Raw genomic sequence first — 48,636 nt, forward strand, 5'->3', positions numbered from 1 at the left:
ATTCAAATATAGGATTTAATACAGACTATAAGATATTTACACCTAAAGTAAGTTTAGGAGTAAACTTTGATATATCAAGATTAAATATAGATACTTCAATAGAATACAATAAAAGATTTAGAGCATTACTGTCATTAAGATTCGATATAGTTAAATAGAAAGGTATAGGAGAGTATTGAAATAAGTCTGTAAATTCATTCAAATTTACTTTTATTTCAAAGACTCTTATGATATTTAATTTGTAAATAACTTAATATATTATAATTGTATTTTATAACGTGTCAATACTCTCAATTTAATAAATGATTATGAGTATTTTTAGTATCAAAAAAGCCAGTTTTTGCTGGCTTTTTTGATTTATTTAGAGACAGCCCCTATTCTATTATACTTAGCATATCATGATAAATAGGTATTTCTATATTTATTCTTTCGTTTTTAGATGGATGAATAAATGATAGACTATATGCATGTAACATTTGTCTTTTTGCAATTTTATGATAAATAGAATCGGGGTTATATAAAGTATCTCCAATGATAGGATGACCTAAATGTTTTAAATGAACTCTAATTTGATGAGTTCTTCCTGTAAATAGTTCACATTCAATAAGTGAAATATCTAAATGAGGATAAATTTTTATAAGTTTAAATTTAGTTTTAGCTTCTTGCCCTCTATCATCTATTATTCTTGCGAGTTCATCTCCATTTTTATATATTTTCTCTTCGACCATTATTTCATCTTTTTCAAATATACCTTCAGCAAGAGCAAGATATTTTTTAATTACATTTGCCTTTCCAGATTGGATAAATGATTGAGCAAAACTATTTTTTGCAATCATTATTAACCCTGAAGTATTCATGTCTAAACGAGATATAAATCTAGGAACTAGATTTTGATTGTATTTTTCAAGGAAATATGCAACAATACCATTAGCTAAAGTTTTATCTACTTTTTTTAAAGTAGGATGAGTTAATAAATATGGTTCTTTATTAATTATTAACAGATCATTATCCTCATAAACTATATCAAGGTTCATCTTGATGGGTTCTAAATTAGTACCTTTTTCTTTTTCTTTAACAGTAAGAATTCCTGTTTTTGGTAGTTTAGTTGTAGTTCTGATTTGTTTATTATCTAAAAATACCTCAATAGATCGTAAACTTCTACCAGAATAATTGTGAAATTCACGAAGATATTGAGATACTTTCAGTCTAAACGCTTTTTCATCTAGAATATATTTTTTCATTATAATAATTTAGGTACTATGCAAATTGCATATATTGGACCTGCATGAGAACCTACAGTTGCTCCTATATGTGTAGTTTTTTCAGCAACCGTAATTTTATGGTTACCTTTTATACTTTCAAGTATTTGATTAATATTATCTAGTTGTTTTGAACTACCACCAAATCCAGTATATAGATAAATACTTTGTTTTTTAGAAATTTCTTGTATATTTTTTTCAAGATAAGATATAGCAGAATTTTCTCCAAATACTTTTTTTTCAACAGTAAGACTACCTTGAGAGAAAGTAAGTATAGGTTTTAAGTTTAAGAAATCACCAATAGATCTAGCCATTTTAGTGATTCTTCCACCTCTTTCAAGATATTTTAAATCTTCTACAACTATTAGTGCTTTAACTTTAGATTTAAACTTCTCTATCCATGCTGAAATTTCATTTACTGACTGTTTCATTATAGCTTTTTCTGCTGCTTGTTTAACTAGTATTCCTAATGGGAAAGAAACAAGTTGTGTATCTATTTGAATTATATCATTTTCTTTATTTAAGTTAGAGCTAACCATCTTAACAGTTCTAAATGTTCCACTCATAGTGCTGCTAATATTTAAAGTAATTATCTTCTTATATCCTTTATTAAAAATATTTGTATAAAGATTCATTAACTCTTTAGGTGAAGGTTGAGCGCTTTTGAAGTGAGCTTCTTCATTGATAAGTTTATTCCAAAATTCCTCTTTAGTAATATTTACACCGTCTTTAAAGTGTTCTCCACCTGCTTCAAGTCTAATAGGAGTAATAAATATTGGTAATCCTTTAATATCATCTTCTGTTAACTCACATGCAGAATCTGTTACGATAGCAATATCAGACATATCTGTTGGTCTATTTTCAATATAGATATAATATTGATAATTTTCTTGATCACCAATTATAAATTTAGTATTAGGTATATTTAAACTTGAACGAACTTCATCAAATTTATCTTTACCTTCAACTATAGTAATATTAGTTGTAGTCTCAGTAATATATTTTTCTTTTACTTCATTAATTAATGTTTGTAAATCTGCGTTAGCATGTTTAATCTTAGTATTAACTAATGCGATGTAATCATCTTTAGTAATTACTAATCCATCAACACTAGTATCTCTTACAGCCTTAGTAATTTCAATAGAGTAGTTAAACTCTTGATTGAATTTTGTATTAGCTAAGATATCATAATAGTTTGTTAGATAGTAATAACCTTCCATCATAGTTTTAGTTGGTATAACTAAAACGTTTTTTTCTGTTTTTTCAGCAGCAATATTTGCTGTAGAAATTACATTTTTGTTATTAGGTAATATTACTATTTGTTTATTACTATTTATTTTAGCAATGGCATTTAAAATATCTTGTACACTTGGATTTTGACTTTGTCCACCAAGTAGTACAACGTCAGCACCTAAAGTTAAGAATTCTTCTTTTAAGTTTAAGCTATCTGCTAAGATAACATAAGAGTATTTAGATAAGTTTGGTTTAGGGTTAACAAATATCTTAGTTTGTTCCTTCTCACTACTTACTAATCCTTCATTTTGTAATTTCATATTTTCTATCTTAATTTTTTCAAGATCTCCATGTTGCACAGCAAGTTCTAGAGCTTGTCCAGGATTATTAGTGTGTACATGTATCTTGAATTTCTTAGAAGTTTGAGCAAATACTGCAGAATCTCCTAATTTTAAGATGTCTTCTTTAAATTTGTCTATATCAAAATCAGCATTTCTAATTATGAACTCAGTACAGTATCTGAATTTAATTTCTGCTGGATCATGAGTAATGTCACTTAATTTGCTATCAAATGTTTTTTCTGTAGCTTCTTGAGTAACTATTTCATCTATTTCAGTAAGAGCTTTACTTATTCCTATAAAGAAGTAATAAAGACCCATAGCACCAGAATCTACCACACCTGCTTCTTTAAGTTTTGGTAATAATTCAGGTGTTTTGTTTACAGCTTCTTCAGCTGTAGTCGTTAAAACTTCTAACATTTTGTCTAAAGTTTCAATTTCATCTTTAATTTCCATTGCTTTTTCACTAACTTCTCTAATTACAGTTAGTATAGTTCCTTCAACAGGTGTGTCCACCGCTTTGTAAGCAACTTCTTTAGCACTAACTAAAGCTTCAGCTAAATCAGTGCTTTCTAATCTTTTCTTATCACCAATTCCTCTTAAGAATCCTGTGATGATTTGAGAAAGTATAGTACCAGAGTTTCCTCTTGCTCCCATTAATACTGATTCTTCTATAACATCTATAACTTCTGTCATAGAACTTTTTTTGGTAGTACTACCTTCTATATCGTTTTTCATTGTTTCTAAAGTCATAGACATATTTGACCCTGTATCACCATCTGGTACAGGATAAACGTTTAACTCGTTTAAGTAGTCCTCATGTTTTTTTACCCATTTAGCTCCACCGATAAGAATACGTCTTAATCTCTTCGCGTCAATGTACTTTATACCCATTCATATCCTCCTAATTGTTGGCACCATAAATTTTCATTAATTCTTCCAACTCTTTTTTCTCTTCTAACTCTTCTATTTTTCTAACAGAAAGTAAGATAGAATTTTTATTATTATTTTTATCAAATACTACAGCTTTAATAGTGTCACCAACATTAAAGTGTTCTTTGATGTCTTTAATCATTTCTTTAGCTAATTCTTTCTTAGGTATTAATCCTTTGAAATCATCAGTTAATCTTACTAATATTCCATTTTCTAAAATATCAGTAATCACAACTTCATATTCAGTATTTTTGTTAAATTTACTAGATGCTACATCATATGGAGATTTTCCTAATTTTCTAATACTTCCAACTAGATTTTTTTCATCTTTTTTAATTTCTATTAATTTAACATCTAAATTATCTCCTGGCTTTATAGAAATGTTTTCAAATTTATTCCATGAATATTCTGATTTAGGAACAAATACTTCTAAATTTTCAGGAGTTTTAGCAAAGAATCCAAATTCTTTAACTCTAGTTACTGTAACATTTATGATGTCATTTAATACACAGAAATCATCTAAGTTTTCCCATATTTTTTCAAATACTGTTTTAGCACTTAAAACAATTTTTTCTTTTTCATCATCTATGGCTGTAACCTCGCAAAATATTACATCACCTTTTTTGTATTCCTTTTCTACATTTCCAATTTTTTTATAGTATAAATCAGAAACATGTATTAAATCTTCTCTTTCGCCTAAGTCAACTACAACTCCAAAAGAGAAAATTTCTTTAACAGGAGCATCGATATTTTGTCCTATATGATATTTTTCTCTAATTTTTAACCAAGGATTTTCAGTTAACTGTTTAATACTTAATTTGATTTTTTTAGCTTCTTTATCAAGTTCAATAATTTTAGCTTCTATTTTATCATTAATGTTAAAGTCTTTTAAAGTTTTTTCTTTGTTCCAAGAAAGTTCACTACTATGTAATAATCCAGCTAATTTTCCAAGCTCTACGATTACTCCATAATCAAGTTTATTTGAAATTACTCCACTTACCTTATCACCTAAATTTAATTTAGATAAGAAAGTCTCTTCTTCTTGTTTGATAATATCTAATCTTGAAAGGATTATATCTTTTTTGTTTTTTTCTATTACATCAAATTCTAACTTTTCCCCATTAGGTATGTATTTTTGGTTTAATCCAGAGGTTTTAAATGGTAAGAAAGCTGAAAGTAATCCACAATCTACTTTGTATCCACCTTTTACTTTTTCTTTAATTACCCCAGAAATTTTATCTCCTTTTTTTATATTAGAGAAAGCTTCTCTTTTTTCTAAGATATTTTTTGAAACAATTAAAAATTCATCATTTTCTTTTACAACAAGAACTTTTATTTTTTCTCCAATTTCTACATCTTTTATTTCATTAATTCTGATACGGCCTTCTAATTTATTATTGATATTTAAATATCCGTATTCATCATCTTTTCTAATTAGAGTTCCTTCTATTTTATCACCTAGATTTTGTTCTCCTGTTGGAAGATATTCTTCTAGCATTTCCATAAAATTGTTGTTCATTTGCATTCTCCTTAATTAAATTGTTCTATTTCTATTAGGGTCTGTAGTGCAGAAAGTAGCTTTTTTTCTTCCTCATCATTACCATTATCAGCTATGATTTCAAATTCTCTTCCTGGCTCTAAACCAATTAATAAAATAGCCATAATATTTTTGGCATCATAGTTTTCTTCTTCATATCTAAAAAAGACATTACCAGAAAATTTATTAGTAATTGCACATATTTTAGTTGAAGGTCTTGCATGTATACCTTGTTCATTCATTACTGTTACTTTAATCTTATTCATAAATTTCTCCCAAAAATATTAGTCTATACCTTACAATATTATACAACAAAGTTCGTCAAATATCAATGTTTATGCATAAAATGTTGTAAAATATAAAACTATGTGTTATCCTTCTATTGAAGGAGGAAAACCATGAAATCATATACTTTGTGTTATTTAATAAAAAATGATAAGTTTTTAATGCTTTATAGAAATAAAAAGAAAGAAGATATTAATAAAGGGAAATGGATAGGTGTAGGAGGTAAAATAGAATTAGGAGAAAGTCCACATGAATCTATAAAAAGAGAAGTTAAAGAAGAAACGGGATATATTTTAAATCAATGTAATATGAGAGGGATAATTGTCTTTGTATATAATGGTATTACAGAGTATATTTATGTATTCACATCAAAAGATTTTAGTGGTGAAATGATAGAGTGTAATGAAGGAGAATTGAAATATATTCAAAAAGATGAAGTGCTTAATTTAAATCTTTGGGAAGGAGATAGATATTTTCTTAAAGAGTTAATGGAAGATAAACAAGAATTTTTTGTATATAAAATGGAATATGAAAATGATAAATTAATTAAAGTTGAAAAGGAGCAATAATGTTTGAGTTGAATAAATTAGTAGAGGTATATTTTAATGATGAGTTCGATAAATTATCTGTAGGATATATTAGAAAGATAGATGATGAATATATTATGCTTGAAGAAATAAGTCCGAGAGGATTTAAAGATGGGTGTTCAATTATATCTAAAAATAGAATTAATATAGTTAAAAGTAATACAGAATATCTAAAAGAAATAGAAATTAATGGTGGAAATATATTTGATGAAGTATTAGAAAAACTGATTTCTCAAAGACTTATATTAACTATAGAATTAAAAGAAGGAGAAAAAGTATTTGGATTTGTTCAAAAAATTGATGAAGAAAATATATATTTAGAATATTTCCAAGAAAAAATATTAGTGAAGAAGAGAGATGTTATCAATTTTTATATAAACGGTATAAATCAAAGAAGAGATGTATTAATAGATAATGAAAAAAGAAAGTGAAGAAAAATGAGATTATGGCATGAAGAATTAATATCAAAATTACCAAGACAACAATTATTGGGTCAACATAGAGAATGTTGCGCATTAAGAGGAGGCGGTTGGGGGAAAAAGCATGAAACTGTAGATTATGTTTTTAAATATTCGCCTATAAGATTATATTATTATCATTTATTGATAATGGAGGAAATGAAAAAAAGAGGATATTTACCATCTGAAGAATGGTTTGATAAATTATACAGAGGTAAAAAAGAAAAAGCATATGACTTATTAAAAGAAGAAAAGAAATTGAAACCAATTTATCCAGAACATAATGAAAAATACTATGTTGAATGTATAGAAAATCTAAAAAATAAGGGAATAGAAATTAATTTTTAAAAATATCTGTCAAGTAAAAATAAAAATATCTTGACAAATTTTTATATTTAGTGTAAAATAACTATTGTCTTGATGGGCTGTAGCCAAGCGGTAAGGCAGTGGACTTTGACTCCACGATGCGTTGGTTCGAATCCAGCCAGCCCAACCATTTATGCGATTAATCGCATTTTTTTTTACATTTTTTTTAGGAGTTGAATATGAATAGCAAACAGTATACATTAATCGAATTTAGAGATAAAATGTATCAAAATCTAGAAGTTACAGCAAGTTCTACCATAATTTTAATGTGTGCAATATTTATTGCATCTATAGGATTAAATATGAATTCTATACCAGTTATTATAGGAGCAATGTTAATTTCTCCTTTGATGAATTCAATTTTAGGAATGGGAGTTGGATTATCAATATATGATATGGTATTAGTAAAAAAATCCTTAAGATTAATGTCGGTACAGGTTGGAGTAAGTTTATTTACTTCCTTTATATATTTCTCGATTTCTCCTATTACTTATGCAAGTTCAGAAATAATAGCAAGAACTTCACCAACTATTTGGGATGTTATTATAGCTTTTGTAGGAGGTATAGCAGGTATTATTGGAGCAAGGCAAAAAGAAGTAAGCAATATCATACCTGGTGTTGCAATCGCAACAGCTTTAATGCCACCGGTTTGTACTGCTGGATATTCATTAGCCACAGGTAATTTTGAATATTTTTTTGGGGCATCATATTTATTTCTAATAAATACATGTTTTATAATGATAGCAACATTTATTGGGATAAGATTTATGTATAGGGGATATAGTGAAATACAGGAAAATAAAAAATTAAAAAAAATATTATTAACTATTTCATTTTTAATAATAATTCCTTCAATTTTTTCAGCAGCTAAACTTGTAACACAAACTGTAAGAACTGATGCTGTTGAAAAAATGATAGAAAAAGAATTTACAAGTCATGTTATTATAAATAAGAAATTTGTTTTTAAAGATAATAAGGTTGAATTAACTATAGCAGGAGATTTGATTAATAATGAAGACATGAAGAAAATACTAAATAAAAGAAAAGAATATGGGTTAGAAAATATAGAATTTGAAATATTTCAAATACCTAACGTTAGAAACTTGAATCCAAAAATTTTAGAAGTATATATAGATAAATATATAGAAAAAAAATTAAATAATAAATAAGGAAGCGAAAGCTTCTTTTTTTCTTGACTTTTATAAAAACCAAGATAAACTATAGTATCAAGTTAAATTAGTGGAGGATGGAAGTATGAAAAAAATTTTTAAAATTCTATTTGTTTTTTTTATGCCGTTTATTGTATTTTCAAATGATATGGAAATACGTAAAAAAATAGAATATCTAATAATGCCAGATTTTAGATATTGGAATATTGATGAAAATGGTAAGAAAAAAGATTTTGATGTAATGAATGATGAAGTAAGAGAAGTTATTAAATCACATAACTTTAATGGAATAATTTTATTTGCTCAAAACGTTAAAGAAACAGAACAAACTTTAAGATTGGTAGATGAAATACAAAAAGCATCGAAAAAACCGATGTTTATTTCTATAGATCAAGAAGGAGGTATAGTTACAAGACTTGGTACTGGGACTAATTTTCCTGGTAATATGGCTATAGGAGCAACAAGAAATAGCAAATATTCATATGAAGTAGGTAAAGCAATAGGTAGGGAATTGCATGTATTAGGTATAAATACAAATCTTGCACCAACTATAGATGTTAATAATAATGCTAAAAATCCTGTAATAGGACTTAGATCATTTTCATCAGACCCAAATATAGTTGCTGAATTATCAAATGCAATGATAAATGGAATTAAAAGTCAAAATGTAATAGCAGTAGCAAAACATTTTCCTGGACATGGTGATACAGCGATAGATACACATTTAGGACTTGCAAGTGTTGATAAGAGTATGAAAGAACTTGAGGATATGGAACTTTTACCATTTAAAAAAGCTATAGATTCTGATATAGATATGATAATGACGGCACATGTTCAATTACCTCAAATAGAAAAAGACTATTTTATAGCTAAAAATGGAGATAAAATAATATATCCTTCAACTATATCAGATGATGTTATTACAGGTATTTTAAGAAATAAATTAGGATATAATGGTGTAGTGATAACAGATGCATTAGGAATGAAAGCAATATCAGATAATTTAGGGCCATATGAAGCTATGAAATTATCAATTAATGCAGGGGTAGATATATTATTGATGCCAGTAAGTCTTCATAATATGGAAAATGTTAAAGAATTAGATATGGCAATAGATAAATTGGTTGAGGCTGTTAAAAAAGGAGAAATTTCTATATCAAGAATAGACGAAGCAATAGCAAGAATTGATACATTAAAAGCTAAAAGACATATAGTTAAAGATGAAACTAATGTAGATATGAGAGTAGAAAAAGCTCTTAAAGTTATTGGGTCAAAAGAACATAGAAATCTTGAAAGAGAAGTTGCCAAAAATGCAATAACTGTTGTTAAGGATAAAGCTTTAAAAGAAATGCATAGAGTATTAATTTTAGGGACAGATACAAGTCAAAGAAAAGTTACTGATTTTGCAATTACAAGATTATTTGATGAACAAAAAATACCAAATATTGCATATAAATTTATGATATATGGTAAAGATACAAAAGAAATAGATATAATTTCTCAAGCTATGGATGTTGATACAATTATAGTTTATGGAGCTATGAATAATGAAAGTGCATTAAATCCTGAAAGTTACAGAACTAAAGTTCCTAATATGGTAGCAAAACTTGATGGAGTTCAAAAAATATTTGTAAGTATTAATAAACCTTATGATGTAACAGCTCATTTAGACTTTGATAAAGTCTTAATAGCTTATGGATTTAAAGGAATGGATCCAACAGAAGTTGATGGTGGAATTAAAGCATTTGGACCTAATATTCCAGCAGCACTTGAAATAATATTTACAGGAGAAAAAGCAAAAGGTAAATTACCAGTGGATTTACCATTTGTTGAAAATGGTAAATTAACTGAAAAAGTTCAGTTTAACTTAGTAAAATAATACTTTTTAATAAATTATATATATGGGCATGGACGTTAGTTCAAGCCCTTTTTTAAAATGAATATCAAATTTATAATATTGACAATAGAAGGAGTTATATGTATAATAAACAGGTAAATAAAAATGTAAGGAGAATAATTTATATGAAAAAAATATTATGTTTATTAACAATTATAACTAATTTATCATTAGCAGTAAATGTTAAGGGAGATATAAATATTGAAGGAGGATATGTTAGATTTTTAAGTGGTAAAAATTCTGATAATTCTGGAAATATTGGAGGTAATGTAAATTTTAAAGTTCAAATTCCTGAAACTCTTTTAAAATCAGATAAAACTAATTTATATTTTGGTGGAGGAGTAAGTCAAGAAATACTTATAAATAAAAATCTTACAGTATCAAGAACTAAAGTTAATGTAAAGAGTGAACTAGAATATTTATATACAAAAGATTTAAAGCCATATTTAGAAATAAATGCTGGAATAGGTGCAATTTATAATAATGCTGGAAGCACTTTTACTGGTGGAGCTGGAATTGGAACAGGAATTAAATATAAAAATACTATAGTAGGGATATCTTTAGGTATAGATAATTTTAAATTACCAGAAAAAGAAAATACAAATTCATTTAAAGTTGGAGCAAAAATAGGATATGAATTTGATATTTTGAAAACAAATAAATAAAATAATAATATAAAAAGAACATGTTCTCTTTGGTACATGTTCTTTTCTATTTTGTTGATGTTATAATCTCTGTATAGGTATTAGTTGAATTATCATAAATATAATATCCTTTTTTTATTAAACCATTTACATATTTTCTAGTAAAAGTAGATTTTTCCCCATTTTTATAGAAACCATATTCGGTAAAATCAACAGGATATCCATAACTTTCTTTTAGTAAAATACACTCTTCTTTAGAAATATTAGAGTTTTTATTTTTTACATTACCTTTAATATCTATATGACAATCCTTAAAAGCAGTCCAAGTTTCCTTTTCTATATATTTAAATGGTATTCCTTTGCTATAATATATTTTAAGTTCATTTATATTATGAGTGCCCCAAAAAGAAAAGATGCTAGTAAAAATTTTTTCTCCTTTTTTATATTCTCCTTCTTCGAAAGTTTGAAAAATAGCTGTATTATTTTCAAAATATTTTTTATATTTTCCTTCTTTTTTTCCATTTTTATAGTATCCTTCTTCAATGCTATCATCATCAAATTTAATTAAAAATTTTCCTTGTTTTAAACCATTTATAATTTTTACATTTTCATAAATAGCTTTTTTTTCATTATTTAAGTCTTTTGAAAAATTAATTTCTGAAAAATTAATAAAAAATAATAAAAATAAAAATATTTTTTTCATAGATTTTCCTTTCAAATATTATTTAGTATAAGTATACTATTTTTTACTTTATTGTCAAGAAATATTTTGTTAATTTATTCTCATTTTTTATTGATTTTCCTTTGAAATTTATAGTGAAAACAATTAAAACTGTTGACAAATGTCTAAAGTTAAAAGTATAATAATTTTAGATTTGGAGGAATAGACATGAAAAAACTAATTTTAACATTTTTAAGTTTTTTAGTATTTGTAGCATGTTTTGCGATACCAAGTAATAAAGCTATGAATACAAAAGAGAAAATAAAAGCAAATGAACTTAGTGAAATATATTTAGCTGGAGGATGTTTTTGGGGGCTTGAAAAATATATGTCAAAAATAGATGGAGTACATGATGCTATATCTGGGTATGCAAATGGTAATACAGAAAATACAAGTTATGAGTTAATAACTAAAACAGACCATGCTGAAACAGTAAAAGTAATATATGATCCAACTCAAATTAGTTTAAATAGGTTATTAAAATATTATTTTAAAGTAATTAATCCATTAAGTTTAAATAAACAAGGAAATGATATAGGAAGACAATATAGAACGGGTATATATTATATAAATGAAAATGATAGAGAAATAATAAAGCAAGAATTAGAAGAGTTACAGTTACAAATAGATGGGAAAATTGTTGTAGAACACGAGAAATTGAAAAATTTTATTGTTGCAGAAGAATATCATCAGGATTATTTAGATAAACATCCAAATGGATATTGTCATATTGATATTAATCTTGCAGATGAAGTAATTATAGATGTAAAAGATTATCCAGTGAATCAAGATAAACTTAAGAAATTATCTAAATTACAATACTCAGTAACACAAAATGCAGATACGGAATTATCGTTTGGAAATGAATTTTGGGATCATTTTGAAGAGGGAATATATGTAGATGTTATAAGTGGAGAACCACTATTTTCATCTAAAGATAAATATGAATCCTTTTGTGGTTGGCCAAGTTTTACACAGCCTATAGTTCCAGAAGTTGTAAAATATAGTAAAGATTATTCATATAATATGGAGAGAATAGAAGTAAGAAGTAGAAGTGCTAATTCTCATTTAGGACATGTATTTAATGATGGCCCAGTAGATAGAGGAGGACTTAGATATTGTATTAATAGTGCAGCGTTAGAATTTATACCTTATGAAAAAATGGATAACAAGGGATATGGATATTTAAAAAAATTAGTAAAATAAAATGAAAAGAGGAATAAAATGTTTGATATATCAATAACGTTAGTTTTTATAGGTGGTCTTACAATGTTTTTTTCACCATGTGTATTTCCATTATTACCAGTATATTTTGGAGTGTTGGAAAAAGATAATAAGAAAATTAGAAATACAATATTATTTCTTTTAGGAATTTCGTTTTCTTTTGTTATACTAGGCTTTGGGTTTGGATTATTAGGAGATTTAATATCTAGTGAAATTGTAAGAATAATGGCAGGGATAATAATTATTATACTTGGATTACAACAATTAGGAATATTTAAATTTGTATTTTTACAAAGAACTAAAATATTGAAATTAGATAGGAGATATAACAATTCTGGAGTAGAATCATTTATGTTAGGTTTAACATTTTCTCTAGGGTGGACACCTTGTATAGGACCAATACTTGGAGGTGTATTATTACTTGCAAGTGAAAGAGGAACAGCTCTTCAAGGGGCAATATTACTTTTAGTATTTGTATTAGGATTTTCTATGCCTTTTTTAATGTTTACAATGTTTTATGATAAATTAAGGAATAAAATTACATTTATTAAAAGAAATTTAGAATTAATAAAAAAAATAAGTGCAATATTAATTATAGTAATGGGTTTATTGTTACTTTTTGATAAATTAGAAATATTAGTTGCAGAATTAAATAGGTGGAGTATTTAGAATGAATATAAAAAAAGGATTATTAATGCTAATTTTGTTTTCAACTTTTTTTGTGAGTTGTATTAAAAATGAAAAAGAATTAGTAAATATATCAAATGTTAGAATAATTAATCTTAATAAAGAAGAAATGAAAATAGGGGATATTAAAGGGAAAAAATATATTAAATTATGGGCTTCTTGGTGTTATGTATGTAACCAAACTATGGATCATACGATAGAACTATCTAAAAATGTAGATTTTAATGTTTTAGCCATTGCAAATCCAGGTCATAAAGGAGAAATAAATACTGATGATTTAATTACGTGGTATAGAGGAACTAAATGGGCTAATTTAGGACTTACAGTACTTTTTGATGAGGCAGGAGAAATAATTTCAAGAACAAATACAGGAAGAGCTTATCCAACTAATCTTTTGGTTGATAGTGAAGGAAATGTAGTTAAGATACTTTATGGTGCACAGAGTAATGAGGTTATCATAAATGAAATGAATAAGATAAAATAATGGAGGTAAAAATGAAAAAAATATTAGCGATATTAATGGTACTATTATCAAGTTTTTCCTTTTCAGCAGATTTAGATGGAATAATATTTAAAGATCAAAAAGGAGATATAAGAACAATTAAAGATTTTAAGGGGAAAACATATATTAAATTATGGGCTTCTTGGTGTCCTACTTGCCTTTATACTATGGATCATACTGTTGAATTATCTAATGAAAAAAATTTAGGATTTAATGTTATATCAGTAGTTTCACCTACTAAAAAAGGTGAGTTAAATGAAATAGATTTTAGAAATTGGTTTAAGGATACGGGATGGACTTCTTTAATAACACTTATGGATACACAGGGTTCATTAATAAAAAAAGCAAGGCTTAGAGGTTATCCGACTAATGTTTTTGTAGATAGTGATGGCAATATTGCAAAAGTAATAACTGGCCCAATATCTAGTAAAAAAATAAAAGAAGAAATAAGTAAAATTAAATAAATATATAAAGGCAGCTAGTATTTCTAGCTGCCTTTATATATTGATTTTTGACTAAAAAAAATGTATAATTATAAAAATAATTATTAGTTTGGAGTAGCTATGGATAATTTTTGTCTTTTAGACGATAGAGAGTATGAAATTGTATATTTTAAATCTTTTGAAGAAAGTTATGAAGATTTACTTAAAGTATCAAAAATAAAGAAAAAAGTTCTTTTCTATATTAAAGATGTAGTAATTGATTCAAAGTTTTTAAGCTATATGTTAAAGCTTTTTAGATGTTCTATTAAAAATGAATTTGAATTATTTTTTATAATTAAGAATAAAAATTTAATAGAAGATATTAATCTACTTGAATCAAAAAGATATTTTAAAATTTTTTCTTCTATAGAAGAATACAATCAACTTAAAACTTTTGCAGGATATGAAGTTAAGATATATGATGATAACAATAATGTAAGAAAATTACTTAAAGATGAACTAATAAAAAGTGGTTTTGGAATTAAGGAGAGAAATAGTTTTAATTTTCTTAAGAAAAGGCATGATAGTAGATCAAATAGTATATATGTTATAGATTTTTCTAGCTATCAAGAAGAAAAAATAGAAGAAATAATTAAGATAAAAAAAGAAAATCCTAATTCTATGGTTATATTAATTACTTTTGAAACTGATGTTGATAAAGCGTTAAATACTATGAAATATGGGGTAAATAGAGTAGTAAAAAGACCAGTGGATATTAAGAGTCTTGTAAGCTCTATTAAAAGTTTAGCGACAGCTGCAGAATTAAAAAAAGAAAATGATAGATTAGTTTCAGAAGTATTTAATAGAGAAAAAGAAATAAGAAAATTATATAATGAAGTAAATGAAGAGCTTAGACTTGCTGGAGATATACAAAAATCACTAATGCCACCTAAAAAAATTGAGTTTGGAGAATATGTTTGTGAATATTTTTTTGAGCCTAGTATGAATATAGGAGGGGATTTCTGTGATTTTATAGAATTAAATGAAGAAGAATTTGCTATAGTATTTGCAGATATTTCAGGACATGGTATACCTGCATCACTTCTTTCAACTATGCTTAAGGTATTAATATATAATAATGCGAAAAAGGTAGAAAGTGTTACAGAGCTTATGGAAATACTTAATGAAGAGATAATAAGCATATTCCCTAAAGGTAAGTTTGTTTCTATGTTCTATTTAGTAGTTAATACTAAGACTAATAAGATAAAGTATTCTAAAGCATCACAAGAACCTGCTTTAATGTATAAGAAGGGGATGGATGAAGTAGTAGAACTAGAAAGTGAAGGACAAATACTTGGCCTATTTTCTAAAAAGTTATTCCCTATACTTTCTTTTGAAGAAAAAGAAGTAGACTTTGATATGGGAGATAAGATATTGCTATATACCGATGGAATAACTGAAGAAACAAATGAAGAAGGTAAGTATTATGGTCTAGATAGACTAAAAGATCAGGTAAAAAATTTAGATTTACATAGAGTAATTGAAGATTTAAAAGACTTTGCAGGGAATAAGACTTTTAAAGATGATGTAACATTATTAAAAATAGAAAGAAAAGGAGAATGAAGATGTTAAAAAGAAAAAAAATTGTTGTTATAGACTTTGGTTCACAATATTCACAAATTATTGCTAGAAGAATAAGAGAGATGGAAGTTTATTGTGAAATGGTTAGAGAATTTGACTTTAACAACACAGAAGATGTAATAGGAATAATATTCTCAGGAGGGCCTAGCTCAGTATACTTAGAAAAATCACCAACTGTTGATAAGAAAATATTTGAATTAGGAATACCTATACTTGGAATTTGTTATGGATTACAATTAATTACACATTTAAATGAAGGTAAAGTAGAAGCTGCTGATACTAGAGAATTCGGTAAAGCTATACTTCAAGTAATTGAAAAAGAAAATCCTTTATTACAAGGTGTTCCAGCTGAATCTAATATCTGGATGAGTCATAATGACCACATTACAGAAATGGCTAAAGACTTTAGAATTATAGCTAAAACAGATTCATCTATTGCAGCTATAGCAAATAATAATAATGTATATGGATTACAATTCCACCCAGAAGTATCTCATTCTGAATATGGTAAAAAAATGATAGAAAACTTTGTATTTAATATTTGTAAAGCAGAGAAAAACTTCGTAATAACTAACTTTATTGAAGAAAAAATCAAACAAATCAGAGAAACTGTAGGAGATAAAAAAGTAATGTTAGGTTTATCTGGTGGAGTAGATTCATCAGTTGCTGCAGTATTAATTAATAAAGCTATAGGAGATCAATTAACTTGTGTGTTTGTTGATACAGGTCTATTAAGATATGATGAAGCAAATAGAGTATATGATTACTATAAATCAAACTTTAACTTAAATATTGTTAAAGTTGATGCAGGAGATAGATTCTTATCTAAATTAAAAGGTGTAGATGAACCTGAAGCTAAGAGAAAAATAATTGGGAAAGAGTTTGTTGAAGTATTCAATGAAGAAGCAGCTAAACTTAAAGGTGGAAAAGATGTTGAATTCTTAGCACAAGGAACTATATATCCAGATGTTATAGAATCACAAGCTATAGAAGGAGTATCACATACTATTAAATCTCACCACAATGTTGGTGGATTACCAGAAGAAATGACATTTAAATTACTTGAACCTTTAAGAGAACTATTTAAAGATGAAGTAAGATTAGTTGGAAAAGAAATGGGTATGCCAGATAGTATAGTTAATAGACATCCATTTCCAGGGCCTGGACTTGGAATAAGGGTAGTAGGAGAAGTTACTAAAGAGAAAGTTAAAATATTACAAGAGGCAGATGAAATCTTCATTAATGAGTTAATTAAAGATGAACTATATCACACTGTATCTCAAGCATTCGTAACATTACTTCCAGTTAAAACTGTAGGAGTAATGGGAGATGTAAGAACTTATGAATATGTAGCAGCTATAAGATCTGTAAATACTATAGATTTCATGACAGCTACTTGGTCAAAACTTCCATATGAATTTTTAGAAAAAGTATCAAATATGATAGTAAATAAAGTAAGTGGAATTAACAGAGTGGTTTATGATATTTCATCTAAACCAGCAAGTACTATAGAGTGGGAATAAATTTGCGGCTAAAACGGTTTATTTCGCTTGTTCGAATGATTTAGTCGCTGTGGCGTAGGTAAAACTACGCCTCATTCCTAAAAAGTCTCAAGCTACAAAAATTCATCCGTTTTCGAAGCCCTAGCCCAAGAGACAAGTCCGAAAGGACGCAGGCGATTGGCTAGCAGGTCTCGTGTCAGAGATTCCCAAGAGAGCGAGTGTGAGCTATGCTCGATTGGTGAATCTTACGCCCCTCGCAAATTAGACAGCGCTGTGGTATTAAAATAGGAGCATTTGTAAAAAAGAATAAATTGAATAGTAGTTCCAAGTGATTTACATTTGGGCAAAAAATTAGACCGTAGTTTCAAGCTGCGGTCTTTTTGCGTGCATATTATGAGGATTATTTTATTTAGACATCTCAAATGGTTACTTTTAAATGCAACAAATAATATAAACCAGATTGCAAAAGCTACTAATACAACTGGTGTTATTTACAAGAATGAAATTGAATCTATGAATAGACAGATAGAAAAATTATCAAGAGGAATATGGCAGATCCATTCCCTACTTTTTAATAAATCAAAAGAAAGTCCTGGTGATTAGTATGGCAATAACAAAAATACATCCTATAAAATCAACTCTAAATTTGGCAATAGATTATATTACTAATAGTGAAAAAACTGATGAAAAAATTTTAGTATCTTCATTCAAATGTCATCCATCTACTGCCCATATTCAATTTATGAAAACACGAGAAAACAATGATACTAAAGGTACAGTTTTGGCTAGACATTTAATCCAATCTTTTCTACCAGGAGAGGTTGATCCTATAAAAGCTCACGAAATTGGAATGGAATTATGCAAGAAAATTTTAAAAGAAGATTATGAATTTGTTCTTGCAACTCATATAGATAGAGGGCATATCCACAACCATATTATTTTTAATAATATAAATTACAGGACTGGTAAATGCTACCAATCTAACAAAAAAACTTACCATAAAATTAGGTATCAAAGTGACGAATTATGTAAAGAAAATAAGCTTTCAGTCATTGATGAATACTATGAAGCTTACAAAAGAAAATATAAAACTGCTGGTAAGTCTTGGTACGAATATGACCAAAACAAGAAAGGAAATTTCTGGAAATCTAAACTACAATTTGATATAGATAGAATGATTAATAAGTCTAACTCGTGGGAAGAGTTTTTGGAAAATATGAAATCTCTTGATTATGAAATTAAGTTTGGTAAACACATTGCTTTTCGTCATAAAGATAAGCAAAGATTTAAAAGATCGAAGACGATCGGAGAAGATTATACTGAAGATAAAATTAAAGAAAGAATAGATTTAACCATCAAAAATAAAGCTAATTCTATTAAAAAACGAGTAGGAAATGTTATTGATATATCTACTAATGAAAAAGCTCAATCCTCTAAAGGTTATGAAGTCTGGGCAAGAAAACATAATATCAAAACAATGTCTGATTCAATAATTAAACTTCGAGAACAAGGAATTAATTCAATTACTCAACTCGATGATCTAATCAAAAAAGCCGCAGATGATAGACAAGATTTGTTATATAAAATAAAGAAAATTGAAACTGAAATGAAGAGTTTATCGCAAGATATGGAAAATATAAATATCACAAGAAAAATCCTGAAGATAAACAATTTGCAGAAGAATATTACAGTGAACTTTCTGTCTATAAAATAGCCGCTAGAGAAATCTTAGAAAGCTATAAAAAACTACCAAACACAAAAGAAATACTATCAAACCTCGATAAATTGCAAGAAAAAAAGAACACCCTTATGCAAGAGTATTCTTTAAATAAAGAACAATTTTCTGACCTTGTTCAGTATAGGAAAAACTATGAAAATTATTATGGAAAGGAAGTGGAGAGATAAAAAGCTATAAGCGTTGCTTACATTTATTAAAAAGACTTGACATAATTCGTTTACAATGGTAAACTTATTTTGAGGATGTTTGTTCACATCTGTAGACAACTAGGAGGAAATGAGAATGAGCACAATAGAATCTAATACTTATATCACAGATGCAGAATGGGAAGTCATGCGTGTAGTTTGGTCAAATGATCGAGTAACTAGTAAAAAAGTGATTTCCGTATTGCAAGAAAAAATGGACTGGACACAATCCACTATCAAAACGATCTTAGGTCGATTAGTTGAAAAAGGCTTGCTAAATACAGAGCAAGAAGGTAGAAAGTTTATTTACACTGCCAATATTGAAGAGACAGAAGCTGTAATGGATTATGCAGAAGATATTTTTAACCGTATTTGCAATAAGAAAGTCGGAAATGTAATAGGAAGCATCATTGAAGATCATGTTTTAAGCTTCGATGATATAGATCGACTAGAAAAAATATTAGAGATGAAAAAATCTTTCGCAGTAGAAGAAGTGGATTGCAATTGTCCAGAAGGACAATGCAAATGTCATTTACATCATCATTAAAAATAAGGAGGAATTTAAAATGAACAATAACAACAAACATTTATCCCACAGTCACCATAATCATGGCGACATGGATCATTCAAAACATGAGCACGTAAGCACGGAAGAACATGGAGACCATAAGAATCAACATCACGACCATCATGCTGGGCATGACCACAGCGGGCACAGTGGGCATGACCACCATCATCACGGTAACTTTAAGGAACTTTTCTTAAAATCATTGCCAATAGGAATCATTATTATGCTCTTATCCCCTATGGCTGGGTTTGAACTACCATTCCAGTTTACTTTTCCATATTCTGATATTGTAGTAGCTATTTTATCTACTATATTAATTATTTATGGTGGTCGTCCATTCTATCAAGGGGCAGTTGACGAATTTAAACAAAAAGAACCTGGAATGATGGCTCTCGTTTCTTTAGGTTTAAGTGTTTCATATTTATATAGTATTTATACTGTAATAGCAAGCTACGTAACAGGTGAACAAATTATGGATTTTTTCTTTGAATTTGCTTCATTACTATTAATCATGTTATTAGGTCACTGGATTGAGATGAAAGCTATTGGAGAAGCAGGAGATGCACAAGAAGAACTGGCTAAGTTAGTACCAAAAGATGCTCATGTAGTATTAGCTGACGATTCAATAGAAACACGACCAGTTGCTGACTTAAAGATAGGTGATTTAATTCGAGTTCAAGCTGGAGAAAATGTGCCAGCAGACGGAACTATCGAGCGTGGCGAATCACGTGTAAATGAAGCTCTTTTGACTGGAGAATCAAAAGCAGTTAAAAAAGGTCCTGGCGATGAAGTAATCGGAGGCTCAACAAATGGAGAAGGGGTTCTTTATATTAAAGTGAATGAGACAGGTGATCAATCCTTCATCTCTCAAGTTCAGAATTTAATCAGCCAAGCTCAAAGTCAGCCTTCCAGAGCAGAAAATATTGCTCAAAAGGTTGCAAGGTGGCTTTTCTATATTGCGGTCATTGTCGCACTAATAGCTTTTGTAGTATGGACGCTTATAGCGGACATCCCAACGGCAGTAAAATTTGCTATCACAACATTAGTTATAGCTTGTCCACACGCATTGGGTCTGGCTATTCCATTGGTAACCGCCCGTAGCACAAGCTTAGGAGCTAGCCGTGGCTTACTAGTAAAAGACCGCCAAGCTTTAGAAATAGCTCAAGATGCAGATGTGATGATTTTAGATAAAACGGGTACTTTAACAACAGGTGAGTTTAAAGTATTAGATGTAAAACTTCTTAATGACAAATATACAAAAGAGGAAATCATTGCCTTACTGGCAGGTATTGAAGGAGGGTCTAGTCACCCAATTGCTCAATCAATTATAAGTTTCACCGACGAGCAAGGTATACGTCCAGCATCTTTTGATTCGATTGATGTGATTTCCGGTGCTGGAGTAGAGGGTAAAGCAGGCGGGCACCGTTACCAATTAATCAGTCAAAAAGCCTACGGACGTAATCTGGATATTGATATTCCAAAAGGAGCAACTCTCAGTGTCTTAGTAGAAAACGATGATGCTATTGGTGCTGTAGCTTTAGGGGATGAATTAAAACCAACGAGCAAAGAGTTAATTAAAGTTCTTAAAAAGAACAATATAGAGCCGATTATGGCAACAGGTGATAATGAAAAAGCGGCTCAAGGCGCGGCAGAAGATTTAGAGATTGAATATAGATCAAATCAATCTCCACAAGACAAATATGAGTTAGTAAAAACACTTAAAGAAGAAGGAAAAAAAGTTATCATGGTAGGTGACGGTGTCAATGATGCTCCTTCTCTTGCCTTAGCAGATGTTGGAATAGCGGTCGGTGCAGGAACTCAAGTGGCGTTGGATTCAGCTGATGTCATCTTGACTCAATCTGATCCAGGAGATATTGAATCATTTATTGAATTAGCACACAAAACAACTCGTAAAATGAAACAAAATCTCTTTTGGGGAGCTGGTTATAACTTTATAGCTATCCCTCTAGCTGCAGGAATTTTGGTTCCTATTGGTATCACATTAAGCCCTGCATTAGGAGCAATTCTAATGTCTGTGTCAACAGTCATCGTCGCCATTAATGCTATTTTATTAAGATTAGATCCAAAAAATAACGGTTAACAGATCGAATGATTGAAACTCCTTAAAGTATCAAAATACAATAGTTTTACAGGAGAAAAAGAGATGTAAGTACTGGCTCTTTGTAAAATCGTGTTAGTAGAAGTAGACGATTTTTCTACCAACACGATTTTTAATTTATTATAGAACTGATTTCTTTTAAAATTCTAAAAGCCACCTATTTCAACACTTTTATAATTTGTTATTCTATTTTCTTGAAAGTAACACCACCTTCTTCACATGTGTCGTATCCTGAAATAGCTTTAAAATATTTTACTGTATCACTACTTAAATTTGTAATTTTAGAGATTTTTTTGTTTGATAAAAGTATTAAATTTTCTAAGCCTAATTTATTTAAAACAAAACTGCTATGAGTTGAAATAATTATTTGACTAGATTCCTTATTACTATTTTCTTGTAGAATATCAATTAAATTATTCATGTTAGAATATGACAAATGGTTTTCTGGCTCTTCAATTAAAATTATTTTATCTTTATTTGTATTAATATTATTTAAAGCAAGCTTAGTTTTTAATAAGCATTGTAGCCCTCTACCAGCATTGGAATATGGAATACTATCAAATTCCGTTATCATACTTGATTCCCATTGACGTATATTCAATAATATCTCCAATATCACATTGAAAATACTCACAAATCTTTCCTAATATTTCTAGACTTACATTTTCGTCTCTTCCCATTTTTGCTATTGTCTTGGGTGTTGTTGCGATTGCACATTGTAAGTCTGTTTTTTTTAATACTTTTATCTATTAATAACTTCCATAATTTGTTATATGAAAATCCCATATCATTCTCCAATTCTATATTTTACCTTTCTAAATGTATAGATTAACTATCTACTTAGAGCATATAATACAGATTCCTTTCAATTATATGATTTACTGCGTTAAACTTAGCAAAAAAATAAAGGCAGTCCGAAAACTGCCGATATTTATCTCTCTGCACCTTTGCTATGGTCTTTCTTATTTAATTTAAGTTTGTCCTATGCCTTAAAGCTATTTATTTGCCCTAATATGGACTTTTTATCCTTGTCTTGACTCCTTACTTGTTCTTTTGCTTTTAATAGCTTAGAAGACAGAATACGAACATTTTTATGTTCCCTTTAATTGTTGCCAATATTAGTTTTTACTTCTCCGAAGTTTTTAACAAAATCTCCTTGTTTTAGGTTCTGTAGATCTTTTGTCTTTTCTCCATAGAATGGATAATTACCAAGTAATATATTTAGATTTAGACCCTCAAAGCAAGAAGTAAAATGAAGTAAATCCGAAGTAAGATTAATTTGAAAACTGGATAAACAAGATTAACCAATATTAAATTAAAACAATATTTATCCGGTACTGGGACTGGAATGGGACTAAAAATTTGAAAATGTCCTATAATTAGGTGGATTTAGTGATACAAGAAAAAATAGAACCTAGTATTTTGAATGGTTTGGGATATATCGTACATTTGGAAAAGAAGAGTGGAAATAATATAAAAAAGGTATAAAAGCATTTAAAATAGCCGTTTTGTTAGTGTCATGCTTGCAAGATTAAATATTATATAACCTAGTGAATAATCGCTAGGTTATTTTTATTATATAAAAAGCTATGGATTTTTTCTCCTGTAGATTCATATAACGAAAATAAGAATTCATTGTTTAATAAAGTTTATAAAAAAGAAATAAAAAATAAAGAAAAAACTAACACAAAAATATGAATATGGAGTTATAAGGTGTCGATTTTGACCTCTTTTATGTTTGAGATGAAAAAATGATACAAATATGATAAAATATAATTAAATAAATTCATATATTTGAATTTCGAGGATAATAATATGAAGGTAAGCTACAATGGATTGTGGAAAATACTCATAGATAAAGGATTGAATAAAAAAGAGTTGAAAGAAAAAGTTGAAATTGCACCAACTACAGTTGCAAAAATGGGGCGAGGAGAACTTGTAAGTATGGAAATACTTTTAGAATTGGTAAAGAGTTAGATGTAGATTTTGGAGATATGGTAAATATAGTGAAATAGAGTTTACTTTTGTTGATAGGAGGTTTTTATGGCGGATAATTCAAATATTGTTGTTTCAGATGTTGTTGATATAAGAAATATGATTTATACATTTAGAGGAAAACAAGTTATGGTTGATAGTGATTTAGCTACCTTGTATAAGGTAGAAACTAAAGTATTTAATCAAGCTGTAAAAAGAAATTTGAACAGATTCCCTGAATCATTTCGTTTTCAATTAAGTGAAGAAGAATTTAAAAACTTGAGGTCACAATTTGCCACCTCAAGTTCAAATAAACATGGTGGTAGAAGATATCTGCCATATGTATTCACAGAACAAGGAATAGCCATGCTTTCAGCTGTGTTAAAAAGTGACATAGCCGTTGAAGTGAGCATAAAAATTATGAATAGTTTTGTGGAAATGAGAAAGTTTTTACTATCCAATCAAGAGCTATTTTCAAGACTAGATCGAGTGGAACTAAAGCAACTTGAAACAGACAAAAAATTAGAAGAAGTATTTAACTATATTGCAACTAACACAGAAGTGAAACAGAAGCTCTTTTTTAATGGTCAAATATATGATGCATTTAGTTTTATTGTTGAAATTATCCAAAAAGCAAGTAAGGAAATTATTTTAATTGATAATTATGTAGATATTAATACATTGAATATTCTATGTAAGAAAAATAATGGAGTAAATATTAATGTTTATACTTCAGGAAAAGGAAATCTAACAATAAAAGATATCAATAAATTTAACACGCAATATCCAACATTAGCGGTAAAAACAAATACAGATTTTCACGATAGATTTTTGATTCTAGATAACACGGCAGTTTATCACATAGGGGCATCAATAAAAGATGCAGGAAAGAAAAGTTTTGGAATTACAAAAATAGAAGATAAAGATATGATAGAAAGTCTTTTAAAAAGAGTGAGGTAAAATATGGCAAATATATCACAGCAAAAAAGACAAAAAATGCAGGTAGTAAGTTTAAAATTTACTACCTTTTTATATTTTTGGTGGTATAGGTAGATAATATGGTGGATAAAATGGGAGGTAAATTATAATGTTTATTCCTAGATATACAATATCAGATAAGATAAATAGTTTATCTATAGATATTTCTAATTTGATATTATTAATAGAAATAGAAAATAAAAGAAATTTACATTTAAGAAAAGAGAATAGAATAAGAACGATATATTCAACACTTGCAATAGAAAATAATAGTTTAAGTATAGAAGATGTCAGTGATATAATAAATGGTAAAAAAGTTTTAGGTCCTTTAAAAGACATAAAAGAGGTTTAAAATGCATATGAGGCCTATGATAATGTTTTTAGATATAATCCATATGAAATAAAAGATTTTTTAAGTGTACATAGATTGATGATGGATGAATTATTTAAAGAAAGTGGTAAATTTAGAAGTAAGGATGTAGCTATTTATGATGCAAAAGGAAATATTTTACATATAGGTTGTAGTCCAGAATTTGTAAATGATTTGGTATTAAATTTATTTAGATGGGGAGAAACAGCACATCCACTTATTAAAAGTTCAATAATTCATTTTGAGTTAGAAATAATACACCCTTTTTCAGCTGGAAATGGACGAATGGGAAGAATATGGCAAAATCTTATACTTTTAAAATGGAATAAGCTATTTGAATGGCTACCAATGGAAACTATAGTATATGAAAATCAAATTAAATATTATGAAATATTAGAAAGATGTAATAAAGCTAATGATTCTACAGAATTTATAGAATTTATGTTAGAAATAATATACAAAAGTATTAAAAATTATTCAAAAGATATTAGAAAAGATAATCTTTTAGAGAGATTAAATGAAAAAGAAAAAGAAGTATTAAAAGTGATAGATAGATATTTAAAAAATAATAAGGAGATTACAAATACTAAAGCAGCAGCTCTTGTAAATAAGCCGTTAAATACAACTAGAAGGTACATATTAAAATTTGTTGAGTTAGGTATTTTAGAAATGTCCGGTGAAAATAAAAATAGAGTATATTTTAGAAAATGAAGAATAAAGTTGATAGAATAAATAAAATAGGTATTAAACACATAAAAATATAAAGATTAATATTTAGAAGATGCACAAAATATGTTTTAAAACTGGGTAAGTGTAGAAGGAAATGTGAAATTTTTATGATCAGGATATAAAACTATAGAAGAAATAAAATATTTATTTGAAATAGATGTTAAAAAATATAAAAATAATTAATTTAAATCAGTAATTAGATTAATATAAAAACTTAAAATTGTAATAGGGTATATTTAAGTAGTATATATAAAAGTATTAAAAAAAGTTTCTTCACATAAATTGGAGTGATTTTATTTTTTAATAAAAAAGGATATATTTATTTTGTTGGATATTGTATTTTAATTTATTTTATTAATGTATATTTTTTAAATCACTTGATTATTTTATTATATTATGATATTATTTAGATACCAAAAGTATGTTTATGGAGGTTTGATGTCTAGAAATAAATATCCTGAAAAAAGTAAAGAATTGATATTAGAAGTTTCCAAAAAATTATTTATTGAAAATGGTTTTGAACAAACGAGTATTCAAAACATTATTGACAATCTTGGTGGGATGACGAAAGGTGTTGTATATCATCATTTTAAATCTAAGATGGATATTTTAAATTCAATTATTGGAATAAATGATGAGAAGTTATTGAATGAAGAATGGCTTGGAAATAATGGATTAGAAAAACTTCAATATGGGATATTGAGTTCTTTGAAAGATTATAAAAAAATTTCAACATTATATGTTATAAAAATTTCTTTAAAAAGTCCTCAAATATTATATGAACAATATAATGCTATGTATGAAGCTTTAATACCTATAGTAAATAAAGTGATTAAAGAGGGTATTTTAGATGGCTCGATTAAAACAGATTTTCCAGAGGAAGTTGCTGAATTTTTAGTAATTTACTTTAATTTTATTATAGGGTTAAGAATTACAGAATTGAATATGGAAGATTTGATAAAAAAAATTAAATTTTTTAAAACTATTTTTGAAAGATTAGAGTTCCCAATTATTTCTGAAGAAATTTTTAATACAATGTTAGAATTGTTAAAATATATTTTAATAATCAAAAATAAACTAGATTAGTTTATTTTTTTAAAAAAATACATACCAAAAGTATGTTTGTGGAGGGAGTATGATTATAGTTAAAGATTTAAAGAAAATTTATGGAAATAAAACAATATTGAATAATGTATCATTTAAAATAGGAAAAGGAGAATTAGTTGTTTTTTTAGGAGAAAATGGAGGGAAATAGCAATGGATAGAGAATATTTAAGTTTGGTTAGATTAGAATATAAAAAACATACAGTAAAAATTTATGTTATCGCTAGTGTTATAGGAACACTTTTTTCTTTGTTATTATCAATATTTTTTTTATTTATACCTAAATTTGATATTACAAGTTATGAACTTAATTCAATTAAATTTATTTTAATGATGAACTCAACATTTATAATGGGAGTATATTCATTTATTTTAGCTGCAATGATTATAGAATATATTATAAAACCTTATTCAGGTTATTATTTATATAAAACATTAAGTTATCCAGTAAATAGAGATAAAATCTTTTTATCTAAAATTTTTTCTTGTGTAATATTTGTGATAAGCTTTTGTTTTATATCACTTATTCTAACGGATATAATTTTATATTTTAGTAACTTGTTATTTAAAATAGTAAATAATGATTTTTATTCAAGTTTCTTTATATATGAAATTTTAGTTAATATATATATAGTTATTGTTGTGTTGGGTATTGCTTTTGGTTCTTTACTTATTTGTTGGAGAAAAAAGTCTACTATAAGAATGATGATAGGCGTTTTTATTTCTTATTCTATTATAGGGAATCAAATTCAATTTAATTTTATAATATTTCGTTTAATATTAATTTTAATAAATATTTTTATTGTATTTTTTACAATATTTTATTTGTTAAATAATATTAGAAGAATGGAAGTATGATTTATGAAAAAAGTTTTTATTCACGGTATAGGTCAATCTAATGCAGCGTGGGATGAAATGAAACCACATATATTAGGAGAAGCAAAGTACTTAAATTTATTAAATTTTGATGAAGAAAGTGATGATATCTATCAAGAATTATATAATATGTTATGTAAAGAATGTAATAAAGAAGATGGGGACGTTCATTTGTGTGGAATTTCATTAGGAGGAGTGATGGCTATGCAATATGCTATTGACTTCCCTCAAAAAGTAAAATCTTTAATTCTTATAAATACACCTTATAAAATACCCGTTTTATTGTTAAAATTACAAAAATTAATTTTTCAGTGTACACCATCTATATTTTTTAATAAAGGATTTTCTAAAAAAAATTCTATAAAATTAATTAGTAGAATTATAGAAAAGAACTCTTGGGAAGAAATAAAAAATATAAAGGCTAAAATTTTAATTATATATGGAGATAAAGATAAGATTAATAAAAAATTTGCAATTAGACTTTTTAAAGAAACATTAAATTCTAAAATAGTTAAAATAGAAAATGCTAATCATGAAATAAATGTTGAACAGCCTATGAAATTATTAGAAGAAATCAATATTTTTTGGGAAGAAATAAAAGATTATGGTAATAGAAATATTATTAATAAATAATAAGAAGTAAGAATGAAAATATAAAATATTTATTTAGATTATTAATTATAAATAATTTGCTTTATTAGAGAATAGTTAATTTTGATAAAATTTAAAGGAAATAGAGTAGAGCAAATAATAAAAATAAGATGATAAAAAAATATATATAAAAACTAGAAAGAGTGATATAATAAATTATAGTTATGGAGGATCCTGAAATGAAAGTAATAATTTATGATGATAGATATAAAAATCAACTCATTGAAATGGTATCAGAAGCAAGGGTTACTATGGGTATATCATCAGTTATAAGATCTGATTTGTATGATATTAAAACCAATTATCTTGATAAAGGAGATATGTTTTGGATCGCTATTGATGAAAGTGATGTTGTAGTTGGATGTATAGGTTATTCTCATATTGAAAATTCTGATGAAGCTTTTTTACATAGATTTTATGTGAAAGCTTCAAGAAAAAATCAAGGTATAGGAACCAAATTACTTTATATAGCTGAGAAAACAATGAAAAGTAAAGGGATAAGAAAATCAAAAGTACATTTAGGAGAACCTAAAGAAATATGGTTTGAGTCATATTCTTTTTATCCTAAGAATGGATATATAGAGTATGAACCAAGATATATGTTAAAGAACTTATAGATTTTAATTTAGGAGAAAATATGAGAAAAGTTAAAATGTTTATTGCAATGAGTTTAGATGGATTTATTGCTGATGAAAATGGAAGTGTTAAATTTTTACAAAGTTATGGAGAAAACACAGAAAATGAAGATACTTATTCAAAATTTATAAAAGAAATAGATACAATATTAATGGGTTGAAATACATATAATCAAATAGTAACAGAATTATCTCCAAATAATTGGGTTTATCAAAATTTATTAACTTATGTATTTACACATAGAGAGATTAAAAATACGAATAATATTATTTTTTTAAATAGTTAAGAAATTAAAAAAAGAAGTTGGAAAAAATGTATGGATATGTGGAGGTGCAAATCTAATTAATCAAGCTATAATTTCAAATATTATTGATGAATACTATATTTCAATTATTCCAATAATTTTAGGGAATGGAATAAGATTGTTTACTCGAAATGATATAGAACATAAACTAAAATTAATTAAGTCAACAATAAATAATGAAATAATAGAATTAAAATATATTCCAATAAAAGAATATAAGTAAAAGCTAAAATAAAAATTAAAGGTGATAAAATGAATAAGATAGGAACAAAACAAATAGAAACAGAAAGATTAATACTTAGGAGATTTGAAATAGAAGATGCACAAAATATGTTTGATAATTGGGCGAGTGATTATGAAAATATAATATTTTTAACTTGGCCAAAACATGAAAGTGTAGAAGTAACAAAAAACGTAATAGAGAGATGGTTAAAAGAATATGAAGATAATGCTTTTAAGTGGGCAATAACTCTTAAAGAAAATATTAGTGAGGTAATAGGTGATATTAGCGTTGTGAGATTAGATGAAACATTAAATTCATGCTCTATAGGTTATGTATTATCAAAAAAATATTGGAATTTAGGGTATGTAAGTGAGGCATTAAAGTCAGTAATAGAATATTTAATTAAAGAAGCTAATTTTAATAGAATAGAAGCAATACATGCTATAGATAATATTGCATCAGGTAAAGTGATGAAAAAAGCAGGCATGAAATTTGAAGGTATTTTGAGACAATCGGCTAAGAGTAATAATGGTATATCAGATGTAGCAGTTTACTCAATTCTTAAAGAAGAATATTAATAAATTTCATATTATTATTAATGATAAAAATAAGATAATATAGCAAAAAAATATTTTTTTAGCTCATGAAAAAAGAAATTTAAATAAGGAATAGTTTAAACTTTCATTTTAGAGGTGTTAAAGATAAAATTATAATAAAAAATTTTAAAATAGGAGAGTGAAATGAAATCAGAATTTAAAGTAGGAATTTTAGAATATGTATTACTTAGATTGTTTATAATAATTGTAAGTACTATAACGTTTGGACTTGCAACACCATGGTTGCTTGTATCAACATATAGGTGGGAGGCAGAAAATACATATATTAACGGTAAACAATTGTATTTTGATGGAACAGCAATACAGCTTTTTGGTAAATGGATATTGTGGTTATTTTTAACTATAATTACATTTGGATTATATGGTTTTATACTTTCATTAAAATTAAAACAATGGGTTGTCAGTCATACATTTATTATGGAAGAATATAAAAAATAAAACAAAGGGGATGTTCCGAAATAAACAGTTCTAAATAACCAAAAAAGCCAGCAAAAAAAACTGGCTTTTTTCTTTTTACATCTACAATACATAAATTATATATATCAATACATTTAAAATGTATATACCAAAAATATTGACAAAAATGCAAAAATGGAATATACTCATAATCAAATAAAAATTGATTGTGAGGAAGAAATATGAGAAATACTTTAAAATTTATCTTAAAAAGAATATTTACGGGTTTACTTACACTGTGGTTAGTAATTACAATAACATTTTTTCTTTTACATAAATTACCAGGAGATCCATTTGATAGTGAAAAAGCTATACCTCCTAAAATAAAAGAAAACTTAATGCAAATGTATGATTTAGATAAACCACTAAGTGTACAATATGCTAAATACTTAAAGAATATTTCTAAAGGTGATTTAGGAATATCAATGAAAGAAAGAGGAAGAACAGTTAATTCAATAATTAAAAGATCTTTCCCAGTATCAGCTGATTTAGGGATAAGAGCAGTACTGTTTGGATTAGTATTTGGTATACCTTTAGGAATAGCTGCAGCACTTAAGAGAGGAAAGAAAATGGATCACTTCTCTATGATAATAGCAGTTATAGGAATATCAGTGCCTAGCTTTGTAATAGCTGGAATACTTCAGTTATATGCTGTAGAAATACATAAAGGGATTTTAATAGATAAATTAGGTCTTCCTCTAGTTAAAATACTTCTAACGGGTTGGGACATGCCTTCTAAGAAAATACTCCCAGTGATAGCATTAGGTTTTTTCTCAGTAGCAGAGGTAGCAAGACTTATGAGAAGTAAAATGATAGAAATAATGGAACAAGATTATATTAAACTTGCAATTGCAAAAGGAGTTTCACCTATTAATGTAGTTTTAAAACATGCTTTAAGAAATGCAATATTACCAATAATTACAGTAATATTTCCTTCAATAGCAGCAATATTAACAGGATCATTTATTATTGAAACAATGTTTTCTATAGGTGGACTTGGTAAATATTATATAGGCTCAATAATTGATAGAGATTATACCATGGTATTAGGAGTAACAGTATTTTATTCGGCATTTTTAATACTAATGATGATAGTTATGGATGTGGCATATGCCATTGTAGATCCAAAAATTAAATTAGGGAAGGGGAATAAATAATGAAAAATCTTTATGGAGCAAATTATGATAGAGAAAATTTTAAAGCAAATCCAGAGGATTTTGTTTATGTAGGGCCTGATAATAAGAAAAATGAAAGTATAAATAAACCTAGTTTAACTTATTGGAAAGATTCTTGGAGAAGATTTAAAAAAAATAAACTTGCTGTTTTTTTCTTAGGTGTTTTAGTTATTTATCTTTTTTTAGCTATATTTGGACAGGTTTTAGTAAAATATACTTATTATGAACAAAATAGTTCGGATAGATTTTTAGGAATAATGCAAGGATTTGTTAAAGGACATTATTTAGGAACAGATTCATTAGGAAGAGATTTATTTTCAAGAATTTCACAAGGTATAAGAGTTTCAATGGAACTTTCAATTATAGTTGCAGCTATATGTGTTGTACTTGGAACTGTATATGGAGCAACAGCGGCTTATTTTGGGGGTAAAATAGATAGTATAATGGTAAGGACTGTTGAAGTAATATTATCTATACCTTCTATGATATATATAATTTTATTAATGGTTGTATTAGGTAATAGTGTCAAAACAATAATTATTGCACTTTGTGCTACAAGATGGCTTGGATATGCTTTACTTGTTAGAGGAGAAGTATTAAAAATTAAAGAAAATGAATATGTATTGGCATCAAAAGCATTAGGAGCTAACTTTTGGTGGATAATTAGAAAACATTTGATTCCAAATACCTTAAGTATAATTATAGTAAGACTTACTATGGATATACCATCAATAATATTTTCTGAAGCATTCTTAAGTTTTATAGGTTTAGGAGTACCTATACCTCAAGCATCACTTGGGAACTTAGTAGCTGATGGTTTTAAAGAAATAAATACACATGTGTACTTATTCTTAATACCAGCTTTAGTAATATCATTAATTACTTTATCATTTAATATTATAGGTGATGCAATGAGTGATGCATTGAATCCAAAACTTAGAGATTAGGAGAAGGTTATTATGAGTTTATTAGAAGTAAAAAATTTAAGTGTTTCTTTTAATACTTATGCAGGGGAAGTAAAAGCATTAAGAGATATTAGTTTTACTGTAGATAGAGGTGAAACTCTTGCTATAGTTGGAGAATCAGGAAGTGGGAAATCAGTTACAGTACAAAGTATAATGAAATTAATACCTACTCCTCCCGGGGAATATAAAAATGGTGAAATAATATTTGATGGAGTAGATTTACTGAAATTAAATGAAAAAGAAATGAGAAAATATAGAGGTGGAAGAATAGGGATGATATTCCAAGATCCTATGACATCACTTAATCCAGTAATTAAAATTGGACATCAAATTATGGAAGGAATATTAATACATAAAAAAGTTAGTAAACAAGAAGCTAAAAAACTTGCAATTGAAATGTTAGATAAGGTAGGAATACCTAAACCGGAAGAAAGATTTGAACAATATCCTCATCAATTTTCTGGAGGAATGAGACAAAGAGTAGTTATAGCAATAGCACTTGCATGTGAACCAGATTTATTAATATGTGATGAACCAACTACAGCACTTGATGTAACTATACAGGCACAAATATTAGAATTAATAAATAAATTGAAAAAAGAATTAAATATAGGTGTAATATTGATAACACATGATTTAGGAGTTGTTGCAGAAACTTCAGATAGAGTAATAGTAATGTATGCAGGAGAAAAAATGGAAGAAGCTCCAGTAAAAACAATTTTTAAAGATCCTAGACATCCCTATACTTGGGGATTGTTAAAATCATTACCAAGACTTGATATGGATTCTAATGAAGCTTTATTTTCAATACCAGGAACTCCACCAGATTTATTAGATCCACCAAAAGGAGATCCGTTTGCAGCAAGATCAGAATTTTCTATGAAAATAGATTATGAGAAAAAACCTCCTTTAGTAGATTTAGGAAATGGGCATTATGTTAAATCATGGATATACGTAGATGGAGCACCAGATATGAAATTTAATCCAGATGGAACAATTACAATAACTCCAGTAGAAGGAGAAGCATATGTAGTAGATACTATTAAGAGTAAAAGTGGTGTAAAATTTGCAAATATCACAGGAAGTGAGGAAAAGAAATGATAGTAATTAAACATTTAAAAAAATATTTTCCACTTTCTAAAACAGAAGTATTAAAAGCAGTGGATGATGTTAGTTTGGATATTAAAAAAGGAGAAATATTATCATTAGTAGGAGAATCTGGGAGTGGTAAGACAACTTTTGGAAGAACTATAGCTAGATTATATGATAAAACTTATGGAAAAGTTTTTATAGATGATAGAGAAATATCAGAATATTCAAATTTAGAATTTACTAAAAAGGTATAAATGATATTTCAAGATCCTCAGGCTTCACTTAATCCAAGAATGACAGTAGGAGAAATAATATCTGAGGGTATGATAATACATAATATGTATAAAACTAAAGGAGAACTTCAAGAAAAAATATATGAATTATTAGAACTTGTAGGTCTTGCAAGAGAGCATGCAAATAGATTCCCACACGAATTTAGTGGAGGACAAAGACAAAGAATAGGTATAGCAAGAGCATTAGCAGTAGAACCAGAAATATTAATATGTGATGAGCCAATTTCAGCTTTAGATGTATCTATACAAGCACAAATAGTAAATTTGCTTAAAGATTTACAAAGAAAGAAGAACTTAACTATGATATTTATAGCTCATGATTTATCAATGGTTAAATATATATCAGATAGAGTGGCAGTAATGTTTAGAGGTAAAATAGTAGAACTTGGATATCCAGATGAAGTATATAATAATCCAGTTCATATTTATACTAAATCATTAATATCTGCAGTACCTATACCTGATCCCGAATTTGTTAAAGGAGAAAAAATTGAAATGGATGAAAGCTATTTAAAATCTCCTATAGGAACTTATGATGAAATAGGTAAAATAGTGGAAAATTCCGGATTAATTGAATATAGAAAAGAACATTATGTTGAAAAAGATTTTTTAAAAATAAAATAGAGGTGATATGAAATGAAAAGGATTTTATTTGTTTTTATGATGATAATTGCAATATTTAGTTGTGGTGCAAGTGATGGAGGAACTTCTGAAAATAAAGATGGAAAAGTTATTACTTATAATGCAATAGCAGAAGGTATATCTTTTGACCCTCAAATTCTTACTGATGGGAATACTATGACTATACATGGATTAGTAAGTGAGGGATTAACATATACTAAACCTAGTGGAGAAGTAATACCTGCACTTGCTGAAAGTTGGGAAATAAGTGAGGATGGACTTACTTGGACGTTTAAGTTAAGAGATGGAATTAAATGGTCTAATGGAGAGGCAATAACTGCTGATGATTTTGTTTTTGGTTGGCAAAGAGCATTAGATCCAAATACTGCATCTGAATACGCATATATTCTATTTCCAATAAAAAATGCAGAAAAATTTTCTACAGGAGAAGTTAGTTTTGATGAGGTAGGAATTAAAGCTTTAGATGAAAAGACATTAGAAGTAAAACTTGAAAATGTTACGCCATATTTTGATTCTTTAGTTTCATTTATTACTTATATGCCAGCTAATAGAAAATTTGTTGAAGAAAAAGGTTCAGATTATGGATTAGAAGCAGATGCGCTGCTTTATTCAGGACCATATAAGGTTGTATCTTGGGATCATAATACACAACTTGAGCTTGAAAGAAATGAGCATTATTATAATCCAGAATCAAGAAAAGTTGATAGATTTGTTATTAAATATATTGCAGATAGTACTGCTGCATTAAATGCATTTAAAAATGGTGAAATTGATATAGTTTCAATTACTACTGAACAATTGCAAGAGTTTAAAGATGATGCAAGATTTAGAAAAGATGGACTTGCTAGAACATTTTATTTAGCCTTTAATTTAGAAAATGAGATATTTAAAAATCAAAAAATTAGAGAAGCATTTTCACTTGCAGTAGATAGAGAAGGTTTGATTGAAACAGTGTTTAATGGTGCTAAAGAAGCAAGCTATAATTTTACACCTAAAAATGTAGGGATGATAGGAATTAAAGAAGATTTTGTTAAAGAATTAGGAAATACTTTTCAAAAATTTGATGCAGAAAAAGCTAAACATTTATTTGAAGAAGGTAAAAAAGAATTAGGTATAGCAGAGTTTCCTACTATTACATTCCTTGCAGATGAAAGAGGGTCAAATAAAAAAATAGTTGAAAAAATACAAGAAGATTTAAGAGTTAATTTAGGTGTAGAATTAAATGTAGAAATAGTTACATTTAAAGAAAGATTAAATAGAACAAAAGCAAGAGGATTTGATTTATTACTTACTGGTTGGGGAGCAGATTATCAAGATCCTATGACATTCTTAGACTTATTAATGTCAAAAAGTGGAAATAATGCACCACATTATTATTCTAATGAATATGATACATTAATAGCGAATGCTTTAAAAACTACTAATAGAGAAGAAAGAATGAAATATTTATTTGAAGCAGAGAGATTACTTGCTAAAGATGTACCGATAATACCATTATATCAAGAAACTCAACTTCATTTAGTTAATGAAGAAGTTAAGGGATTAGAAATTGGTTCATTTGGAATAGATTTACATTTTTATAATATAGATAGATGATAATAAAAATAAAAAGAACATGTTCTTTAGGTTCATGTTCTTTTTATTATATATTACCAAATAAAATCTAATCCCAATCTTAAAAGATAATTTGAATAATTTTTTTGATTTAGTTTATATATAAAATCTGATTTTAAAGCTAAATTATTAGAAGGTTTAATTGATAAACCAAAATCAAGACTAGCTTTATAATTGTCATAATATAAATTATCTATTTTTTCATTATTTTTACTTAAAGATATATTTGAAAAATTACGTATGAAATTTCCTTTTAAGGAAGTATCAATATATTTACTATTTAAATTTATACCTGTTTCATAAAATACTGTAAATGGGGAAATATTTTTAACAACATCTACACTATCATATATTTTAGTAATATTTTCTTTTAACATAGGAGAATATGTAAATCCTATTGTATTTGAATATATGATATTTAACTTATCATTTATTTTAAATTCTTTATTATATGAAGCATTTAATTTAGTCTTTAAAAAATCAGCATAATCTAAATTTTTATTATCTTTTATTATTCTAACTTTATTATATCCAATAGCTCCATTTAATTCAAAATTATTGTATCTATAACCTATCTTAGTTAATATAGAATCTGAAATAATATTATTATCTTCAGAAATAACTTTATCATTTAAAAGTATTTGGCTATTGATTGATGAACTAAGATTACTATAATTTAATCCTAGAGCTAATTTGCCTTGTTTAAAATCATTTACAATTTCTAAATCACTTTCAAAACCATGAGCGATTAAATGATTTTTATATTCTGTATCTCCAAATTTAATAAAATGATTGTCTTCTTTTTTGTATTTTAAAGTATTCATTGAAAAACTATTTTTAAATTTAAGTTTACTAAATATACTGTTTAAAGAATTTAATTCATTTAATGTATATAAAGAATTTAAAGTTTTAGGTGTTAATTTAGATAATAACTCAATATTATTACCTTCTCTTATTGAATATATACCATAAAGTGTTTCATAATCTTTTTCTAAATTTAATATATTTACCTCTTTATTTGATTTACCTACAAGTAGTTTTTCACCATTTTCTTTTATACTCTTAACAATATTTGAATTTAAATTTAAATGTATATTTACATCATTTGTTGAATCTTCTATTTCAAGAAGTTTTTTATTCATTTCATTTAATGTTATATTAAATTTTCCTTCTTCAATAGTTGTATATTTTTCTATTTTTAGATTCTTATCTACTAAAATTATTTCTGATGCATTTTCTAAATTTTTAATATATGTATTATCATCTAGAGTAATAGAAGCATCTTTTGAAAGATGTATACTAGTATCAATTTTATTAGAATCTTTATTTCCATTTATTGTTAAATTTCCTTCTTCAATCTGAATATTTTTAATACCTTCTAAATTGTTAGGTGTAAATGATACATTTCCATTACCTGTTTTTATTAATTTATTATTATTTAAAGTGTTTTCAAATACTTGATTATCAAATTCTAAATTATTTTCACTATTTAAGTTAATATTTCCTCCAGATATTATATATTTAGATATTTTAGGTATATTATCTATATTTAAGTTAATATCTCCATTAATAGACTCTATAGTACCTGTAAAATCAATTATACCATTAGATATATTTAAAGGAGTTTTATTAATATTTGATAAGGTTTTATTTCCAATTATTTTATTATTTAATATACCATTATCAATATTAATATTTAAATTAGCTTCTTTTAGATTAAAAGTTCCTAAAAATTCAGAAATATCTTTATTTATTTCAAATACTTTATTTTCATTAAGTAGTGTTAATTTAGAGCTTTCTATTCCTTTAATAGTAGAATTTAAGATAGGGTTGTTTTCATTTACCTTAATTTCTAATTCGTTATTTAATATTAAATCACCATTATTTTTTAAATTAGATGAATCTATAGTTAATTTAGCTCCTTTATGTTCTAAATTACCATTTCCTGCAATTAAAGAAGTAATTTCGGTATCATTTTCTAAGTCAAAAGTTAGTTTAGAATTATTGTTTATTTCATATTTACCGTTATTAACTAAAATATTATTTCTTAGCGATAATTCTCCATTTTCTACTAATACATTCTTTAAGTTATTTATATTTTCATTATTTTCTATATGTAATTTAAAGTTTCCATTTTTTATCATCTTTGATTCATTTAAGTTATCATTTATAACATCTATTTTTAAATTATCGATATCAAGATTTTTTTCTGAATCTAGGATTAAATTTTTATCATTATTTAAAGTTATTGTCGCATTTGTTTTTATTGCTTTTTCACCATCTAATTTTAAATTACCATGTAAAGCTACTACTTTACCATTAAATTCACTTATATCTTTTAGAGTTAATGTTGTTGAATTGGAATTTTTTAATTCTTTTGTTCCTATTATTTTATTTTCAACTATTTCATTTTCTAAATCTAAATTTAAATTTGCTTCTTTTAAATTAAAGGTCCCTTTAAATTTTGATATATCTTTATTTATTTCAAGTGTGTTATTTTCATTTAATAATGTTAATTTAGATTCTTTTAGACCTTTTAAATTACCTTTTAATATTGTTTTTTCATCTTGAGTATTATTTACATTTAATTCTAACTCATTATTTAATATTATGTCACCACTATTTTGTAATTTATTTGATGATATTATTAATTTAGCTCCTTTATGTTCTAGATTACCATCTCCACTTATTAGTGATTTTATTTCTTTTTCTTCTGTGATATCAAACGTTAATTTCGCATTTGTATTTATTTCATATTTACTTTTTTCATCATTTTCTAATACGTCTTTTCTTAATGATAATTCTCCACTTTCTACTAATACATTTTTTAATCCATGAATATTTTCACTATTTTCTATATGTATTTTAGCATTTCCTCTTTTTATTATTTTTGATAATTTTTCATCATCTGTCTTATCTATTACATTAACTTTTAGCGCTTTTTCTACATTTATATCTTCATTACTTATTAGTGTTAAGTCTTTGTCATTTATTAAATTGAAGTTAGCTTCTGTATTTATTCCATTTACTCCAGATAAAATGATTCCTCCATTTTCTGCTTTTAATTCTCCATTAAATTCTGATATATTTTTAAATATTATATCTTTTTCAGATTGATTAGTAAATTTACCATTACCTATTATTTTATATGATATAGTTCTATCTTCTTCATTTTCATCATCTATTTGAAAAATATGTTCTTTATTTTTTTTATCTTTACCTGTAACTTCTAGTGTTCCTTTAAAGTCTTTAAAATTAGATGTTATTTTAAAATTAGATCTATTAGTTATAGTATATTTTCCATTTTCAGTTCTAAGTAAAATTTTACCATTTCCACTTATATTAGAATCTATTATGAAACTTCTACCGTGTAAAGAATTATTCTCAAAATTTAATGTAGAATTTTCATCTATTAAAAGTGGATTATTGAAGTTAGCTCCTCCGCCTCCACCATTAAAATCTGTATCATTAAATAAACCATTTTTTATTGTAGAAAATCCAAATACTTCAACTAGAGCATGATTTTTATTATTTCTATCTGAAAGTTCACTTCTATAATCTCTAAGCATTAACATTGAGTTAGCAAGAGTAAGTTTGCTAATGGCTTCATTTAAAACTTTATTTTTTTCTCCAACTAAATATGCGTTAGAGGAAACTAAAGTAACCGACCCTTTTTTATTTTCTGTTTTAGTAACTTCTCCAAATTTCATAGTTTGATTATTGATTCTTAAATTATGCTCACCGATATTAAGTTTTTTATATGTTACGATTTCTTTTGGTTTTGGTCTATGTCCTGTTATTTCAATATCACTTTTTAATGTTAATTCTTTTATAGTTGTATTTCCAGTACTAGATTTGTTAATTTTAATACTAGCATTATCTGCAATTATATGAGATGATATTTCATTTGTTGTTGCCTCTAATTTAGTTTTAGGGTTTAAAATTACTTCAGTATCTCTTAAAGCATCGATATCTTTATATATTAAAGTTCCTTCTTCTATTGATAATTTATTGAAATTATTTTCAGAATTAGTAAATTCTATGCTATTTGAACCTGTTTTTATTACATCTAAATTTGTATTTTTTTCTAATTCTGTACCATTTCCTATTATTTTATTATTTACAGTTGTCTTATCATTTGCAACTATTTTTAATATTGAAAGATGATTATTCTTATTTGTTATAGTTCCATATTTATCTGTATCCCCTATTTTTAAAGTTAAATCATGACCGTTTAAATCAAGATTTCCACCACTTTTTATATTAAATATATTTTCTGTTCCTAAAGAATTTTCAGCATAAAGTTTTAAAGTAATTGAACCTTCATCTTTACCATCTTTATTACCCATAATAGTAACATTGCCTTTATATTCTGAATTAGAACTTTTAATTGCAATTTCTCCTCCATCTAAGTATTGAGCATCGACTGTTAAATTTTTTTCTAATTTAAAATTAACATTTAATATTCCGTCTCCAGAAAGTCTATATTCATTATTTCCAGTATTTAATGAAGTAAGAGTGATGTTATCTTCACCTTTTTTTGTCCCTATGTAAGTTTTGTTTTCAGAAACGTTATTATTATCAGAAGAATTTATGAAAAGAACACCCTCTGAATTTTCTTTTAGTAATGATTTGTTATCAAATGCAGTATATGAACCATAACCTAAATTTATTAATTTTTTAGAACTTGTTTTTTCTTTTATTTCTAAATCAACACCTTTATTGATTTTTATATTAAAATTATTATCTTCAGCTATTTTAGAAATTATAACTTTACCTTTATTAATTCCATCCCCTATATTTACATCGGTAATATGATTACTTAAATCAAGCCCTTTTAGAGTAATAGTTCCATTATCTCCACCAAGATTTAATTTAGTAATAGAATTATCTATAGCTAGATTATCAGAACCTAAATTAATATTTTTACTTGAACCTAAAAATAAAGTGCTATATTCAGCATATTTAGAATCTATAGTAGCTACATCATTACCTAAACTTAAAACACCATTAGATTTTTTATCTATTTTAGGTAGTATATTAGATAAAGTTGAAATATTATCAACTTCTAATATAGAGTTGTTTTCTAATTTGAAATTTAAATTTTTTAAGCTATTATCAGTATTTATTTTGACTTTACCATTTTTAATATCTAAGTTACCATTTACATTATTTTCTTCATTACTTGTAATATCAAGAAGACCACTTCCAGTTTTTTCTGCTTTAACATATCCTTTTATTTTAGAATCTATAATTACTGTATGGTTATTTTCAGTATTTATTGTAAAATTATTTACATTAGGAGTAGTATTGTTTTTAAAATTTATTTCATTTTTTAAAGTTATTTTATTTATATCTTTTTCACTAGGTGCATTTTCATAAGGAGATTTTATATCTTCTAATACAGTTCCGAGTGCACTTATATTTAAAGTAGCTCCATTTTCTATATTTATTTTACTATCTACTTCTACAGCTCTATTAATTTCTAATTTAGATTTAACATTTATTTCATTAGATTTAAATTTAGATTTTGAATATTCATCTTTTCCTACGATATTATCAAATCCATGAACTATAACATCACCACCGATACTTACAGTACCCTTTTCAATATCTAGATTTCCTTTTATGTCACTATTTCCTCTTAAATGCCATTTACTATCATTATTATTAGGATTGTATATTATATCTAAATTATCAGTAAATCCACCAAGATAGGTTCTCTCTTCATTATCTACTGGGTTAAATGTAAATGTTGATTTAGTATTGTTACTATTTGTTATAGTTGCCCCATTATCTACGTGGTATATATCGTTAAAAGAAATATTTTGAGAATTTAAATCAAGACTTCCACCTCTTAAACCAAAATATATATTATTTTCGTTAAGTTGATTTTCTTTCATTAATTTTACAATTGCACCTTGTGCAACTCTGATATTTTTTGCTGCATATCCTCCAGAATTATTTAATAGTAAAGTCCCATTTCCTCCTATATTAATATCCCCTTCATTTTGAGTACTTCCCTCTATTTTTAATGTTCCTTCTCCTATTTTTCTTACAATATTTCCTTTTGATATATTTGCTTTATATGTTAAAGTAGCATTTTTATCTATAACAATACCTGCTGTTTTTAATGTTCCACTTCCTTGTATAGTTGCATCCTTTTTAAAGTCTAATCTTGCAATTGAAATATCATTATTTCCTTCAAGATTTATCGTTATATCTTGTTTGTCAAATGTTTGATTTTTAATTTTATAAAAAGCTTCATTGATATTTAAAGTATCAGTTGTTATACGATGTTTCATTATTGTATTTTTAAAGTCACTATTATCAAAACTTCTATTTTCAGTTCCAACTTTTAATATATTATTATTAAAAGTAACGCTATCTACATCTGTTATAGATTTATCTGTTATACCTTCTTTAAATTTTTCTATATGTTGTACTCCGTTTAAAAGTATACTACCTTTTATTCTTAAACCTTTTTCATTAGAATAAATACCAGCTGAATTATTAGCTATGGCTTTCCATTTTTTTTCATTTTTATCCCACCAAAACACAGGAGACCCACTATCTCCGCCCATAGTACCTATGTCTATTGGAGTTTTAGGATTTATTTCTAAAAAAATATCTAATACATTTTCAACTTTATTTCTTTCATATTTATTATTTATCTTATTTAGTCCACCTGCGACTCTAAAATCATCTGCAGCTTTAATATATTCACCATTTTCTGTGAAAACACTATTAGATCCAAATCCAACTCTGGCTATTAAATCTTCTCTATTTACTTTATTTTTATAATCATCATAGTTTAATGTATTATAAGTTATAGCATCATGATTTATTTTATCAAGTCTAACAAAACTAAAATCTCCTCCTACATCTATATGATGCTTAGTTCTTGAAGTTTCGGAAAATTTTATAACTTCATCATTTACTTTATTTTTTGAAATATTATTTTTATAATTTTTATATAAATTAACATCTTTTCTCATATGTCTACCTAAAAAGTTAAAACCTAAATCAGCCCTTTTTCCTCTTGGGTTAACAATATGAGTAACGGTAGTAAGTATTTGAGGATCATCCCACATACCTGCTCCCCCACCACCTGTTCCATTAGGGACCCCATCAAAATTAGGCATAGGATTATCTATTACTCCACTTATACTACCATCCTTTTTATATACTATGATACCAGTTCTTCCTTTTACATATTTCCCATTATTCATTCCAAAATCTTCATAATCTGACCAATTGATATCATGTCTAGCAAGACCTGAAAATCCTAATTCTCCTAATAATGTTGCTAATAAAAGTAATTTTAATTTATAGTTTTTCATATATATCCCCTTCTACATAGTTTTTATTTTATATTAATTATATCATAAATATATCTTTAATTAAAATAAAAATAGGCATTTAATGAAATTGAAAATATATTATTAATAGTTTAAGGGTGGAAAAATAAAAAGAAGTTAATAATGATTGATTATTTTACATTATTAACTTCTTTTTTAAATATTTTTTCTGTATGCAAAATCTATAAATTTAAATTTATCAGGTCTATGTCTAGATTCTGTATATTGAAATAATTGATCTCCTTCAAGGTATGTGTAACTTTTAACAACTACAATCATTTCGAAATTTTTTAAATCAAGTAAGGTTTTATCTTCATCAGATATAAATTTAACGGTTATTTCCTTTTTTGAATAACTAATTTTTAATCCTAATTTTTTTCGAAATATTCATAAAGAGAGTTTTTGGCTTCTTCAAGAGGTAATTCATTTACATATTTTTTTGGAATATAATCTTTATCTATTATTATTTTTTCTCCTTCTATTTCTCTTATACGAACTAATTTAAAATATTTTTCATCTTCATTTAATTCAAGTTTATCTTGAATATTTTTATCATCATGAGCAATTTTTAAGTCCATAACTATAGTTTTATTAGATATATTTGAATTTAATTCTTTAAAAGAAACTATTTTTGAAATAGGAAAATGAAATTGACTTTTATTTATTACAATTGAAGCTTTTCCTTTAGATTTAGAAATATATCCATTTTGTTCAAGTAATGAAAGAGCTTTTCTGATTGTATCTCTTGAATATCCAAAATTATTTGTTAATTCATTTTCAGAGGGCAGTTTTGAACCAACCTTATATTCTTTAGATTCAATTTTATTTACAAGATTATTATATAACTTTAAATATTTAGTGCTCATAAGTGCTTTTCAACTCCTTTTTAGTAGTTTAACAAATCAAAATAGTTTAGTCAAGATTACTTGACAATTCATTTTATTTGTGATAACATACTTTTAACATGTACGTACAAGTTGGAGGAGTTGTGAAGAAAAAAAAAATAACAGTTTATCAAATATATATAAAGTCATTTAATGATACAAGTGGAAATGGAATAGGAGATATAAAGGGAATTACAGAAAAATTAGAATATTTAAAAGAATTAGGAATAGACTACATTTGGATAACTCCTTTTTTTAAATCTCCTCAAAAAGATAATGGATATGATGTATCAAATTATTATGAAATTGATCCAATTTATGGAAATATGTTAGATTTTGAAAAGATGTCAGATAAAGCTAAAAAATTAGGAATAGGAATAATGTTAGATATGGTATTTAACCATACCTCTACAGAGCATGAATGGTTTAAAAAAGCTTTGTCAGGTGAAAAAGAATATCAAGATTACTATATTTTCAAAGATAAATCTACGAATTGGCAATCTAAATTTGGTGGAAGTGCTTGGGAGTATGTTGAAAAATTAGATAAGTATTATCTACATTTATTTGATAAAACACAAGCAGATTTAAATTGGGAAAATCCTAAAGTAAGAGAAGAATTAAAAAAGGTATTAAGGTTTTGGTTAAAAAAAGGAGTTAATGGATTTAGGTTTGATGTAGTTAATTTAATTTCTAAACCATTTGAATTTATTGATGATAATGATGGAGATGGAAGAAGATTTTATACAGATGGACCGAGAATTCATGAATATATTAAGGAGTTAAGTGAAGAAATAAGGAGTATAAATAAAGATGCAATTACTGTAGGAGAGATGAGTTCAACAAGTTTAGAACACTGCCAAAAATACTCTGGTGAAAATGAAAACGAACTTTCTATGGTTTTTAATTTTCACCATTTAAAAGTAGATTATAAAAATAATGATAAATGGCAATTAATGCCTTTTGATTTTAAAAAGTTGAAACAAATATTTAATGAATGGCAAGTTGGAATGCAAAAAGCGAGTGCTTGGAGTGCAATGTTTTGGTCTAATCATGATCAACCAAGAATAGTCTCAAGATTGGGAGATGATGTAAAATACCATGAAAAATCTGCTAAAATGTTAGCGACAGTAATACATTTATTAAGAGGAATTCCATATATTTATCAAGGTGAAGAAATAGGGATGACTAATGCAGGTTATGAAAATATATTAGATTTTAATGATGTAGAATCACATAATTACTATAATATTTTAAAAGAAAAAGGCTTAAGTTCAAAAGAAGCATTAAAAGTAATTCAAGAAAGATCAAGAGATAATGGAAGAACACCTATGCAATGGAGTGATGATGTAAATGGAGGATTTAGTATTAATACTCCATGGTTAAAAGTTGTAAAAAATTACAAAAAAATTAATGTAAAAAAACAATTAAACGATGAAAACAGTATTTTAAATTATTATAAAAAGCTAATAAAGCTTAGAAAAAAATACAATGTAATTTCTGAAGGGGAATTTGAACAATTAGATAATGGACATGATCAAATTTATTCTTTTAGAAGATATACAAGGGATGAAGAAATCATAATTATAGCAAATTTTTATAACCAAAATATTAGATATAATATAAATAAAAATTTAGAAGAATATGAATGTATTTTAAGTAATACATCAAATACTTTAATAGATAAAGAAATAAAATTAGAACCTTATGATGTTTATGTTTTGTACAAAAATAATATATAAATTAAAGGAGTTTTTATGGTAAATGAAAAATTTAGAACTGATGCCTCATCACTTATTGAACTTATAGGAGGACAAGATAATGTTTCATCAGTTACACATTGTATGACAAGACTTAGATTTGTATTAAAAGATACAGATAAAGCAAATGTTGAAGAAATTCAAAAATTAAAGTCTGTAAAAGGAGTGTTTAATAACGCAGGACAGTTTCAAGCAATTATTGGAAATGGAGTTTCAGATTTTTACAAAACTATGAATGAGTTATTTAATTTAAAAGAAGTAAGTAAAGAGGAAAGTAAAAAAGATGCAAAAAAAAATATGTCTTTTTTTGAAAGATTATTATCTGCTACATCAGAAATTTTTGTGCCACTTTTACCAGCTTTAATATGTGGAGGGTTGATATTAGGATTTAGAAATATTATTGGAGATATTAGTTTTGGAGGTAAAACTCTTATAGAGCAAAGTCAATTTTGGGCAACGACTCATAATTTCTTATGGTTAATAGGAGAAGCAATATTTCACTTTTTACCAGTAGGAATAACTTGGTCTGTTGTTAGAAAACTTGGAGGTAGTCCAATATTAGGGATAGTATTAGGAATAACTCTTGTTTCACCTCAATTAATGAATGCTTATGCTATAGGGAAAGCTACGCCTGAAGTTTGGGATTTTGGATTTATAAGTATAGATAAAGTTGGATATCAAGCGCAAGTAATACCAGCTATGCTTGCTGGATTAACTTTAGCATTTATAGAAACTAGATTAAATAAAGTAGTTCATGAATCAGTTAGAATAGTTATAGTTCCATTAATTTCATTAATAGTAACAGTGTTTTTAGCACATTCAATAATTGGACCTTTAGGAAGAACTATGGGAGATTATTTAGGGGACTTCTTTGAATTTATTTTAACAGGTAAATTTGCTATTATAGGTTCAATAATTTTTGGATTTATTTATGCACCTCTTGTAATTACAGGTTTACATCATACTACAAATGCAGTTGAGTTTGTTTTAATATCTAAAATAGGAGCAACAATGATATTTCCTTTAATTGCATTAAGTAACATGGCTCAAGCGTCAGCAGTATTTGCAATGTCTTTTGTTGATAAAGAAATAAAAGCTGTTTCTATACCAGCAACAATTTCAGCATATCTTGGAGTAACAGAACCAGCTATGTATGGAGTTAATTTAAAATATAAATATCCTATGCTTTTTGCTATGATAGGTTCTGCGACAGGAGCTGCAGTAGCAGGAATATTTGGTATTTTAGCAAATGGAGTAGGAGTTGGAGGACTTCCTGCTATCTTTACTATTAAACCACAGTACTGGCTTGCATACTTATTAGCTATGTTATGTGCAATAGTATTACCATTTGTACTAACATTTATTTATGGAAAGAAAAAAAGATAATATATAAAAGATAATATATATGCATTCTCTATTTTAAAAGAGGGTGCATATTATTGTATATTTATTGACAATAGTTAAAGTTTGTGATAATATGAATTAATAAATTTAGTAAATAGAAAGGGAGATGATATTTTTGAAGAAAATACTTAGTATTTTAATATTATCTCTTTTTTGTATACAAACATAATGTAAGTGAAAAAGGGGCTGTAATTAATAATACTAAAAATATAGCAAGGAGTCATATAGCAGGATTAATAAATGGAAATAATAATATAAAAGAAACAAGAGCAAAACTTGCACTTCTAGATGTAATACTTTCAAACCCTAATGGAATTACATTAAATGATGCAAGTTTTTTAAATATACATAATATGTCTTTAATGATTTTTAGATCAATAATTGAAGATGGAAAGGTAGAAATATAAAATAAAAATATGAAATTAAAATTAAATAGAAAACTAGAATTGTTAAAAAAAGATGAGTTTGAAATAGTTGAAATATTAAATGAAATATTAGCAGAATATAGAAAAATAG

Annotated in this window: 41 protein-coding genes, 1 tRNA gene and 3 pseudogenes; 36 read left to right on the forward strand and 9 right to left on the reverse strand. The window is 26.5% G+C overall.

What is annotated here, in order from left to right; translation table 11 throughout:
• Positions 1-374: 374 nt before the first annotated feature.
• From GM111_RS03755 to GM111_RS03770, 4 genes are read right to left on the reverse strand one after another with little or no spacing between them, the layout of a single operon-like run.
• Positions 375-1,241 carry an RluA family pseudouridine synthase gene (locus GM111_RS03755; protein ID WP_156299541.1) on the reverse strand — a complete coding sequence of 289 codons (867 nt, stop codon included), beginning with the start codon at positions 1,239-1,241 and terminating at the stop codon, positions 375-377.
• On the reverse strand, positions 1,241-3,724 hold the full coding sequence (locus GM111_RS03760; protein ID WP_156299542.1) for a DegV family protein: 2,484 nt from the start codon (positions 3,722-3,724) through the stop codon (positions 1,241-1,243). Before GM111_RS03760 ends, GM111_RS03755 begins: the two co-directional genes overlap by 1 nt.
• Before the next feature lie 10 nt (positions 3,725-3,734).
• Positions 3,735-5,282 carry a S1 RNA-binding domain-containing protein gene (locus GM111_RS03765; RefSeq protein WP_197034462.1) on the reverse strand — a complete coding sequence of 516 codons (1,548 nt, stop codon included), beginning with the start codon at positions 5,280-5,282 and terminating at the stop codon, positions 3,735-3,737.
• 11 nt (positions 5,283-5,293) lie between these two features.
• A complete protein-coding gene (locus GM111_RS03770; protein WP_156299544.1) occupies positions 5,294-5,566 on the reverse strand; it encodes an HPr family phosphocarrier protein in 273 nt (90 codons plus the stop codon).
• A 132-nt stretch (positions 5,567-5,698) separates the two neighbouring features.
• On the opposite strand from GM111_RS03770, the gene GM111_RS03775 reads away from it, so the two are divergent.
• The 7 genes from GM111_RS03775 (at position 5,699) to GM111_RS03805 (ending at position 10,727) form a co-directional block, all read left to right on the forward strand.
• Positions 5,699-6,154 carry an NUDIX hydrolase gene (locus GM111_RS03775; RefSeq protein ID WP_156299545.1) on the forward strand — a complete coding sequence of 152 codons (456 nt, stop codon included), beginning with the start codon at positions 5,699-5,701 and terminating at the stop codon, positions 6,152-6,154.
• Complete coding sequence (locus tag GM111_RS03780; protein WP_156299546.1) at positions 6,154-6,603, forward strand: hypothetical protein; 450 nt, start codon at positions 6,154-6,156, stop codon at positions 6,601-6,603. Before GM111_RS03775 ends, GM111_RS03780 begins: the two co-directional genes overlap by 1 nt.
• Before the next feature lie 6 nt (positions 6,604-6,609).
• Complete coding sequence (locus GM111_RS03785) at positions 6,610-6,978, forward strand: TIGR02328 family protein (RefSeq protein WP_156299547.1); 369 nt, start codon at positions 6,610-6,612, stop codon at positions 6,976-6,978.
• Between the two features lie 73 nt (positions 6,979-7,051).
• A tRNA-Gln gene (locus GM111_RS03790) sits at positions 7,052-7,126 on the forward strand.
• Between the two features lie 49 nt (positions 7,127-7,175).
• Positions 7,176-8,165, forward strand: a complete 990-nt coding sequence (locus GM111_RS03795) for a DUF389 domain-containing protein (protein WP_156299548.1) — start codon at positions 7,176-7,178, stop codon at positions 8,163-8,165.
• An 85-nt stretch (positions 8,166-8,250) separates the two neighbouring features.
• Positions 8,251-10,044: a glycoside hydrolase family 3 protein gene (locus tag GM111_RS03800; protein ID WP_156299549.1), complete on the forward strand. Its 1,794-nt coding sequence runs from the start codon at positions 8,251-8,253 to the stop codon at positions 10,042-10,044.
• Between the two features lie 143 nt (positions 10,045-10,187).
• Positions 10,188-10,727 carry a hypothetical protein gene (locus tag GM111_RS03805; RefSeq protein ID WP_156299550.1) on the forward strand — a complete coding sequence of 180 codons (540 nt, stop codon included), beginning with the start codon at positions 10,188-10,190 and terminating at the stop codon, positions 10,725-10,727.
• Between the two features lie 46 nt (positions 10,728-10,773).
• Here GM111_RS03805 and GM111_RS03810 read toward each other — a convergent pair whose 3' ends face one another.
• Positions 10,774-11,409, reverse strand: a complete 636-nt coding sequence (locus GM111_RS03810; RefSeq protein ID WP_156299551.1) for a hypothetical protein — start codon at positions 11,407-11,409, stop codon at positions 10,774-10,776.
• A 186-nt stretch (positions 11,410-11,595) separates the two neighbouring features.
• On the opposite strand from GM111_RS03810, the gene msrB reads away from it, so the two are divergent.
• From msrB to GM111_RS03860, 10 genes are all read left to right on the forward strand, one after another.
• A complete protein-coding gene (gene msrB / locus GM111_RS03815; RefSeq protein WP_156299552.1) occupies positions 11,596-12,633 on the forward strand; it encodes a peptide-methionine (R)-S-oxide reductase MsrB in 1,038 nt (345 codons plus the stop codon).
• Positions 12,634-12,651: 18 nt separating this feature from the next.
• Positions 12,652-13,320: a cytochrome c biogenesis CcdA family protein gene (locus tag GM111_RS03820; RefSeq protein ID WP_156299553.1), complete on the forward strand. Its 669-nt coding sequence runs from the start codon at positions 12,652-12,654 to the stop codon at positions 13,318-13,320.
• Between the two features lies 1 nt (position 13,321).
• Entirely contained in the window at positions 13,322-13,822 is a 501-nt protein-coding gene (locus GM111_RS03825) for a redoxin family protein (protein ID WP_156299554.1), read from the forward strand.
• Between the two features lie 11 nt (positions 13,823-13,833).
• The gene (locus GM111_RS03830; RefSeq protein ID WP_197034463.1) at positions 13,834-14,304 is read left to right on the forward strand and encodes a redoxin family protein; all 471 of its coding nucleotides are present in this window, start codon (positions 13,834-13,836) and stop codon (positions 14,302-14,304) included.
• A 99-nt stretch (positions 14,305-14,403) separates the two neighbouring features.
• Positions 14,404-15,885 (forward strand): PP2C family protein-serine/threonine phosphatase, encoded by a 1,482-nt coding sequence (locus GM111_RS03835; protein ID WP_156299556.1) that lies wholly within the window; start codon positions 14,404-14,406, stop codon positions 15,883-15,885.
• Between the two features lie 2 nt (positions 15,886-15,887).
• On the forward strand, positions 15,888-17,426 hold the full coding sequence (guaA, locus tag GM111_RS03840; RefSeq protein ID WP_269320138.1) for a glutamine-hydrolyzing GMP synthase: 1,539 nt from the start codon (positions 15,888-15,890) through the stop codon (positions 17,424-17,426).
• Positions 17,427-17,798: 372 nt separating this feature from the next.
• Positions 17,799-18,008, forward strand: a complete 210-nt coding sequence (mobC, locus tag GM111_RS08540) for a plasmid mobilization relaxosome protein MobC (RefSeq protein ID WP_156299574.1) — start codon at positions 17,799-17,801, stop codon at positions 18,006-18,008.
• 1 nt (position 18,009) lies between these two features.
• Positions 18,010-19,119: a relaxase/mobilization nuclease domain-containing protein gene (locus GM111_RS03850; RefSeq protein ID WP_456243026.1), complete on the forward strand. Its 1,110-nt coding sequence runs from the start codon at positions 18,010-18,012 to the stop codon at positions 19,117-19,119.
• A gap of 306 nt (positions 19,120-19,425) precedes the next feature.
• A complete protein-coding gene (locus GM111_RS03855) occupies positions 19,426-19,875 on the forward strand; it encodes a CopY/TcrY family copper transport repressor (protein WP_156299558.1) in 450 nt (149 codons plus the stop codon).
• Between the two features lie 19 nt (positions 19,876-19,894).
• On the forward strand, positions 19,895-21,997 hold the full coding sequence (locus GM111_RS03860; RefSeq protein ID WP_156299559.1) for a heavy metal translocating P-type ATPase: 2,103 nt from the start codon (positions 19,895-19,897) through the stop codon (positions 21,995-21,997).
• Between the two features lie 199 nt (positions 21,998-22,196).
• Here GM111_RS03860 and GM111_RS08180 read toward each other — a convergent pair whose 3' ends face one another.
• Positions 22,197-22,589: an ATP-dependent nuclease gene (locus GM111_RS08180; protein ID WP_197034464.1), complete on the reverse strand. Its 393-nt coding sequence runs from the start codon at positions 22,587-22,589 to the stop codon at positions 22,197-22,199.
• Positions 22,573-22,801: pseudogene (locus tag GM111_RS08575) on the reverse strand (helix-turn-helix domain-containing protein). Before GM111_RS08575 ends, GM111_RS08180 begins: the two are co-directional and overlap by 17 nt.
• A gap of 1,029 nt (positions 22,802-23,830) precedes the next feature.
• Between GM111_RS08575 and GM111_RS03880 the strand changes: the two are divergent.
• From GM111_RS03880 to GM111_RS03950, 17 genes and pseudogenes are all read left to right on the forward strand, one after another.
• Entirely contained in the window at positions 23,831-23,992 is a 162-nt protein-coding gene (locus GM111_RS03880; protein ID WP_231479762.1) for a helix-turn-helix domain-containing protein, read from the forward strand.
• A gap of 66 nt (positions 23,993-24,058) precedes the next feature.
• Entirely contained in the window at positions 24,059-24,949 is an 891-nt protein-coding gene (locus tag GM111_RS03885; protein WP_156299560.1) for an ORF6N domain-containing protein, read from the forward strand.
• 127 nt (positions 24,950-25,076) lie between these two features.
• A complete protein-coding gene (locus GM111_RS08185; protein ID WP_197034465.1) occupies positions 25,077-25,319 on the forward strand; it encodes a hypothetical protein in 243 nt (80 codons plus the stop codon).
• A gap of 48 nt (positions 25,320-25,367) precedes the next feature.
• Positions 25,368-26,048 carry a Fic family protein gene (locus tag GM111_RS03890; protein WP_269320141.1) on the forward strand — a complete coding sequence of 227 codons (681 nt, stop codon included), beginning with the start codon at positions 25,368-25,370 and terminating at the stop codon, positions 26,046-26,048.
• 456 nt (positions 26,049-26,504) lie between these two features.
• Positions 26,505-27,152, forward strand: a complete 648-nt coding sequence (locus GM111_RS03895) for a TetR/AcrR family transcriptional regulator (protein WP_197034467.1) — start codon at positions 26,505-26,507, stop codon at positions 27,150-27,152.
• A 171-nt stretch (positions 27,153-27,323) separates the two neighbouring features.
• The gene (locus GM111_RS03900) at positions 27,324-28,028 is read left to right on the forward strand and encodes a hypothetical protein (protein ID WP_156299562.1); all 705 of its coding nucleotides are present in this window, start codon (positions 27,324-27,326) and stop codon (positions 28,026-28,028) included.
• Positions 28,029-28,031: 3 nt separating this feature from the next.
• Positions 28,032-28,679 carry an alpha/beta fold hydrolase gene (locus GM111_RS03905; RefSeq protein ID WP_156299563.1) on the forward strand — a complete coding sequence of 216 codons (648 nt, stop codon included), beginning with the start codon at positions 28,032-28,034 and terminating at the stop codon, positions 28,677-28,679.
• 197 nt (positions 28,680-28,876) lie between these two features.
• Positions 28,877-29,314, forward strand: coding sequence for a GNAT family N-acetyltransferase (locus GM111_RS03910; protein WP_197034468.1), 438 nt, complete (start codon positions 28,877-28,879; stop codon positions 29,312-29,314).
• A gap of 20 nt (positions 29,315-29,334) precedes the next feature.
• Complete coding sequence (locus GM111_RS08190) at positions 29,335-29,493, forward strand: hypothetical protein (protein WP_197034469.1); 159 nt, start codon at positions 29,335-29,337, stop codon at positions 29,491-29,493.
• 118 nt (positions 29,494-29,611) lie between these two features.
• Positions 29,612-29,860: a dihydrofolate reductase family protein gene (locus GM111_RS08495; protein WP_197034471.1), complete on the forward strand. Its 249-nt coding sequence runs from the start codon at positions 29,612-29,614 to the stop codon at positions 29,858-29,860.
• Between the two features lie 29 nt (positions 29,861-29,889).
• The gene (locus GM111_RS03920) at positions 29,890-30,438 is read left to right on the forward strand and encodes a GNAT family N-acetyltransferase (protein ID WP_156299565.1); all 549 of its coding nucleotides are present in this window, start codon (positions 29,890-29,892) and stop codon (positions 30,436-30,438) included.
• A gap of 162 nt (positions 30,439-30,600) precedes the next feature.
• Positions 30,601-30,915 (forward strand): YjgN family protein, encoded by a 315-nt coding sequence (locus tag GM111_RS03925; protein WP_156299566.1) that lies wholly within the window; start codon positions 30,601-30,603, stop codon positions 30,913-30,915.
• A gap of 200 nt (positions 30,916-31,115) precedes the next feature.
• Complete coding sequence (locus GM111_RS03930; RefSeq protein ID WP_156299567.1) at positions 31,116-32,090, forward strand: ABC transporter permease; 975 nt, start codon at positions 31,116-31,118, stop codon at positions 32,088-32,090.
• Positions 32,090-33,055: an ABC transporter permease gene (locus tag GM111_RS03935; RefSeq protein ID WP_156299568.1), complete on the forward strand. Its 966-nt coding sequence runs from the start codon at positions 32,090-32,092 to the stop codon at positions 33,053-33,055. The genes GM111_RS03930 and GM111_RS03935 overlap by 1 nt, the downstream gene beginning before the upstream one ends.
• Before the next feature lie 12 nt (positions 33,056-33,067).
• Positions 33,068-34,174 carry an ABC transporter ATP-binding protein gene (locus GM111_RS03940; protein WP_156299569.1) on the forward strand — a complete coding sequence of 369 codons (1,107 nt, stop codon included), beginning with the start codon at positions 33,068-33,070 and terminating at the stop codon, positions 34,172-34,174.
• Positions 34,171-35,082 (forward strand): annotated as a pseudogene (locus tag GM111_RS03945) (ABC transporter ATP-binding protein). Before GM111_RS03940 ends, GM111_RS03945 begins: the two are co-directional and overlap by 4 nt.
• A gap of 12 nt (positions 35,083-35,094) precedes the next feature.
• Entirely contained in the window at positions 35,095-36,696 is a 1,602-nt protein-coding gene (locus GM111_RS03950; protein ID WP_156299570.1) for a peptide ABC transporter substrate-binding protein, read from the forward strand.
• Positions 36,697-36,749: 53 nt separating this feature from the next.
• Here the strand turns inward: GM111_RS03950 and GM111_RS03955 are convergent, their stop codons facing one another.
• Both GM111_RS03955 and treR read right to left on the reverse strand, forming a co-directional pair.
• A complete protein-coding gene (locus tag GM111_RS03955; RefSeq protein ID WP_156299571.1) occupies positions 36,750-44,057 on the reverse strand; it encodes a S6 family peptidase in 7,308 nt (2,435 codons plus the stop codon).
• A 174-nt stretch (positions 44,058-44,231) separates the two neighbouring features.
• Positions 44,232-44,941, reverse strand: a pseudogene (gene treR, locus GM111_RS03960) (trehalose operon repressor).
• Between the two features lie 122 nt (positions 44,942-45,063).
• Here treR and treC point away from each other — a divergent pair.
• A complete protein-coding gene (treC, locus tag GM111_RS03965) occupies positions 45,064-46,698 on the forward strand; it encodes an alpha,alpha-phosphotrehalase (protein ID WP_231479763.1) in 1,635 nt (544 codons plus the stop codon).
• Between the two features lie 15 nt (positions 46,699-46,713).
• Positions 46,714-48,102: a PTS trehalose transporter subunit IIBC gene (treB, locus tag GM111_RS03970; protein WP_156299573.1), complete on the forward strand. Its 1,389-nt coding sequence runs from the start codon at positions 46,714-46,716 to the stop codon at positions 48,100-48,102.
• Positions 48,103-48,636: the final 534 nt, after the last annotated feature.

Origin of the sequence: Streptobacillus canis (genome assembly GCF_009733925.1) — a bacterium.
GTDB classification, from domain to species: domain Bacteria; phylum Fusobacteriota; class Fusobacteriia; order Fusobacteriales; family Leptotrichiaceae; genus Streptobacillus; species Streptobacillus canis.

Bases quoted from the DNA above. Each gene is read 5' to 3' on its own strand.
- GM111_RS03755 (WP_156299541.1), bottom strand. From the start codon at position 1,241: ATGAAAAAATATATTCTAGATGAAAAAGCGTTTAGACTGAAAGTATCT.
- GM111_RS03760 (WP_156299542.1), bottom strand. From the start codon at position 3,724: ATGGGTATAAAGTACATTGACGCGAAGAGATTAAGACGTATTCTTATC.
- GM111_RS03765 (WP_197034462.1), bottom strand. From the start codon at position 5,282: ATGAACAACAATTTTATGGAAATGCTAGAAGAATATCTTCCAACAGGA.
- GM111_RS03770 (WP_156299544.1), bottom strand. From the start codon at position 5,566: ATGAATAAGATTAAAGTAACAGTAATGAATGAACAAGGTATACATGCA.
- GM111_RS03775 (WP_156299545.1), top strand. From the start codon at position 5,699: ATGAAATCATATACTTTGTGTTATTTAATAAAAAATGATAAGTTTTTA.
- GM111_RS03780 (WP_156299546.1), top strand. From the start codon at position 6,154: ATGTTTGAGTTGAATAAATTAGTAGAGGTATATTTTAATGATGAGTTC.
- GM111_RS03785 (WP_156299547.1), top strand. From the start codon at position 6,610: ATGAGATTATGGCATGAAGAATTAATATCAAAATTACCAAGACAACAA.
- GM111_RS03795 (WP_156299548.1), top strand. From the start codon at position 7,176: ATGAATAGCAAACAGTATACATTAATCGAATTTAGAGATAAAATGTAT.
- GM111_RS03800 (WP_156299549.1), top strand. From the start codon at position 8,251: ATGAAAAAAATTTTTAAAATTCTATTTGTTTTTTTTATGCCGTTTATT.
- GM111_RS03805 (WP_156299550.1), top strand. From the start codon at position 10,188: ATGAAAAAAATATTATGTTTATTAACAATTATAACTAATTTATCATTA.
- GM111_RS03810 (WP_156299551.1), bottom strand. From the start codon at position 11,409: ATGAAAAAAATATTTTTATTTTTATTATTTTTTATTAATTTTTCAGAA.
- msrB (WP_156299552.1), top strand. From the start codon at position 11,596: ATGAAAAAACTAATTTTAACATTTTTAAGTTTTTTAGTATTTGTAGCA.
- GM111_RS03820 (WP_156299553.1), top strand. From the start codon at position 12,652: ATGTTTGATATATCAATAACGTTAGTTTTTATAGGTGGTCTTACAATG.
- GM111_RS03825 (WP_156299554.1), top strand. From the start codon at position 13,322: ATGAATATAAAAAAAGGATTATTAATGCTAATTTTGTTTTCAACTTTT.
- GM111_RS03830 (WP_197034463.1), top strand. From the start codon at position 13,834: ATGAAAAAAATATTAGCGATATTAATGGTACTATTATCAAGTTTTTCC.
- GM111_RS03835 (WP_156299556.1), top strand. From the start codon at position 14,404: ATGGATAATTTTTGTCTTTTAGACGATAGAGAGTATGAAATTGTATAT.
- guaA (WP_269320138.1), top strand. From the start codon at position 15,888: ATGTTAAAAAGAAAAAAAATTGTTGTTATAGACTTTGGTTCACAATAT.
- mobC (WP_156299574.1), top strand. From the start codon at position 17,799: ATGAGGATTATTTTATTTAGACATCTCAAATGGTTACTTTTAAATGCA.
- GM111_RS03850 (WP_456243026.1), top strand. From the start codon at position 18,010: ATGGCAATAACAAAAATACATCCTATAAAATCAACTCTAAATTTGGCA.
- GM111_RS03855 (WP_156299558.1), top strand. From the start codon at position 19,426: ATGAGCACAATAGAATCTAATACTTATATCACAGATGCAGAATGGGAA.
- GM111_RS03860 (WP_156299559.1), top strand. From the start codon at position 19,895: ATGAACAATAACAACAAACATTTATCCCACAGTCACCATAATCATGGC.
- GM111_RS08180 (WP_197034464.1), bottom strand. From the start codon at position 22,589: ATGATAACGGAATTTGATAGTATTCCATATTCCAATGCTGGTAGAGGG.
- GM111_RS03880 (WP_231479762.1), top strand. From the start codon at position 23,831: ATGAAGGTAAGCTACAATGGATTGTGGAAAATACTCATAGATAAAGGA.
- GM111_RS03885 (WP_156299560.1), top strand. From the start codon at position 24,059: ATGGCGGATAATTCAAATATTGTTGTTTCAGATGTTGTTGATATAAGA.
- GM111_RS08185 (WP_197034465.1), top strand. From the start codon at position 25,077: ATGTTTATTCCTAGATATACAATATCAGATAAGATAAATAGTTTATCT.
- GM111_RS03895 (WP_197034467.1), top strand. From the start codon at position 26,505: ATGTCTAGAAATAAATATCCTGAAAAAAGTAAAGAATTGATATTAGAA.
- GM111_RS03900 (WP_156299562.1), top strand. From the start codon at position 27,324: ATGGATAGAGAATATTTAAGTTTGGTTAGATTAGAATATAAAAAACAT.
- GM111_RS03905 (WP_156299563.1), top strand. From the start codon at position 28,032: ATGAAAAAAGTTTTTATTCACGGTATAGGTCAATCTAATGCAGCGTGG.
- GM111_RS03910 (WP_197034468.1), top strand. From the start codon at position 28,877: ATGAAAGTAATAATTTATGATGATAGATATAAAAATCAACTCATTGAA.
- GM111_RS08190 (WP_197034469.1), top strand. From the start codon at position 29,335: ATGAGAAAAGTTAAAATGTTTATTGCAATGAGTTTAGATGGATTTATT.
- GM111_RS03920 (WP_156299565.1), top strand. From the start codon at position 29,890: ATGAATAAGATAGGAACAAAACAAATAGAAACAGAAAGATTAATACTT.
- GM111_RS03925 (WP_156299566.1), top strand. From the start codon at position 30,601: ATGAAATCAGAATTTAAAGTAGGAATTTTAGAATATGTATTACTTAGA.
- GM111_RS03930 (WP_156299567.1), top strand. From the start codon at position 31,116: ATGAGAAATACTTTAAAATTTATCTTAAAAAGAATATTTACGGGTTTA.
- GM111_RS03935 (WP_156299568.1), top strand. From the start codon at position 32,090: ATGAAAAATCTTTATGGAGCAAATTATGATAGAGAAAATTTTAAAGCA.
- GM111_RS03940 (WP_156299569.1), top strand. From the start codon at position 33,068: ATGAGTTTATTAGAAGTAAAAAATTTAAGTGTTTCTTTTAATACTTAT.
- GM111_RS03950 (WP_156299570.1), top strand. From the start codon at position 35,095: ATGAAAAGGATTTTATTTGTTTTTATGATGATAATTGCAATATTTAGT.
- GM111_RS03955 (WP_156299571.1), bottom strand. From the start codon at position 44,057: ATGAAAAACTATAAATTAAAATTACTTTTATTAGCAACATTATTAGGA.
- treB (WP_156299573.1), top strand. From the start codon at position 46,714: ATGGTAAATGAAAAATTTAGAACTGATGCCTCATCACTTATTGAACTT.